The organism is Pseudofrankia coriaricola, assembly GCF_001854805.1.
Taxonomy (GTDB): Bacteria; Actinomycetota; Actinomycetes; order Frankiales; family Frankiaceae; genus Pseudofrankia.
In genome coordinates this window covers 1-57,671 of record NZ_MBLO01000220.1, presented here as the reverse complement: position 1 = coordinate 57,671, position 57,671 = coordinate 1, and the positions used below count along the sequence as shown (strand labels likewise).

Below are 57,671 nucleotides of genomic sequence, written 5' to 3'. Positions count from 1 at the left end.
CGAACAGCGGCCTCCCGGCACCGGCGGGCACGCGGACATGCGGCCGCAGCGTTCGCAGCGCGGCTACGGCTGCGGCCGCGGCCGATGAGTCGTGCCGCTCGACGCTCTCCGGGCATGCCAGCAGCAGCACGACGCCAAGGGCAAGGGCGCAGACCATGATGCTGTAGGTCAGCACTCGGGGCGCCGGCCCATATTCGACGATCGCGCCCGACAACAAGGCGCCGAGGGGGACGGCCAGCGGCGGGACGATGCTGGTGATCAGCGCCGCCAGCCAGCGCGGTGCCTCGGGCGCGGTGTCGATGACGTACGAGCCGAGCGCGCTCGACGCGACCCCGCAGGCGATCCCCTGCAGCACCCGGCCGACGACCAGCGCCGGCAGCGCCGCGACGTGCATGAGCGCCAGCCCGCCGGCGATCGAGCTCAGCAGGGCGGCGATGCCGACCGGGCGGCGGCCGAGGTGGTTGGACAGCCGGCCGAGCAGCAGCAGCGAGAGCGCCGTCATCGTGAAGTAGACGACGGTGGTGAGCGCCAGGCCCGAGTTCGAGATGCCGTCCTCGAGCCGATAGGTGCTGTACAGCGGGATCGGCGTACCCGACGCGAGGAACGTCAGGATCAACGTGGCCGAGCCCACGACGAACGCGGCCTTGGGCGGAAGGCGACGTTGTCCGTACAAGGAGTGGGCAGCCATGGAACCCATCCGAACAGCCCAAACACCCCGCAGGCCCCGCCCACCGCCTGACCTAACACGCGAGCCCCACCCCACACCTCGTTGAACTGCGTCACGCCGGCCGCGACGGTCGCCCGCTCGATGGGTCTCACCGCGGCGTCGCACCGCGGGCGCCGGAGACGTCCCCGATGTGGTCGCGTCGCTGGTCATGGGGTCCTGTGAACGGGTATGACTGGCGCGTGTTCGACTGGGATCGTGAGCAGCTGTGGCGGCTACGCGCGCCCGGCGTCGACGTGGCCGCGGCGCTGGCCGGGCGGCCGATCGCGGCCGTCGCCGAGCACGTCGGGCAGCTGCTGCTCGACGTGATCGCTGGCGCCGGGGCCGGGGCCGGGGCCGCCAGGATCGGCGGCAAGGAGGCCGACGCGCTGGCCGAGCAGGCACGGCGATGCGTGGCCGAGCTGTGGGGGCGGGGCTGGGAGGGCGACGACGTGCTGGCCCGTGAGCTGGCCGACGTGCTCGGGGAGCCTTGGCCGCCGGAGACGGCGGCCGACGCGCCGATGAGCAGCGTCCCGGACCTGCCACGGTGGCCGCTGACACCGATTCCGGTGCATCTGGCGGACCTGGCCGAGTTCCTGGACGGTGACCCACGCCAGGGGCGCGGCGTCATCGACCTGGAAACCGGGTTCATATGGCCGCCTGGAAGCCTGGAGTTCGACCCGCCGCCGGAGCTGAACGAGCTCCGCGACGACTTTGACCCGGAAAGGTGGTTGGCCTTTTCTCCGGAGAGCGGCGAAGGCTACCGGGACATGCTCGACTTCGCCGACACGGTGGACGCGCGCTGGCGGGAGCGGCTACTGCGGGCCCTCGACGGGCGCGGCCCGTTCCGGCGTTTCCGGGACGCGCTCGTGGACGCGCCGAACGGCTACCGGTCACGCTGGGAGGTCTTCGGCACGGAACGCGCACTCGGCCGCGCCCGCGTCTTCCTCGCCGACAACGGCTACCGCGCGACGGGCCACGGCTGGACACCGGCGGTCTGATGCGCGGAGTGTGACCACCCGGCGACCGGACTGGCTCGCCCGACCGATGACGATGTCGCTCAGCTCGCCGATGTCGACGCCGATCTCTGGCGGGTCGGCGCTGGCAGCCCACGCGGAACGCGCACCGCAATCTCTCCCGCGAGGTCAGGCGGGCAGGACTGCGAAGCGGACGGGTTCGGACAGGACGGTGGTGGCGGCCGGGAGATCGGACATGCGGCTGGCGAGGGTGGCTTCGGCCAGACGGGGTGGGAGGGCGGTGCTGAACTTCAGGCCGCTGAGCGCTTCGTCGGCGACGAGAGGGAGGCAGATATGGGCGTCGGCATCGGTGGTGGCCGCTCGCCACATGTCGGGGGTGAGGTCGGTGCGTAGCCGCAGGTAGGCGGCGGTGGGGGCCTGGCTGGGGTCGGAGAGGTCGCTGAGGGTGGCTGCGAGGGTGCGGTTCGCGCGTTCACCCGCCCAGGTCCACCAGCGGACGTCGGTGAGGTTCTCCGTTCGGACGATCATCGTTCCGGCGGGGTGGACAACGTCGAGATGGGCGTCACGGATCGCCGCGAGATGCTCGGTCGCGCGACGGGTCAGCGAGACTGGGGGGTCAGCGCCAAGCAGGACCGCGCGCATTGCCCTGGTCATCGGGAACGACAGGGCCCCGGCCGTTGAGGTGAGCCAGCGGGCACGGCCGCCGCCGTCGGCGGGTTCGACGAAGCAGCGGCGGCGTTTCCAGTCGATGTGGGTGACCCGCCAGCTCCGACCGGCGAGCAGCAGCAGGCGCGGGCCCTCGACCGGGTCGGTGAGCAGGACCGGGTCGGTCCGGCCGATCTCGTCGCGGCCGGAGAGGACCGTGAACTCGGGGGCGGCGGTGAACACGGCGGTCAGCTCGGAGAAGTGCCGATGGCCGAACTTCCGCTCGGCTTCGGGGCCGACGAACAGCATGCCGCCGTCGGAGTCGAGGTAGCCCATCCGGACGAGGTGGCGCACGATCGGCTCGGCGGACCGGTCGAACGGGGCGACGCCGTTCCATTCTTCGGCCCAGAGCTGGTCGCCGACGCGGTTCTCCTGCAGGCAGTAGGCCAGCACCTGCTGGGCGACTATGTGGCGCGGCTCCGGCGGGGGGACGACTGGCTCGACCCAGCCGCGGCCCCAGAGCAGCAGCAGGCCGGCCGCCTGCACCAACGCGGACTCGGACAGCGCGAGGAACAGGCAGTTGCGGATGGTGCCGGCGCGCCGGCCGGTGCGGCCGAGGCGCTGCAGGAACGAGGCGACGGTCGCCGGAGCGTTGATCTGGACGACGCGGTCCAGGTCGCCGACGTCGATGCCGAGCTCGAGCGTGCTCGTCGAGACGATGACGCAGTCGCGCGCCTGGGCGAAGGCCTCTTCGGACCGGCGCCGCTCGTCGACCGACAGGGACGCATGCGAAAGGAACGTCGTCACGCCGAGGGAGCACAGCGCCTGGCCGAGCTCCTCGACGGTCTTCTTCGAGTCGCAGAAGACCAGCCGCTTCTCGCCTTGGTGCAGCAAAGCGAGCACCTTCGCCGCGTTCGCGACCGACCCGACGTAGTCCAGCTCGATCTCGCCCGGCGGCGGGGCGGGCGGCAGAGCCGGCGAATAGATCATGGGACGGGCGCTACCGGCCACGGTTGCCCCCGCGTCAGGCGTGGGCAGGCTGGCGGTGACGGCCTTGACGGCGGGCCCAGCCAACTGCCCGGTCGACGACACAGCCGTCGGCGTGGCGGCCAGGTCCGGGGCGACGACCTCCGCGCGGCGGCGGCCGGCGCCGGAGCCCTGCAACCAGTGCAGCAGCTCGGCCGGGTTGCCGACTGTCGCTGACAGGCCGATGACCTGAAGCTCCGGCCCGGCCTGTCCGTGCCTGGCGGGCATCGTCGGTCCGACACCCTCGGGCCGCGCGTTGCCTGCGATGATCTCCGCGTTCCGCGGAACGCGCCGGTCGTCGGCGGACGGGGGAGGGCTGGACGGGAGAGAGCCGGTGGCGTTCGCGGCCTGCTCGCGGGCGATGATGCGGCGCAGGCGTTCCAGGACGGCGAGCAGGTGCCAGCCGCGGTCGTCGCCGGCGAAGGCGTGTACCTCGTCGACGATCACGGTCCGCACGCCCGCGAAGAAGTCCTGATGGTCGGTGCGGACGCTGATGAGCATCGCCTCGAGTGACTCAGGCGTGGTCAGCAGGACGTCGGGCCGTTCTCGGCGGATCCGGTCCCGGCGGCTGGTCGTCACGTCGCCGTGCCAGACGGCGGTGCGCCGACCGAGCCAGCCGGTGTAGGCCTCCAGCCGAGGTGCCAGATTGTTGAGCAGCGCCTTCAGCGGACACAGGTACAGGACCGAGGTTCCCTGCCAGTTCTCCGCCGCCATCCGCGACAGCACGGGGAAGACCGTGGCCTCGGTCTTTCCGCCAGCTGTCGGGGCGAGCAGCAGCGCGTCCGCCCCGGCGAGCAGCGGCCCGACAGCCGCCTCCTGCAACGGCCGCAGCCCCGGCCACTGCAGCGTGTTGACGATGTGGTGCAGCACTACCGGATGCAGCAGCTCCGCCGCATCCGCCGGGCCGCTCTGGCCGGATTCGGGCTCGGGCTCGACGGTCACCTGAGGCCCAGATCCAGGCCCGCGACGGGGAGGGTGCAATCTCTCAGGTCCTCGACGATGCCGAAGGCCGTTGGGCAGCCGTGCCGCGGGTCCCGCCGGCGCGTTGAGCTAGCTCCGTCGCTCATCCGGACCTCCCCGACGCCAGGTGGACTCGGCCTGTAGGGCACGGTACTGGTCGATCCACCCGAACCGCGATGGCCAGCAACGGCCTGGCTGACGGTCGCTTCGCGGTTCCGACGCAGGGCAACTCGCGACTGCACGCGGACGCGGTGTGGCATCGCGTCACCTACCTCGCGCGCGTTCTTGCCACCCAGAGCTCGGGCAGGAGCAGTCCGGTCCGTTCAATTGGAGGAAGACCGTCGTCATGGTCGCGGAGCCGAGTGTAGATGGTGCGCATCGTGGCTCTGTCGGGAATGTGTTTGCCGCCGGCCGCGCGTTCCAGAACGGTCAGGGTGCTGACGAGCCTTAGGCCGCCTACCGGTCTTCCTTGTAGCCGGAGCCGTTCCAGTCGTCTCCGCTCGGAGGTCGCCATCGCGGCGCCAGCTCCGTCGTCGATGAGGACGGTGACCGTCGCGCCGGCCTCGGCCGCGACCACGGCGTGAGCTATAACCATTGTCTCGCCCAGATCCTTGCTCTCCTTCATGCGTTGGCGCATGGGGAGCCGAGTGATCCGCGCGACGACGGCCGAAAGCTCAGGTGTCACGTCGTCGGGCAGGATCTCAATCCAGTTCGGCGTCAGCTTCTGCCAGACCGCCTCGGCCGCGCGGAACCGGCCGTCGGAGCGAGACTTGCGGAGGACCTCCGCGGCGACGGTCTCCGGGGCGCTGAGACGTCCGAGGACGCTGATGAGCAGGCGTTCCTTGTTGATGGCCAGGAAACCCAGAGCGGGCCCGGCGTCAATGACGGGCCGCGTGGTCATCGCTCGGTGGTCCCGGAAGGCTCGTCGTCCAGGTCGTCCAGGTCGTCCAGGTCGCTTGGATCGATGTCCACATCCGGGAGATCGGCGCTGTCGGTCCAGAGAACGGGTGGCTCTCGAGGCTCGATGCCTGCCTCACACAGCTCTGCCTCGACGGTCGCGACGCTGACGCCACGTAGCGTGGCCAGAGTTTGCGCGGAGACGACGCGCTCCTGGTAGCCGTTGATCGCACGGGCGAGGAGCCGTTGGGGAGCTCGACGTCGATCGGACTCGGTTTCGAGGGCGCGGTACTGGTCGATCCATCCGAACCGGGACGCGAGTAAAGGAGTGGTGAGGGTCATCCATGTCGCCTTCATGGTCTCAGCGAGGTACCCCGCCTGCTCAAGAGCGATCGCGGCGATCGCCGGGGATACCAGGAACCGCTGCACCACCTGAGAAAGCAGAACCAGGGTCGTGTCACCGCGGTCGCGGTTGCCGAGGAACTCGCGCAGCCCGTCCACCGGTATGAGCAGATGCCGGGCGAACGCGTCCGCGCGTACCTCCTCGGGCCGGCGTTCGCTCCACGAGCGTTCCGGCTCGTCGGCCCAGTCCTCGAACAGGACGTGCGCCAACTCGTGGGCGAGGGTGCTGCGCTGCCGCATCGGCCGGTTCGTGCGCGCCACCCCGATAACCACCGAGTCTCGGGCCGGGTCGCGCATTGTGAGCCCATGCTCGTCCGGGCCGACATCGAGCACCGCCACATCGATGCCACTGGCCTGCTCGACGATCGACACAAGATCGCCCAGCGGCTGCACTCCCAGCCGGTGGTCATGGCGGAACCGCGCGGCCGCCTCCCTACCCTCTGCTTCAGCCGTCATGGCACCACCGGAAGCGGCGGGATGCCCTGGTCATCCAGGTAGGCGTCCAGGTCAAGGAAGTGCAGCAGCTCCTGGCGCATCTCGGCCATCTCGGCTTCGCCCGTGGCGCGGGCCGCGCACTGAACGCGGTCGGCCACCGACCCGACGCCGGTCAGCTCCGCCACGGTGTGACCGGTTGCGTCGGCGATCGCGATGATCTCAGGCATCTTGGCCGCCCGCTCGCCGGTCATGATCCGAGACAGCGTCGGCTGCGAGATGCCCGTGGCCTGAGCCAGAGCGCGCTGGGTCAGCCGGGCAGTGCTCACGGCCTGCCTGATCCGCTCGGCCATGGCAACCAGCTCAAGGTCCATCGATTTCATCCCAGCAACCCCCTCTCTGAATCAGGATGTGACCATCTGATTCAAGTCTAGCTCGGGTCAGCCGAACCACAAGCCCCATGAGACCAGCGGAGTTGGGGCGACGTGTTGGGCCGTGCAGACTCGCGCGTGGTACGCGCCCCACCACAGGTGGCAGGGCTGGGTACGGCACCGCGCGGCCAACCATGCGCGTCTTCGCGCAGGTGGGAGCTCAGTCGAGGTCCAGGTCGATGTCGTCGGCGCGGGAGGCGGCGTTGCGCTCGAGGTCGGTCATCTCGGCGGGCGCGATCGTCAGGGGGTAGTCGCGGCGGGGGTCGAAGTCGTCGACGCGGTCGAGGATGTCGCCGACGAGCATCTTTAGGAACAGGCGGGGCGTGACCTACCTTCTCGCCCAGCTTGCCGGCGACCGCGCCAGCCAGCCAGCCGCCCGCCAAGGTAGGCATCGTTGACGAGTTTGTCGATCCGCGCAGCCGCGCCAGCCGTGGACAGCCCGCGTACCTGTCCGCCGAGTTCCACCAGCGACGCTTCGCTGAAGCCGGCCAACCGGATCTGCGCAGACTTCCCCGTGTCCCACTTCGGGCCGAGGGGTGAGGTCGGTCGCCAGCCGCTGGGCCGGCGGTGGGAGGCGCTGCACGCCCTGCGTTCCGTCGTAGAAGGCCGGCGTCTCGGTGATGACGAGGTACAGGCCGCGGAAACGGCCGCCTCGGCCCTTCGTGCCAGTAGTACCCCTGCTGGGTTAGGTATGTCGGGTCCGACAGCGCCTACCGTCACGCTGAACAGGTGACCTAACCAAAGCTGGTCGATCTTCGGATCCGTACGCTGCGCATCGCGTTGCCGGCCAGGCTGGCCTTCTGATCCGCCGGGGCAATCGCGGCGTACCGCGTGGACCGTGGAGCGGTGGCACTGGTCGCCCAGTCGAGCGGGCAAATAGTCGGCAGGGGTAACCGATGCGTATATTGATCCAACCGGCGAACCAGAAGAATGCTCCTGTGGCGGGGAGATACCGGCGTACGATCAAGAATCCTGTGCGGTTCCAGGACCATGAGGACCTTCTGACACCCGACGAGCGATCCTCGCTCGATAATCTGTTCCCGTCTGGCGCCGCCCCTATGTGGGGACTCACGCCCGGGAAAGGTGGTAGCAACAAGCACACAATCGAAGCCTTCGATGTCGACGATGCGGTTTTCTTCTACAGTGATCGGGCCCTGTTCGCCGGCGGCACCGTTGCGTACCGGTTCAGGAATCCGAGTCTCGCGGAGCGTCTCTGGGGGCGAGATAAGCACGATCTGACCTGGGAGCATATGTATGCGATCAGTGGTCTGCGCGGTGTCCGGATCCCGTTCTCCGAGATATCACCCCTCCTCGGGTGGAAGCCCAACGCCGTGGTCCAGCCGGCCCTCGTCATCAAGGAGGAGGTCGCGGATGTCCTCGCGGAGGCCTGGACACTTGACGTCCGCACCCAGCCTCGGGCGGCGGCGGGGCCGGATGCCGGCGGCGCTCCTGTGCTCGAACCGGTGGCTGTCACATTTACGGCTCTGGCGCACATTCGGTGGTAACGGTGCGTTAGCGCCGGTCGTGGAGGTCAAAGCGGTCGAAATCGGCCACCTCACAGACGTTCGCGAGGTCCGGCAGGCGCCGCCGCGCTGCGCTGGAAAGCCTCAACCAGGACAAAGTAGACGCAAGCGGCGTCTCACCACGCGATCACTGAACGTCACCACCGAATATGCGCCAGAGCCACATTTACTGGCGAGACCGAGAAACTGGTGGTCCGGACCGCACGCGCGGAGCAGGAGGCGCTGAAGCAACATCTACTCCGTGTCGGCGCGCGTCGATGCGCGTTGTGTGGCCGACCCTTTCCTGTGAACCTGCTTGTAGCTGCGCATATCAAGAAGCGCGCCGCGTGCAATGAGGAGGAGCGGAAGGACTTCGACAATGTCGCGATGCTTGCTTGTCTGCTGGGGTGCGATGGCCTATACGAACGTGGGTACGTCGCTGTGGGCCCCGGCGGTCAGCTGTTAGTGGCGGGCGAGGTCAACGATGCCCCCAGCGTCGCGGACTACGCCCGCGACCGACTGCGCGGCCGGTCAACCTCTTGGTGGACGAGCGGCAGGGAGAGGTACTTCAGATGGCACCGCGACCACACTTTTCGAAACCCCGTCGGCGGCTTCTAGATCGGGCGAAAATCCGGCATCAGCGGCGAAGATTCGCGCGTTGGTGCCGAGCTTCTGAACAACGTCCCTGAGCTATCGGCGGAGGAAATCATCCCGCGGCGCGGATCGTGCGGATGTGGCTGCGGACACGGCGGTCCACCTCGCCGCGGTCGAGGATTCGCCCTGCGCCAGAAGGTGTGGGCGGCGTGGAGTTTGGTGGTGAGCTTGTCGATGAGCGCTGCTTGGGCCGCTGGTGACTCGGTGCCAGCGGCGATAAGTTTGGAGTAGCGGACGGTGTCCCCGACCGCGGATTTCACGCACTCGTGGGCCAAGTAGGTGTCGAGGTCGGTGGTCCACTCGGCCGCAGTCTCGGGCGAGACCGCGTTGCGCCAAGCGGCTTTGGCGGGCTCCTCCTCGTCGGGCTGGTAGGCCATCTTGTGGAGGTGTACCGCCAAGTCGTAAACGGGGTCGCCCCAGAGAGCCAGCTCCCAGTTGAGGAAGTACGCCCACCCGCTATTAGCGATCATGTTCTTGTGGTGGATGTCGGTGTGGAGCAGGCGGAATGGCCTGCCAAGGTGATCCGCGACGGCGAAGTTGATCCGTCATGATCTTCAACCTCTTTAGATCTTGATGTAGTCGCGGATCGACCCGATCCAAACCGGTACCGACGACGTCACCCGATCAACGTAAGACCGCGACGACCAGCACGTGATCAGCGACAGAACAGTCCCCATTGGCACTGGCGCAGGTTCGCTGTCACGCGACAATCTTGGTATCGTCGGTCGGTCGGACGCTGTCTCACTAGGCAGTGTCGCAGCCATCATTATGGCGCTGTCCGGTAGCCGTCGCGGGTGATGAGCAGGCCGCGCCGACAATGAAGGTCAGCCCGACAACGACGCCGTCCTCGCTGGCGACGAGCCAGCCCGTCCGTCGCGGTGGCACAGGTCGGTGAGCGGGGGCTGTCAGAACGGCGCGAGGCCGGCCCAGGTGACGGCGTCGATGCTGCTCGACATAGGTGTAGCCGAAGCGGCGTGCAATGTCTGCCCCTGGCAGCGGCGACCTCGCTAGGCTGCCAGCGCCTCCGTGCTGAAGCGTAGAAGCCTGGTCTCGAACTCCGCTGGGTCGTCGGCACCGGGTTGGTAGGTGGCCATGCAGTCGTGGACGTGGTTGAACCAGGCGAGAACGGGGGCGGTGCCGTCCGGGCGCAGGCGGCCGGTGCTGATGGCGTGGGCGAGGATGACTTCGAGTTCGGCGCGAAGAAGATCGGGTTTGGGGCGCTGGGGGTTTGTCCAGTCGTCCGACAGGACGGGACGGACCCGGGCGGAGCTGTCATTCCAGGCGAGGTTGAGAGCCATCTCCACGGTGAAGTCGTCCGGCAGGTCGACGTTCCACAGGGGGCGGATCGCGGCGCGTTGGCCGGACCAGGGTGTGGTGCCGACCTTGGCAAGCATCTCTGGGTACAGCCGGCCGGCCAGCGGCGCGAAGAAGCCGTAGTAGGTCAGCTGCGGGTAGAGCGGTCGCCAGTACAGGTCGGCGATGGTCGCGTCGGCCGTTCCGGAGAGGATGGGCCGCAGCAGGGTCGCGGCGATGGGTTCGGGGCCGAAATAGCGGAAGTCGCCGTCGACGGTGGCGATGATGTCGCCTTTGGCGGTTGCCACCCCGGCCTTGAGCGCGACGCCCTTACCGCGGCCGCACTCGATCACTCGGGCGCCTGCCCGTTCGGCGAGGTCGGCGGAGTCGTCGGTGCAGGCGCTCGCGGCGACGATCACCTCGCCGTCCGCGCCGAGCAGCTTCAAGGCGCGCAGCGCGTCATGAACGACCTCGGTGATGGTCGCCGCCTCGTTGTGCGCGGGCACGCAGATGCTGACCGGCTGCTGGCGAGCCTGCAACTCACGGCTGGGTACCAGGTTGAGCCCGAGCGCGGGGTCGATGCGGGCGGCGCTGGCCGTGGTCGAGCCTCCGCCGCCAGAGCTCGCCGGGGCGGCGGCGTCGCTCGAGGCATGGCCGGGCTGGGCGCTGGTCTCAGTCAAGGAAGGCTCCCTGCCAGAGCGGGTTGCGGTCGCGGTGGGGGCCGATAATCGGATCTTCGTGGGGGTCAAGAGGAATGAGCCCGGGGGTTCGCCAGGCATTTTCCGCGGCCTCAGGCATATCGGTGAACCAGATGCCGTCAGGGATCGGTGGTGGGGGCGCGGCGCCGACCCGGTCGAGGATGAGCTGGCGTACTTCGTAGTCCTGGCTGGCTGGCATGGCCTTGCCAGCGCTTCCTGCGGCTCCGCAGGCGGCGAGCTGGCGGCGTACTCGCCTGATCCAGTTCCCGTGCTCGCCTGCGGCCCGGTGGTAGCGCTCGGGGTCGCCGCCCAGGTTGCTGGGTGGTCGTAGAGCATCATGCGGCGCAGGTTGAACGGGCCTGGCGTGGCCAGGGCGCGTCGGAACAGGCACAGGTCGAGCTGATCGCGGACAGGGAACCAGGCCTCGTCGGTGAACCAGTCCGCGCTGACCTGGATCACGAGCACCTCGGGCGCGCTGGTCGCCTGGCCCAGGGCTCGTTCCCACTCGGCTCGGCTCATGGACGCGGGTGCGGTGGTCATGCCATCACGGCTTCCAGGATGCCTATTAGTTCGTCGACCTGGGTCTGTCGCGGGCCCAGGCGAGCGTGTCCGTCTGCGGACCAGGTCAGCATCACGGGCTCGGCGGACGGCGTGGTCGCCAAAGCGAAGCGGGCGAGCTGCAGCGCGCCGCCGAGCAGCGGCAGCGGCAGCAGGTCGGCGAGTCGTCGGGCCTCGGCCGGGCGGTGGGTGAGCAGCCGGATCAGGGAGGTGAGGACGGCGGCGGCCGGGCGGTCGGCGGGGCCGTACAGGTCGAGACCTTCGGTCAGGCCCCAACGGTTCGAGTCCGCCTGGACGAGGCGCCACAGCGATGGTTCGGTCGGCAGATCGGACAGCGTGCGCGCCAGCCAGTCGAATGCGGCTTCAGCGTTCGGCAGGCAGTCATGCGTAGAGAACATCGACAGCTGCGACTTGAGGTAGCGGCGATCGGAGGAGAACGCCGGGTCCTGTTCGTAGCCCGGCGGGGCGGTGAACCGCCAGTTGCGCAGTCCGGCGATGACTGTGGCGGCCAGTTCCAGCGAGATCGCGTCCAGGCCGCCGCAGGCGCGTAGGACGAGCTCGGTCTTGCGGTCGCGGCGGCGGTGTGGGTGCTGCCCGTGCTGGCCGATCCGTCGCTCGATCTCGGTGATGACGCAGTCGCCGTGCCAGTAGTTGCCGTAGAACTTCTCGCCGGTGAGCACCTCGGCGAGGATGTACAGCCCGCTGCCCACCCACGATCCGCCGAACTCGCACAGCGCCCACAGCCAGACCAGCACCGCGCGCGGGTCGCTCAGCCCCGCTGGCCACGGGTCGCCGTGCTCACGGAAGAACCCGGGCGGGTCCGGGTCGACGAACTGCACGATCCGCTTCCGGCCCGTCTGGACGGATGCGATGATCTGCCGCGCGCCGACATGGCCGGGTTCCTGCTGCAGAAGCTCGTGCGCGGCCTGCTGCAGCCAGCCGATCACCCGGCAGACCTGGCCCAGGCTGACCGCGGACTCGACCTCGGTTACCCGGCTGTCCAGGTCCGAGGCCGCGCCGGCCGGCAGCGTCAGCTCCGCCAGTCGGTAGCTGGACTGCAGAGTGCCATCGATGAGCTGCGGTAACGCGACCCGGGCGGCATCGCCCGTGAGGTTGTCATACAGGACGGCGCGGCCGATGCGCTCGACGAGGTATGTCAGCAGGGCGAGCCGCCAACGGGCCACCCGCGGGTCGCTGTCCGCCCGGCAGTACAGGCCGATCTCCGCGGCCCGCTGAGACAGGCTCGCGACGTCGCCCCGGTCGATCGCCGTCTCGACCCCGGACAGGTAGTCCTCGATCAGGTGCTTGTCCTTCAGCCGGACAGGGTTGCCCCGCCGGGCCGCCCGGCGCAGATCCCGGGTAGCAAGATTCGCGAGGAACCGTCGCCGTCCCTCGCCCCCGAGGGCCTGCAGCGACTTCAGCAGCGTGTAGATCCCGAGAACGGACTGGATGGATACCAGCGCCAGCCCGGCGTTGATGACATCTGGATCCCCGCCGATGTCCCCGGCCGAGGCCACCAGGATCGAGGCCAGGCCGACGACCAGCCATTCTGGCAACGCGATCGCGATGACGACGTCGGTGAACGACGGCCACACCGACTCGGCGTCCGCGCTGACCGCGAAGACGATCGTGTGCGCGGTGAGAATGGTCGAGAAGATCCCGAAGCCGAGCTGCCACAGCACCTCGGCCTTGTCCTTCGGGACGTCGGTACCCCGCTCGGCGAGCACCACCGCGGTCGCGGTGAGCAGGGTGACCAGCGCGGCCTGAACAGCCGCCCGACGACCGGCGCGTAGCCCACGGGCACGAGTCCTGGGTCGGGGGGCCACGGGGAGCCATCTTGACATGGCTTTCGACACCGATGCGCCGCTTCGTGGCCAGTTGGCCACCCTCGTGAGCGTCGAGCCCACGGCCTATCCGCGGCATGGTCCGCGGTTTCTCGACCAGCAGCTTGCGCGACTGGTCTCCGTGTTCCAGGTAGGGCCAGCGGCCCATGTGGCGCAGGCCGACCTCGTCCCCACGCCTGGAGGTCAGGCTGGCGGACCGGGTGCTGGTCCGCTGGCGGGGTGGCTGGTCGACGGGCCGGTGCCGGTTGCCGGTGCGCTGTCGTCGTGCTCGCGGTCCTCGTCGTCCTCGCCGAGGAAGGTGTCGTCGAAGAGGGCGTTCGAGCGGTCGTCGGGCCGGCCTGCCTCGGGGCAAGTGGCCGTCTCGCTGGCGCAGCAGTCGTCGGCGGGCGGGCGGACCGGGTTGTCGCCGTGTCGAGTGTCGTCCGCGCGGGCTGGGGGTTCCCAGATTCCGGTGTAAAGATGGTCGAGGCCGCGGTGTAGGGGATTTCGGCGGGGCTTGCGTTGGGGATCGACGGAGTAGGGCGGGACGAAGTATGGGTGGCCGTCCAACCCGATAGAGACGGCCCATTCTCCGCGATGCACGACCCGGTGGTGGAAACCGCACAGCAGGGCGAGGTTGTCGAGGTTTGTCTCGCCGCCGGAAAGCCAGTGAACGATGTGGTGTGCGTCTGTCCAGGCAGCGTTCTTCTGACAACCAGGAAACGTGCACCCGCCGTCCCGGACGACCAGGGCGCGGCGTAGCGACGGTGGCACAAGACGGCGGGTGCGGCCGAGCTCGAGGGGTATTCCTTCCTGGGAGAGAAGGATATGTGTGAGATGGGCGTCGCAGCAGATTCGTTCCAGGGTGGCGTGGGATAGCGGCAGGCCGTGGCCGGTGGTCGCCGGGGTGGCGGCGCCCTTGCCGAGTAGCGCGTCGATCGTGGTCGTGACGGTGAGGTGGGGCCGGGTGCCRCGGGAGATCGGCAGGGTGCCGGTGCCCAGGACGCGTTCGGTGATCTCGATGAGGGCGTCGGCGCGTCGTTGAGGGAYGGTGCGGTGATCTTCCGGGTTCTCGCCGAGGGGTCTGGGCTTGGCGAGGGGTTCGAGRGCGGCGCGCAGGGCCGCGGCGCCGTCGGCGTCGAGGGTGCCGTGGATGCGGGTGGTGCCGTCAGGCTGGTCGGTCAGGTGTAGCTCGCGGCGTCGTGCCTGGTCGCCGTCGTCGCGTGGGTCCGAGCCGGGCGGGTGTAGCTGGTCCTGTAGGCGGGCGCGGATCGTCTTGCCGAGGGCGGCGAGGTCGCCGGCGTCGAGGGTTTCTGCCTGGGTGAGCAGGAACTGTTCGGCCCAGTCGYGCTGCTCGGAYGGGGTGTCCGCCGGGAGTGCTCGCAGCGCKGTGACGATGACGGTGGCCTGGTCGCGGCTGATYGCCGTACTGGCCAGGGCGTGGCCGGTGCGTGGGTAGGTGAGGTCGAGGTCGCGGGCCAGGTCGAYGGTGCGCCGGGCGTCGGCGGGGCGGATCTTCAGTTGCCAGCGCAGGAGTTCCGCCGTCGAGGGCAGGTCCTCCTCGCCGAACACGCCGCGCAGGTCCCGGCCGCCCAGGTCCCGGACCGCCGCGAACAGGACCGAGGCCAGCAGCCGGCCGGCCCGCTCCGCGGCACCCAGGAATTCCAGCGCCTCCGGGTGGGACAGCGCCCACAGGTTCGCTCCGGCCAGCGTCTTCAGCCCGCCGACGACCCCGTCCAGCTCGGCCAGTACATGATGCCGCCCGCCGAACCCGGCACCGTCGCCGCCGTTACCGGCGTCGAAAACACCGCCTTCGGATACCGCCGCGTAGTTCTCGTGCCCATTTTCTGCGACACCATCTTGGTTGGCGTCAGACGGAGCCCGAGGGATTCCGGTGTCCGGCCTGGACCACACCTGGGCGGGCCGGCCATCCGGTTCCTCGGGAACGGGCAGCGCGAGCATGCCTCAACGGAACCACGCATTCGAACATATGTCCAGTTCTTGTCATTCGGGGGTGTACACCCCCGAATTTTTGGAAACCGAAAAATGACTATAGTGGTGCGGCGCGGAAGTGCTGACGAATTGGCGGTTGGCGGCACCGTCGCAGCCAATGGCGCCGGAAAGTAGCCGCCTTCCGGCTACGTGGATGATGGACGGCCCAACCTCCGAGATCTGATCGGCTTCGCCGTTGATCAGGGCTGGAGCCGATGGGCGGGCGTCGCCGGATCCGGGGCCTTCGGCGGTGCGCACGGCGGGTCCTTCGGAACGGCCCGCCTTCGGAGAGGCGATGCCGGCATGGGCGGGAGGATCGCAGTCATGGCTTGGTTGGTGCTGGATTCCGCGGTCGTCCGGGATCTTGTCGGTGATCGGTACTACGCGCGGGGCCGACAATCACCGGCGAGGTGCCGTCACCAAGATCGTCGTCGACGGGAGGTCAGCTGAGGCGACCGTGCTCGGGACCCGTGCCTACCGGGCGGGCCGAGTCCGGGCGTGAGCCCCGTTTCTGAATCCTCAGGTCATCACGGGTCGGCGCGGGACGGGCGCCAGCCGCGGAGGTGGGGTTCAACCTTGGAGCGGTCGGTGACATGGCTGGTGCGCCATACGGCGTGGGCGGCGCGGAGCTTGGCGACGAGCTTGTCGACGAGCGCTGCCTCATCGGTGGGGTTTTCGGTGCCGGCCGCGAGGAGTTTGGTGTAGCGGACGGTGTCGACGACGGCGGACTTGACGCGCTCGTGGGCGCGGTAGGTGGCGAGATCTCGGGCCCAGTCGACGGCGGCCTCGGGCGGGGCCGCGTTTCGCCAGGCGGCTTGGGCGGCCTGCTCCTCGTCGGATTGGTAGGCCATCTTGTGGAGGTGGACGGCCAGGTCGTAGACGGGGTCGCCCCAAAGAGCAAGCTCCCAGTCCAGAAAGTACGTCACCCCGCCGTTCACGATCATGTTCTTGCGGTGGATGTCGGTGTGGAGCAGGCGGAACGGCCTGGGGGCGAGAGTCGACCAACGTTCGAGGACCGGCTCCAGCGGGTCGGCGGGAAAGCCGAGGGCCTTGAACAGATCGCCGAACTCGTCGAGAAACCTGGCGTGCACGTCGGTGGTGATGGCCGACAGCCTGCTCGCGAAGGCGGTGGTGTCGCCGTCGGTGGGCCAGTCGGCGGGGAGCGGTGGGAGCTGGTCGAGCGGGACCTGGCCGAGCTGGGCGAACAGGGCGCCGACGTCGGGGATGACATGTTCGGGTACGCGTTTGCCGCGGGGTGCGATCGCGTCGAGGACGTCGCCGTCGATCCATTCGACGATCTGGTAGGCCGGGTCGACGCTGGCGTGGAGGAGCCGTGGGGCCCGAGGGATAACGGGGTGGATGGCGCGCACGACCTTGGACTCTGGCCAGATCGTGAGGTCCATGGTGTCGGCCCCGGGGATGGGGATGCGCACCACGACGGGACCCGCCGGCGTCTCGACGCGGACGTTGTGGTTGTAGAAGCCGGCACTCCGGTCGGTGCGGGCCAGGGCCAGCCGGTACAGCTCATCCGGCTCGTTCGTGGCCGCGCGCGGCGCGACCGGCATGGTCTCGTCGACGGCCGCGGCAGCGGCTGGGACATTCCCGGCCGTGGAAGCAGTCGGATTCGGGGTCGCCGGGTCGAAACTCGTCATCAGGCCGCCCCGCCGAATCCGAGCAGGTCGCGGGCGAGCGCGTCGATGCGGCCCTTCAGGACGTCGAGAGAGTCGAGTGGCTGGATGGCGCTTTCGGCGCGCTGGCAGGCGTCCGTCACGTACTGGTCCTCGATTCCAAGCTCTCGCAGCGCGGCTCCGGCGCACAGCACCAGCGTCGGGTACACCTCCGCGGCCTCCAGCTCGCTCACCGCCCAGCACACCGACTCCCGGGCGAGGCCGACCTGGCCGCGTCGTGCCTCCAACACCCCTCGGTACAACCTTGCCCGAGCAAGCCCCGATCGGTAGCTTGCCCGGGTCAATGCCTCGACCGCCGCGTCGAACGCCGGCTCGGCCCGGTCGAGGTTGCCGAGCCGCAGCTCGGCGACGGCGATCGCCGTGTGGCACTTGCCTAGCTCATGCTGCGCGCCGATCTCGGTCTGGACCTCGATAGCCGCCTGCGCCTCGGGGATCGCGGCCGGCGCGTCGACGAACGCGAGCAGCTCGGCCCGGTTCGTCCTGATGTTCGCGTTCCCGAGGTAGGACCGAGCCTCCTGGTAGTACGCCGCCGCCTCGTCGAGAAGACGGCCCGATGTCGTGAGGTCGAAGGCGAACCGGTGCGCCAGGTGTCGCAGTCGGGCCACGTCGCCGCGGCACTCCGGATGCCGTCGCTCGGCGATCGCGTCCAGCTCGGTCGCGAACCGTTCCGCCTCGACGAACCGTCCTTGGCACATGTGCAGGTCGGCGGCCCACAAGCCGGCGCCCATACGCGCGGTGTCGTCCTGGCCGGCCCAAGCTCGGTTGTAGATCGTCAACGCGGCCGTCGTCTGGCCCGCGATGCGGCGTGCCTGGCCGGCGGCGACGGCGAGCCGTGCCCCGACAGGCTGGCTGACGTTCCAGTTCTCGTCCGGGGTCAGCTCCAGCGCCTGGCTGGCCTCGCCGCGGCGAAGCAGCGTCTCGACGTCCATCACCCGCGCGGCCTCGGTCAACTCCGACGTCACGTGGGCCGGGTTCTCCCGCAGGAACTCGCGCAGGTCAGTCAGCACACCCCCAGCGGCGCCATCAGCCCCGCCGCGTACCGCCACCTCGACCAGGTCGAGCAGCTCGACTCCGGTGATCTCCCCGACGTGCAGCGCATGGAAGACCATTTCCCGGAACGCGACCGGGTCCGCCAGCATTCGTCCGCCGAGGCTCCGGGACCTCTCCTGGTCGGTGACGCCACCTTCTGCGGGGTCCTCGAAAGCCCGCTGTTCCCAGGCATCGCGCAGCAGTTGGTGGAGTTCCAGACGAGCCGGCGCGGACAGTCGGTCGCGCAGGGCGCCCGCCATGAGCTGGTGGAACCGGAGCTGGTCACCGGCCGGGTAGACGAACGAGTAGGACGAGATCGACTCCCAGGCCGTCACATGTCCGGGAAGCCGCAGCGCCGCCGTCAAGGTCTGGAAAATCTCCTGATCGAAGATCCTCGCGACGCCGAGGACCTCCAGCGTCCGCACCTCGTCAGCCGCGACATGTTGCAGGAAGCGTTGCAGGATCTCCCGCTGCGTCGCCGCCCGCGTCCGCATCGAATCGGTGCCCTCTTCGTTTCCGCCGACGTCGCCTGTGTCGACGGCGAGGTGCAGGTAGAAAGGCAGCCCCGCACTCGCCCTCGCGAGCCGCCTTCGTTCACCCTCCTCGGTGACTCCAGAGGCGCCGAGCAACGCCAGCCGCGCCTCCATCGGCAACTCGTCGACCGGGCAGGTTCGGACCAGCCCATGCCAGTCGGCGTCGTAGGCATCCCAGCGCAGCGGCTCCCGGCCGGCGATGACGACCAGGCCGCGGTCGAGCTGGGCGACCAGGTCGCGTAGCCAGACATCCGCGAGCTGCGTCCGTCCCGAGCGGGTCGGAGCGGGCACCAGCGCCTCGTAGGTGTCGATCGTCAGCACATAGGGGCGGCTGATAGACGCGTCGCGCAGGTCCTCGGCGAACAGATAGGTGACGGCGTCGGCAACCTCGGCGTTCGGTAGCTCGTCGAGCGACGACAAGGTCTCGTCGCGACTGATCCGATGGCGGCGGCGCGCATCCGAGGTCACCCGCTCCGCGGCCTTCAGTAGCCCGAGCGCGGTGCCGAACACGGGCACCCCGGCGACCGAATCGATGATCTCGGTGAGCACGCCGCTCTCCTCGACGAACGGCAGCGTCTCCCGGCTGATCCGCAGGTGAGGGTGAATGCGCTGCCACAGCACCGCGTAGGCGATGTCGAACCGGTCGAACCGCACTCCCTGCTTGCCGAACTCGGCGCGCAGGACAGCGAGGGCATCCTCCTGCTGTCGCATCGCCGGCACCTGGAGATCGAGCACCGCGGTCCGCCAGCCCTCCGGGGCCTGGACCCGCAGCTCGCGAAGCAGCCGCGACTTCCCGATCCCGCCGACGCCGGTCATGTTCAGCACCCGGGGCACGGACTCGCCAGCGGCCATCGCCGCCCGGACTCGCTCGATCTCGTTCGTGAACGCGTCAAGCAACGGTTCCCGGTCCACAAACTCCCGCTGTAACGCCGCCACCCGGCGAAACCGCGGCGCGATCGCCATCCACGACCTCCGGGGAAGCAGCCATCGATGTGTAGTTACCGATCGTCACCGTAGCCCGACGATCGCCCTACGCATCCAACCACGCCCAACCCCGTCTCGGCTGGCCAAACCGCTCAATCCGACATCTTCCCGCCGATAAGCTGATGGACCCGTCAGTGACGGAGCCGTCAGGAAACTGGCGCGTCGCGGAGTGGCTCGCGCCGATGGTGTGATTCAGTCAGGAACTGGGCAAGCGGATCGCGGAACTTCGCGGTGACCTGGCCGACGCGCTGGCCCGCTGTAATCCTCCCTTCGGAGGCGTCCGGCGCCTCGACGGCTTCTTTCCTGAGGGTCTACGCACGCGTGCGACCCCGTGGTCGACGAGGCGACCGTCGTGACCTGGCCCATGACGGCGCGCCGTCTGCATCGTCGTCGCCACCGCCCTCGGTCGCGGCTATCTCGACGCCTGACGGCTCCGAACCCGCCGATCCTGGGGCGCCCATATCCTGGTCACCCGTTGTAAAGATCGACCGTTGTCGTCCGTCCGGGTGCGTTGTGGTAGATCACGACGGCATTTGCGGAGTCCGGGGTGTGGCTGACCACGACCTGGCACGACTCGCCGGGGGCGATCTGCCGGGTGCATGGACTGGGATCGCGCACCGAGACGGTTCCGCGCCCCTCGATGCCGGTGACAACCAGAGGCGCGGAGCCTGTGCTTTCTATCTGAATGTAGTTGCAGTGAGCACTGGGGCAGCTCAGGACGGCCACCGAGACGTTCGGTTGGGCCGCTGGCGTCGTCTGCTGAATGGTCGCCTGCGCGGGAGGCGTCGTTGCGGCGGGAGGGTTCGTCGAGCTGGACTGGCGCGCCGCCAGCGGCGTGGCCGGCGTCGCGACGGCGGGTGACGTCGGCGGGAGTGCGTGCGCAGCGGCAGTGGTAGGCCCGACAGGTACGGTGGCCGGCGGCGCGGTGCTGGCGGACGGGGCGATTGGGGACGTGGCCGGGTCCACGCCCCGGTCCTGGGAGCCGTCCGAGGCGCGAGGGCGCGCGATGACGTCGTTCGTCGCCGGGTCGACGAGAATGAAAGTGTCGATCATCGTATCGGACTTCTCGATCGTGGAGACCGCTCCCGGGGAGAATCCCGTCCACCCTGTGCCGATGTAGTGCTGTGACGAGGAGAATTCCCGCTGGGCCGGGGTGAGTGGGTTGCCGCAGAAGCAGCGGCTCACCGGCACGCCGTACTTGTCGACGAGCACGGCGGTGCCGGCTTGGAGAACGGACTGGAAAGCGGTCGCATGCCCGTTGCGGTAGCCGTGGTTGGTTACCGCGGTATCAGATCGCAGAATAACGGGAGTGAGCCCGGCAACGTAGTCCGCAATGCTCATGACGGAGATTCCAAGTGTCGCCGCCCAGGCGGCGGCCTGCCCCGGATGGGCCTGGAGGAACGCGACCATCGCGCCCTGATCGCAGGCCGCCTTGTTCCGCGTGCCTCCGTACAGCCCGGGTGTGCTCCCGGAGAACGTCCCGCCGGCGCCCTTCGGCGGCGTCACCCGCCGCTGGTCCGAGCCGATGGGTGGCATGAACGGATTGGTCCCGGTCGACCCCACGGGCTCGGTCGTGACCCCGGCCGCGGCGGCTGGGGTGCCTCTACCCGTCAGGAGGACCACGGCGCCGCCCGCCGCCGCGGCCGCGAGCAGGACGAGCGTCAGGAGCAGCGCGAGCGCCAGCGCCAGGCGAGACCGTCGAGGCCGATGGCGCCTGAACCACGTGCCCGTGCCCTGGCCCTTGCCTGTGAGTTCGGAGGCCGTGTCGCTGGCCGCGCCGGTGGTGGTCTCTCCGATCTGGTGCGCCACCAGCGTCAGGAGTGCGTCCTCGCTTGACGGGAGGACCGGCGGGACGGTCGGAGCAGGCGGAGACGTCGCGATGGCGGAGGTGAGGAGGACCTGCTCGCCATCCGTCGTGCTCCGAACGTTCGATGCATCCGCGATGTCGCGGGTCCCGTCGGTGAGCTTCTGGGTGCTGGCGTCGACGGCGTTCCCGCCAGGTTCCGGGGGTGGGGGCGCGGATGCGGATCCGAGTGGCGAAGCGACGGCATCGGCCGACCGCGGGCGGCCAACCAGGCGCAGGAGAAGGTCCTGGGCGGAGGGCCGGCTGGCGGGGTCCTTGGCCATGGTCTGCTCGACGAGCGGACGCAGCCCCTCGTCGAGCCCGGTGAAGTCAGGTTCCTCGTGGACGGCGCGGTAGAGGATCGCTGGGGTCGCGCCCCCGCCGTGCGGCAGCCGTCCCGTGCCGGAATAGAGAATGACGCCACCCCAGGCGTAGATGTCGGTACCCGCCGTGACCGGCTGCCCCAACGCCTGTTCGGGAGCCATGAACGCTGGTGTGCCGAGGCTGGTGTGCGTCAACGCCGCTGTCGCGTCGAGCGCGTGCGCGATGCCGAAGTCGATCACGCGGGCGCCGGAGGGCGACAGGACGATGTTGCCTGGCTTCAGGTCGCGATGGACGACGCCGGCCGCATGGATCGCGCTGAGCGCGGAGGCGACCGCGACCGCGAGACGTTCGAGTTCCGCGACGGGGAGGGGCCCGCGCTCGCGGATCGCTTCGGCCAGCGTCTGGCCCTCGATGTACTCGGTGACGAGGTACGGCCAGTGCCCGTCCGCGTTGACGTCTAGCACCTCGGCGGTGCAGAACCGCGCGACCCGCTGTGCCATCCGCGCCTCGCGGACGAACCGCGCGCGAAACTCGGGTTGACGGGCGAGGTCGCCGCGGATGACCTTCAGCGCGACGAGGCGTTCCTCGCCGTCGCGACGGGCCAGGTAGACGGTGCCCATTCCCCCGTCGCCGAGCCGGCCGAGCAGCGTGTACGGCCCGAGACGTGTCGGGTCGGTCCCATCCAGCGGCGCGCTGATAGACGTGACCGAACCAGCCACGGCGTTCCCCCCGTCGTGGACTCCGGTGACCGCCCCCGCGCCCGTCCAACCGGAATCCCGCGGCGCAAGACTACGGCATGCTCCCATCGGCTCAGGACCCACCAGGAAAAGGCGCCTTAGGCGGATCGTCCGCAGCCCGCCAGGAACGCCGACCAGGAAACCGCTTAACAAGTCGAAATATTGTCGCAGAGCAACCCCCTAACCTGCGGCTTCACAGGTTGGGACTGCCAACGGGTGCTTGTTCGGCTGCGGACCAGCGACACCCTGTCCATCGGCGAGCGCGGACGCGTGTCGATGGCGGCATGCGCTTCGACGGGTTCGGCAGGTCTTTCGGGAGCACTGCGGGGAGCAGCGTCGCCGTCGCCGCGGGGAGTAGAGCAAGACCTGGAAGGACCTGGGCGTCTAGCCGTACACCGAGGAGCCAAGGACCGAGGCTGAATGGGCCGAGCGGGCTCATCTGCTGGCTGATCGCGTTTCGGGCGGGTGGCGGCAATTGCTGGGACGCTGGGTGCCAACCCTGTCACTCTCGACCGGTCACTCTCGGCCGGTCGCGCGCAGCGGCGCGGCTGTGGGGGCGCAATCGCGACGGGAATGGCCGCCCCGGCCGACCGGCCGCGACCCGCTGAAGGAGGCGCGATGACCGACGCGAACGTGCATGTCCCGGCGCCGTCGACCCTGCCGTCGACCCTGCCGCCGACGGAGCCCGATGCGACCCGGACGAGCCATGCCCGGCGCGGTTGGGAGCCGTCGACGGGTGCCGCCGAGCTGGCGCGCCGTTACCCGGCCCATGTGGGCGCCACCCGGTTATACGGGGAGGAGTTCCACCGCGACCCACATGCTGTTTACCAGCGGCTGCGGGCACGGCATGGCTCGGTCGCCCCGGTGCTGCTGGATGACGACGTCCCGGCCTGGCTGGTGATCGGTTACCGGGAGCTGCACTACGTCGCCGGCCAGCCCGATCTGTTCGGCAAGGACTCGCGGACGTGGAATGCCTGGGACCTGGCGCCGCCGCACTGGCCGCTGCGCCCGCCCGTCGCCTGGACCGACACGATTCTTTCGACGGACGGCGCCGAGCACGGGCGGCATTCCGCCGCGGTCGACGACGCGCTGGGCGCCGTCGACCTGTTCGAGCTGGCGGGGCGTTGCGAGCGGATCGCCGACGGGCTGATCGACGCCTTCGCGGGCGACGGGAAGGCCGACCTGATTGGTCAGTACGCCGCGCGGATCCCGATGGCGGCGGGGGCGACGCTGCTTGCGCTTCCGCCGGCGGATACAGCGGCATTCCTGGCCGATGTGACCGCCATGCTCATGCAGGCCGGCGAGGCGCACGCGGCGGAGGCGCGGCTGCGGGCCATCGTGCGCCCGTACACGACCGCGCGCCGGGCGAACCCGGGAGCGGACACGCTGTCCAGACTCGCCGCCCATCCGGTGGCGCTCACCGACGACGAGGTGTTCGAGGATCTGATCATGCTGCTCCTGATGAGCCAGGCCAAGACGACCGCCTGGATCGGGAACGCGTTGCGGCTGATCCTCACCGATCCCCGGTTCGCGGTGACGATCGCGGGCGGGCGGCGCTCCGTCGCGCACGCCCTGGCCGAGGTGCTTTGGGAGGACCCGCCGTTCTCCAACGCGTTCGGCCGCTGGGCAACCCGTCCGGTCCATCTGGGGACGCAGCACATTCGGCGCGGCGACCTGCTGGTGCTGTCCGTCGCGGCGGCGAACGCCGACCCGCAGGTGCGCCCGGACCAGTTGGCCGGACCCGGCGGCAGCCAGGCGCACCTGGCGTTCGGCAGCGGGCCGCATCGCTGCCCGTACGCCTCCCAGGACGTAGCCGAGACGGTCGCGCGCACCGCCGTCACCGTGCTGCTCGACCGGATCCCCGACATCACCCCGGCCGTGCCGGCCGGCGCGCTCGCCTGGCAGCCCACCGTGGTCGTACGCAGCCTGATGGCCATGCCCGTCGTTTTCACCTCGTCCTGACAGCAGCCCATTCTTGACGTCACCCCGTCACCCCGTCACCCCGTCACGTCACCTCGTCACGTCACGTCACGTCACCCTTGACGTCACCTCGTCCTGAGGAGGACCACGTCCTGACGGCTCCCCGGCGTTGCCGGAGTGCACCGGCCGCAGCCGGCTCGGGGTATCGAAGTCGGCTGTTCCGCGTCGTCGGTGGTCAAGGCTTCTGGAAGTCGGGCGCCCGAGGGCTGGGGCGTCGTATCGTCGCAATCTGTTCTAGCGCCGGCTGGCGGGAGTGAATGGGCAGTGAAGATCGAAGCCGGGCAGGTCGCGGTGGTGACCGGGGGCGCGAGCGGGATCGGGTACGCGCTGGCGGGGGCGTTCGCCACCCGCGGGCTGTCAGTCGTGCTCGCCGATGTGCGTCCCGAGCCGCTGGACCGCGCCGTGGAGGCCCTGGCCGACGCCCACGCGAAGGCGCTCGCCGCGGCCGGCGCCGGCGTCGCCGCGGTCACCACCGATGTCAGCGACCCCGACGCCGTCCAGGCCCTCGCCGACACCACCCTCGAACGGTTCGGCCGGGTCGACGTCGTCTGCAACAACGCCGGCGTGGTCGGCAGGCAGGCGCCGATGTGGGAGCAGACGCCGCAGACCTGGCGGTGGCTCATCGACGTCCTGCTGCTCGGCGTCGCCAACGGAGTGCGGTCGTTCGCCCCGTCGATGATCGCCCAGGGCCGCGGCCATTTCCTCAACACCGCGTCCGCCGCCGGGCTGATGCGGCTACCCGGCCTGGGCCCGTACAGCACGGTCAAGCACGCCGTTGTCGGCCTCACCGAGACCCTCGACGCGGAGCTGCGCGCGGCGGCGCCCGAGGTTGGCGCGAGCGCGCTCTGCCCAGGGCTGGTGGATACCTCGCTCGTCGCGACGTCGGCGGCGATCCGCCCCGACGGCGCCGAGACGTCCGAGCCGCCGGCCCCGGACGACGCGGGCTCCCAGCTGCCGATCCCCGGCGAGGTGCTCACCGCCGCCGAGGTCGCCGAGATCTCGATCGCCGGCATCGAGGCCGGCCGGGTACGCATCCTCACCCACACCGACAGCTTCCGGCCCGCGCGCGCCCGCCTCGCGGCCGTGCTCGCCGACGTGGACCAGGCGGCCGCCTCTCGCGGCGGGTCAGCAGGCTGAGCCGGCAGGTCGGGCCGACCACACACGGAGTGACGCGGCCGGGCCCGCCGCCTCCCCGCCGGGTAGCGTGCCGATCGTGTCCTCCGCGAATGACGGCGCGCCGACTGATCGGGCCGACCTGGAGCCGGCCGGTCCAGCGCCATTGGCCGGGACGCCGGCAGGCGCGGCGAAGCCGAGGCTGGAGATCGAGTACTGCACGCGGTGCCGGTGGCTGCCGCGCGCCGCCTGGCTCGCGCAGGAGCTGCTCTCGACGTTCGAGACCGACCTCGGCGCCGTGGCGCTCGTCCCCGGCACCGGCGGGGTGTTCGTCGTCCGGGTCGAGGGCGCCGTGGTCTGGGACGGGCGCGCGCAGGGTTTCCCCGAGCCGACCGCGGTGAAGCGCGCCGTCCGCGACCTCGTCGCCCCCGGACGCTCCCTGGGCCACTCGGATGCCTGAGCCCGACCCCGCCTGAACACTCATCCACAGCCTGGTGACAGCTGTTTGATCTTACTGGCCGTAGCGAGTACTGTCTTACTCGACAGTGACGTAGTCATCAGTCCATAGCGGACAGGGGGAGGCGGACGTGACCCACGCCTTGTCAATGGCAGAGCCGGTCGTGGACGATTCCGACGTGGGCGGGGATTTGTACCCGCGCAGAGTCGGTGTCGCACCGAGGAGGCAGCACATGGCTGACGCCATCATCAGCGTCCCGGTCGAGGTGCGTGACGTGCTCGCTCGGGCCGCGGAGGCCGAGGGCATGTCGTTGCGCACCTATCTCGCCAGGTTCGCCAACTCCCTCCTTACGCCGGAGGAGCATGCCGCCCGGGCGACCGAGGCCCGCGCCATCCTCAAGGCGTGGAACGGCTATGACCCGACCGACGAGGAACTGGCCGAGCATCAGGCAGACCTCGAGCGGCGCATTGCCCGGGCGAAGACGACCCGATGATGGCGCAGCACCATGTTGTCTTTGACGATTCGGCGATGCTTGCTGCTGGGCGCGGCAACATCGTCGCGTCCACGTTGATTCACAACGCGCACAACCTCCCCGGCTGGCACCTATACGCTCCAACCTGCGCGCTGGTGGAGGCGGACAGGGTCCGACGCGGCATCGCCGAGCACATCGCGTCTCTTCGCGACATCGTTATCCTCGACCTGACCTTCTCGGCCGCGCTTGCCGTCGCGCGCGACACCAGCTGGGCAACGGCACACACCCGCCACGCCGCCGGGCCGAGCCCCGAGCGGCCGGTGGGGGCAAAGATCGCCACAGCTGATCCGGCCCGATGGAAGGGCCAGCCGTTCGAGGTCATCGACCTGACAGCAGCCTGACGCCGTTCTGGCGAGCAAAGTGCGCAACCCAGCCACCACTGGTGACGGCGCCTCAGCGCTGGTGCCAACGCGACCACCTCGCCGATCGGGACCCAGCCCGGCCACCGCCATATGCCAGGGTCCGGAACCACGTGGGGAGGGCGCTCAGCGCCCGACAGGCGGCGCCCGGTGTCGGGCGCGGAGCGTCCGGCACGGGACCGCCTCAGGCGTCGTCGTCGGCGACCCAGTTGACGAAGCGGTGCAAGGGGTACATGCCGTCGTGCGGGTTGCCCATCGTGCCGGTCATCGCGCTGCCTAGCCTGACGACCCGTTGCACGCCGGCGGTGGCGAGCAGGTCGCGGATCTCGGCCTTGCGGGCCGGCGGGTAGACGCCGACGGTCTGGGTCGCGACGTTCGCGAAGTGGGTCGCCTCCGTCAGTGAGGCGACGGGGATGACGTTGACGGTCTTGTTCGTCGGGTGGAAGTCGACCGGCTCGGGGGAGCGGACGACGAGGCCGGAGCCGTCGTACTCGCCCCAGATCCGGTAGTCAGGTTCGAGGAAGCGCATGCCCTCGGCGGCCTCCCGGATGTCGCTCGGTGTGGCCGGTCCGACGGCGCTGGCGAACTCGCGGTCGACGTTCAGCCGCTCGCGCAGCAGCGCGCAGAACCGGTCGAGGCGTTCCAGCTCCTCGTCGTCGTCGATGTCGCACTCGACGGCGATGTGCCGCGCGGCGAGGCAGGCGTCCTGGTTGAACACCGTCGCGTCGGCCGCCGCGAGCTCGGCGACCTCACGCATGGACTCCTGCGAGGCGAGCGCCTCGCGCCCGACGATCGCCATCGAGACCTTCGGGTCGAAGGCGACCAGGTGGAAACCCGGACCGGTGTACTTGATGATGTTGTTGATCGCGGCCCCGCCGCCCCAGCCGACGATTTTGTCGAAGTACTGGGCCCGGTAGAGGATATTTTCGATCTTTGCGTCGCCGCCGCGCCAGTACACCGCCGACATCGAGCGCAGCACCGGGTGCTCGGGGTCGATGTCGGCCATCGTGCGCAGCACGGCGACGGCGGTGAACGGGTCGGCCGACGGCAGCTTGAACACGTTGATGGCCTTGACCAGTGCCGCGTCGGCGATCGACGTCATCGCGCCGGACGGGGAGTTGCCGGCGAGCATGTGCACGAGCCGCGGCGGGAACGCGCGGATCCGGGTCGTCCGGCCATGCGGGTCGGTGTGCTCCGCCCAGCCGTCGAGGACCCGCGGGTCGCGGAACGTCTTCTCGAGACGAAACTCGATGGCCTGCCGGGTGAGGAACTGGCCGGGCCGGCGGAAGGTGTTCTCGATCATCCGCCGGGGCATCTGGCTGACCTGCGCCGTGAGCTCCAGCGACTCCTGCAGATAGGGGTTCTTCTCCAGTTCCAGATGCTGGGCGACCTCGACGAGGTAGTCGATGATGTCGGTCAGCGGCACGTCGAAGGCCGGGCCCTGTTCCGTGCGCGGCGTGATCAGCTCGTTGAAGTTGATCCGCGGCGTCACGAACGGCACGCCGAAGTCGCGTGACAGGTACTCGACGTCCTCGCCCCAGACGACCCGGCCGCGGATGACGTGCGGGACCTTCAGCTTCTTCGGCTTCGCCGGCTCGGACGGCGCGAGGCCGGGAGAGGGAGAGGGAGACGAGGAGGCGGCGGCGGTGTTGACGGCTGTGGCGGTCGCGGCGGTGGATTCGGTGATGGTCATGTGCCGCTCCCTCAGTTGTCGATGAAGCCGCGGACGTAGGCGTCCATGGTGCCGGCGCAGGTGATCTTGTCCCCGTCTGGGAGGTCCTTGTAGCGGGTGATGTCCTCGGCGACGGTCGGCCCTTCCCGGCCGCAGGAGCAGGTGCCGAAATCGGCGATGATCCTGTCCCCGCTGATGGTGGCGCCCCAGCGGCCGTCGACGGAGAAGTCGAAGAAGGCGGCCCGGCCCTCGGCCTGGCCGTCGGAGAGCGGCGCGAGCGCCTCGCCGTTCTTGTCGAGAACGAACAGGGTGAGCCCCGTCGGCACGTGGTAACGGCCGGACAGGCACTTCACGCTGCGCAGGTTGACCTCCTGCATCGCGTAGTAGTGCAGGAAGCGGCTCGGCTGGATGTTGAGCAGCTCGAAGATGCGCTCGCGGTAGTCGGGCGGAAGGGTCATGCCCTTCAACCCGCCTGCCACCTGAAGGCCATTGGCACCGGTGACATCGCCGGGCTTGACGCCCTTTTCCCGCAGGATCTCGTTGAGGCGGTAGAGCATCGGGAACATCGAGTTGAAGAAGATGTTCTCGTCCTTGTGGGCGATGACCTGCTCGGCCAGGAACTGGAGACGGTCTTCGACGCCAGCCTGCCTGGCCGCGCCCTCGGCCTCGAACGCGGCGACCTCGCCCGGTGAGGCGGTGCCGTCCGCGATCGCCCGGCGCATCGCGCCGAGACGGGCCATGTACCTGTGGTGGTCGGTGACCGGCTTCGACTCCGGCAGCGGGAGCGCGTCGTCCCGGCGGTAGTTGCTCAGGAAGATGTCGCGGATGTACATCGCCGAGCTGATGCCCGTGTCCGGCCCCACCGGGACGACGTGCCACTCCCTGGCCGGCGGCATGCCGAGCCAGGTCAGGCTGTCGAGCAGGTTCTGGCCGGAGGCCTCGCGGTCGGCCATGGTCTTGTTGAGGAACGACGCCTTGCCCGACGTGCCGGACGAGCTGGACACCAGGTGGCCGTGGTCCTCGAGCCGCGCGATCCAGCCGTCGAGATCCTCGACGCCCGTGACGTCCACGTCCGCGACGCGGTAGGTCGACACCGAGTCGAGCCAGCGGTTCAGCTGCTTCCACCGCCCCTTGGTGACGATCGTCTCCGGGTAGCTCTTGTAGGTCGTGTGCGGGAACAGCAGCGGGACCATGTCCTGCGTGGAGCGGATCTCCTCGACGCCCTCGGCCTTCGCGCGCTGCGCGAGCACCGGCACCTGCTGGCGGCGCTCCTGGAATCGGGCGTCGAGCGCCGCCACGGTGGCCTCGCCGAGCGCGGCCGGCTGGCTGGCCGTCCTGGTTGTCACGGACATGACGCCCCACTTCTGCGGTCGGTGCCGAGGCCGCGGTCGGTGTTCGTGATCGGTGCGGCGGCCGGTGTCGAGGTCGGTGCCGTTCCCGGCCGGGTTACTACACCGGGCAGTCTAGTTTTAACCAGACTCGTGAGTCTAGTTATTGGTGGGATCCGCGGCGGGGTCTGCCAGACTGGCGGTCATGACGTCCCCACCGGACGCGCGGCCGACGCCCGCGTCGCGCCGTGGCGGCCGGCCGACCCGCGAGGAGGCCGCCCAGCTCGACCGGGACGTCCGCGAGCACGCCCTGCGGCTGTTCCTGGAGAACGGCTACGAGGGCACCTCGATGGAGGCCATCGCGCAGGCCGCCGGGACGACGAAGGCCTCGCTCTACGCCCGATTCCCGAGCAAGGACGCCGTGTTCACCTCGGTGTTCGGCTGGGCCATGGGCCGGCCCGACTGGCCGCTGCCGGAGCCCGAGCCACCCGACCTCGACGACCTGGCGGGCGCGCTCACCGCGATCGGCCAGGCGGCGTTGCGTCGTGCGCTCGACCCGTCGATGGTCAAGGTCAGCCGGATCGCGATCGCCCAGGCCGACCGGTTCCCCGAGCTTGCCCGCCGGATCCAGCTCGGCGCGGCCGGCGGCTCACCGCGCCAGCGGCTGGTGGCCGACCTGCTGCGCCGGCACGCCGCCACCGGCGCGATCACCCTCACCGACGACGCCGACACGCTGGCCGACCTCTATGTCGGCATGGTCTCCAGCGCGCCCGCCCGGCTCGCCTCGTTCGGCGTCGTGCCCGACCCGGCCGAGGTGGACCGCCGCGTCGAGACCGCCGTCCGCCTCTTCCTGCGCGCCCTGCGTAGCTGAACGGCCGCGCCTACTGTGCGCTGGGCGACCCGATGAATGACTCGATCAGCCCGCGCGCCTCGTCGAAGTAATTCTGCTCGCAGTCGAGCCAGTGAATCGCCGTGTCCCGCCGGAACCAGACCATCTGCTGTCTGCTGAACCTGTAGATCGCCCTGCGTAGGTTCTCGTACAGCTCGTCCTCTGACTGGTATTCTCCCCTGATCAGGCGGACGATGTGACGGTACTCCAGGCCGAGGGAATCCAGTTCGTCGGCGGAATGTCCCTTGTCGAGAATCGCTTTTACCTCGTCGACCATGCCGGCGGCCAGCCGGTCCTTCAGGCGTTGGTCGACTCTTCTCCTGAGAACCTCGGTGGGCCAGGTGAGGCCGAGCTGCAGGACGTTGTATCGAGGCTCGTTCGGGCGGTCGGGCGGATAGGCGAAACCACTGTCAAGGATCTCGATGGCCCGGATCATTCTTCGGCGGTTGTCCCCGCTCACGCGCTCCAGCGCGGTGTCGTCGAGACCGCTGAGACGTTCGCGCAGCTGTTCGTCGGTGAGGGCTTCCAGCGCGTTCCGCCGATCCCAGTCGGGAGGAACCGAGATCAGCTGGTAGCCCTCGACGACGGACCGCACGTAGAGTCCGGTACCGCCGACGATGAAAGGCAGCCTGCCCCGCTCCGAGATCTCGTCCGTCAGGGCATATGCCATCGCCTGGAAATCCGCGACCGAAAACCTGTCACCGATGTCGGCCACGTCGATCAGATGGTGTGGAACACCTCTCATCTCGTCGGATGTTAGTTTTCCCGTACCGATGTCAAGGTGCCTGTACACCTGCCGGGAGTCCGCGGATATCACTTCGCCGCCGAAGTGCCTCGCCAGCTCCACCCCCAGCATGCTCTTCCCGGACGCGTTGGTCCCCGTGATGACCACCAGTTTTCTTTTCGGTTCGGATGTCACCGGGTTTCCTATCTCTTCCGCGCGCCCAGGTCACGACGACGAGCTGCCCGCCACGATACTCCACAGATTGCCCAGGACAAGGCTGAACCGCGCCACCATCGCCGCGTCCACCGGTCTTCCACGCCAGGGCGCAATCACCAGTACCCAAGCGGCGCCTCCGCCAATGCCCGCTAGCTGTCATCCGTGTGGCTGATACCGCGCAGGATGACGGCCACCCGGTCGCGGAGCGTCTGGCCCAACCAGGACGCGGAGCGGTCTCCCGCCCCCCAACGTATGATCGCCTCCATTGTCACGGCGGTCATCATCGCGGCGACCTCTTCCACATCGATCCGCGCGCTCAGCTCGTCGCGTTCCTTGCCGTAGCGGAGGAGGGATTCAAAGGCGACACTCAGGCGAGGGCTCGCCGGGGTCCCCCCGTCCGCCCGCGCCGTGAAGCCGAGAGAGCCCGCCCGCAACGCGGCCGCCTTGGGCGTGCGAACAACGCGCCGAGCCATCGAGGCCATCACCTGCTCGCTCAACGAGCGCAGGGGGACGCCTTGCGCGGCGCCGGCCTCGACCTGGTCGATCATCGCCTGGATCGTCGCCGAGCTCATCTCGAGGAGAATCGCCTCTTTGTTGGCGAAATGGAAATAGAAGGTTCCCCTGGTGACCCCGGCGGCCTGGGCGATATCAGCCACGGTGCTCGCTTCGTACGCCACGTCGAAGTCACCCTCGCTCCAAAGGCGAAGGGCGGCGCGGATGAGCGCCAGCCGAGTCTCCCGTGACCTCGTGTTGACAAGCGTCGCCCGCTGGCGGGGCGGGGTACGCGTTCGGTCGGGTTCCATCACGGAAACCATACGCAGAGCGGACCGCCACCGTTTCGATCTTGTGCTGACCGCCGTCCGCCAGTGGTCCAGTGGTCCAGCGGTCCGACGGCCCGGTTCGCCGATGGGCGTCCGCGAGATCTTGCGCCACCTGGCCCGAGCCGCGTGGCCGGCTCTGACCAGGCACGACGCGGCCGGGATCACGCCGGCCCGGAGGCTCGGGCCAGACGGAGCTGGGTCGCCGAGCCCCGCCCGGCCGCTTCGGTCGCGATGCCCGGGGATGGGACTGGTGCTACCCTCCATTTGAACACTGGTCAAATGGAGGGCGGAGGTCGTATCACCATGCAGCGACAGGAGGAGCTGGACCTGACCGGCAAGGTCGTGATCATCACGGGGGCCAGCCGGGGGGTCGGCCGGCAGGCGGCCCAGGCGTTCGCCCGCCGCGGCGCGAACCTGGTCCTGGCCGCGCGAACGGTCGAGCCGGACAGGAAGCTGCCCGGCACCCTGAACGAGACGCTGACGGAAGTCGAGAACATGGGAGCCGGCGCGATCGCCGTGCAGACCGATCTGGCCAGCGAGACGGATCTGGCGCGCCTGGTCGACGCCGCCGTCGAGCGGTTCGGCGGCGTCGACGTGCTCATCAACAACGCCGCGGCCACCACCGGTGACCTCTGGTCCAAGCGATTCCTGGAGCTGACCCGCGAGGACTGGCTGTACCAGTTCGACGTCAACCTCCACGCGCCCTTCACGCTCATGCAGCTGGTGACGCCGATCATGGAGAGCCGTGGCGGCGGGCGCATCGTCAACCTCAGCACCGGCAGCGGCGAGGTCTTCCGCCAGCCGGAGGAGCTCCCCAAGCTCGAAAGCATCGGTAAGTTCAGCCTCGCCGTGCCCGGCTACTACTCCAGCAAGCGAGCGCTCGACCGGCTCGGCAACGTCCTCGCTCCCGAGCTCGCGCGGAAGGGCATCGCTGTGATCGGCATGCATCCGGGCCTGGTGGCCACCGAGCTCGTCGCCATCCGGGTCAAGGAGGCCGGCCTCGACGACAGCGTGGCTGTGCCGATGGACGTCCCCGCCCGCATGCTGACCTATTTCGCCTCGTGCGCCGATCCCATGGAATACACCGGCCGCCTGTTCTGGGCCGAGCGTGAGCTCAAGGAGCTCAAGCTCGACGTGGACGATCAGCCCGCGATCACCACCTGAACCGGAACGGGCCGCCGGCGCTGTCGTCGCCGGTTGGCCGCCGCCAGCCGGCGGGCGAGCGTTGGCGGGGCGGCACTAATGCAGCGACAGGATGGTCCGGTTCGATGCCTCGGCGGGGACGGTCAGGCCGAGGACGACGGCGAGCTCGGGGGCGGCGGCGTCGCGCAGCGGCGCCAGCGGCGCGAACTGGGCGCGCACCGTCGGGCCGCGGGTGGCGCCGCCGGCGAGTACCAGGGCGTTGACCTTCTCCCAGCTCAGGTCGTTGCGGGCCAGCATGGCCGAGCAGCTCTCGACAGCCGGGGCCAGGGCGGGCTCGACGAGGTCCCGTAGCTGCGCGGGCGTGAGGGTGAGCTCCAGCAGGAGGTCGGGCAGGAAGACGTCGGCCGTCCGCGCCTCGGACAGCTCCTCCCGGAGCATGCGGGCGGCGTCGCGCAGGTAGAGGGCGCGGCGCCGCCTGGCCTCGCCGTCGGCGTCCTCGATCTGGTAGCGCTCGCGCAGCCGCGCGACGATCGCCGCGTCGAGGGCTCGGCCGCCCGCCGTGTCGTCGCCCACCTGGTCGAGCACATGGGCCACGCCACGGTCGGCAGAGACGAGAGCGGCGTCGAACGTCCCGCCGCCGATGTCGACCACCACCCAGGTGCCGTCCTCAGGCCGAGGCCCGAGTGCCGCCCGGGCGGCGGCGGCGGCCTCGTCGACGATCGTGACGGCGTCCGGGGCGAAGCCGGCGTTCTCCCCGGCCTCGCGCAGCGCGGCGCGCTGGTCGGCCGAGAAGCAGACAGGCGCCGACAGGACGAGCCGGTCGAACCCGCGCCCGGCCTGGCGGCGGGCCAGTCGGGCGGCATGCAGCACCGGCTGGGTGGCGGCCTCGACGGCGGCGAACGGGTGCCCCCCGAGCAGCCTCGGCTCGTCCCGGCCGAGGTCGCGCTTGACGTCGCTCCAGTACCAGTCGGGGCGGCCGATGCGGCGCGACACGGCCGCGTCCCCGACGAGCCAGCGCCCGTCGGAGGAGCGGGCGACCGCCGTCGGGAACCAGGCCAGCTGCGTGACCGGTACCCGGACGACGACGGGGGCGGTGCCGTCAGGAGTCGTGTAGGCAGCCCGGGTCCAGGTCGTGCCCAGATCCACGGCCAACAGCCATTCACGCGCCATTCCGGCCCGTCCTCTCGCCAGTTCGTCCCCATTGAGGAACGGCATCGAGTCCCGGACAACCCTGTCGGTAGCCCCGCGCATACCTTGCTTGTCCTGGCCGCCGTATGCCCTCGCGATGCCCTCGCGCAGGGCAACTGGGCGGCGTCGTCATGACTACCACAGCGTCCAGGGAAGGTTCGCGTCCGCCATGACCGAACCACCCGGAAGGGACGGCCAGCCCCACCCGGACACCCACGGCGGCCCTCGCGGCTCCCCGGTCCAGAGGGCTCCAGTCCGGGGGTTCTGCGGATATCCCCGTTTCTGCGCCCAGCTGCCCCCAGCTGCCCCCGGGGTCCCTGCCGGATCCGGGGTTCCTGCCGGATCGGCGGAGCTTGCGGAGCCGATCTGGGAGGTCCGGAAGCAGATCTGGGAGGTCCGGGATTGGCTCAGGTCGAGTTGGGCCGGACGTGCTGATGGGCGTGGAGCCCCTACTTAGCCAATCGGTGGGGAAGGAGCCGGGCCCGCAGCTCGTACTTGACGACCTTGCCGGTGGCGTTCAGGGGGAGGGCGTCGACGACCTCGACGCGGCGGGGGACCTTGTAGTTCGCCATGCGGGCGCGGCTCCAGGCGATGACCTCCGCCGGGTCGACGGCCGCGCCGACGCGCGGGACGACGAAGGCCATGCCCACCTCGCCCAGGCGGTCGTCGGGGATGCCGATGACGGCCGCCTGGACGAGGTCGCCGCGTTCCAGCAGGGCCGCCTCGATCTCGGCGGGGTAGGCGTTGAAGCCGCCCACGATGAACATGTCCTTCTTACGGTCGGTGATCGTGACGTTGCCGGCCGCGTCCTGGATCCCGATGTCGCCGGAGTGCAGCCAGCCGTCGGCGTCGATGACCTCGGCGGTCGCCTCCGGGTTGTCGAAGTAGCCCTTCATGATGTTGTAGCCGCGGATGACGATCTCGCCGGGTGTTCCGGGCGGCAGCGGGGTGCCGCCGTCGTCGACGACGCGGACCTCCACGCCGGGGATCGCCCGGCCGGAGGTGCGCGCGACGACCTCCGGGTCGTCGTCGTGGCGGCACATCGTCGACGTGCCGGTGGTCTCGGTCAGGCCGTAGCCGGTGACGACCGTCCGCAGGCCGAGCTCCGAGCGCAGCCGGCGGACCAGTTCGACCGGTACCGCCGCGGCGCCGGTGACGGCGAGCCGCCAGCTCGACAGGTCGTAGCCGGTCAGGTCGCTGCCCAGGATCGTCTGGTAGATCGCCGGCGGGCCGGGCAGCATCGTCACCCGCTCCTCGGTGACCTTCTGCATCACGGACGGCACGTCGAAGACCGGGTGGGGGAGCAGCGTCGCGCCCTTGAGGATGCAGGCGAGCATCCCGGACTTCAGCCCGGCGGTGTGGAAGAACGGGTAGACGAGCAGGTAGCGGTCGCCGTGGCGCAGGCCGACGACGTCCGACCAGGCCGTGTAGACCCGGGTCGAGGCGCCATGGGTCAGCATCGCGCCCTTGGGCGCGCCGGTGGTGCCGGAGGTGAACACGATGTCGGAGACGTCGTCGCCGCCGAGCGCGGCCGTGCTGGCGGCGACGGCGGCGGCGAGTGTGCCGTCCGGGTCGCGCTCGCCACGGGCGAGGAACTCGTCCCACCTGGTGGCGCCCGGCCGGTCAGGTCCGGCCGCGGGCTGTGAGCCGTGCGGAGCCTCGTCATCGGCGCGCGGCTCACCGCCCGGGGCCGCGAGCAGCACGATCTCGTCGAGCGCGTCCAGACCCTCGCGATGCTCGGCGAGCATCGCGAGATAGTCGGTGCCGAGGAAGCCGTCGACGAGGAACGCCAACCGCGCGCCCGAGGTGCGCAGCACCCGCGCCGCCTCCTGGCCCTTGAATCGGGAGTTGACCGGCACCAGGACCGCGCCCGCGCGGTAGATGCCGAGAGCGACCTGCACCCACGCCGCGCTGTTCGGCGCCCAGACCGACACCCGGTCGCCGGCCCGCACCCCGCTGGCGACGAGCGCCCGCGCCACGGCGGCCGAGCGGGCGTCGAGGCCGGCGAACGTCAGGCGCTCCTCGCCGTCGACGACGGCCTCGGCCGCGGGCCAGCTGGCCGCCGCCCTGGCGAGTGCGGCCGGGATCGTCGCGGGTATCTGCTCCGCGGCCCGCGCCGCGTCCGTGGGGACGGCCGTGCCGCCCGCGCCGGGGCTCGCCGCCGTGCCGCCGACCGCCTCGTCCATCTGCCGCCCCTTCGCCGTCGAGAGGGCACCCGTCGCGTCGAGAGGGCACCCGTCGTGAGCGCACCGTCGTGAGCGCATCGGCTGCGCCAAGCTCGTAGATTATATAAGGTATGCAATATTGATAGGCAGGTGGATTGATTGGTGGGTGGGACGTGTGTCCCGATGCTTGACCAATCGCTTGCTTGGGACGCGGACCGATGGCGTACTGATCGGTGGTGCGCCGCCGCGACGGCGGCTCAGCCGACGATCCGTCGATGTGATGACCTGCGAGGTGCTTGATGCCGGATGCGACCGCTCCGCTGGCAGGAGTGCGCGTGGTCGACGTGTCGATGCTCGGCCCGGGCGCGCTGACGACCCATCTGGCCGACCTCGGCGCGGACGTCATCAAGGTGGAGCCGCCGGGGGGCGAGTACGTCCGCAAGATGGTCTGGCCGTTCGTCCACGGTGTGTCGCTGCTGCACTGGCACATCTCCCGGGGCAAGCGCTCGATCGAGCTCGACCTGCGTACCGATGCCGGTGTCGAGGTCTTCAGGGAGCTCGTGCGCGACGCCGACGCCGTCGTCGAGGCGATGCGGCCGGGAGCGCTCGACCGGCGCGGGCTCGGTTTCGCCGCGCTGCGAGAGATCAACCCGAAGATCGTCATGTGCTCCATCTCCGGCTACGGCGCCTCCGGCCCGTACCGCGACCTGCCGAGCCACGGCATCGCCTACGACACCTGGGCCGGCGTCGTGAAGCCCGCCATCGACGAGGACGGCTTCACCTACCTGCCGGAGCACGCCTCGATCGGCATCCACGCCGGCCCGCTGTTCGGCGCGTTCGCGCTCGTCGCGGCGGTGCTCGCGGCGCGCGAGACCGGGCAGGGCTCGCACGTCGAGGTCGGTCAGGCCGACGCCGCCGCCGCGATGGACTGGCTGCGCAGCGAGAGCTGGCGCGCCTACGAGCGGCCCGAGGACGAGGTGACCGGCAACCCGGTCGACAACTACGAGCGGCGCACCCCGGGAACCGCCGGAATGGAGGACGGGGTCCGCTACCAGATCTATCCCTCGGCGGACGGCCACATCCTGTTCATGGCCTCCGAGCGCAAGTTCTGGCGGAACTTCTGCGAGGGCGTCGGCCGGCTCGACCTCTACGAGCGCCGCCCCGGCGCCGAGTTCGCCGACCACGCCCGCGGTGACACCGAAACGCGCGTCGAGCTCACCAAGATCTTCGCCACCCGGACGACCGCGGAGTGGATCCTGTTCGCGGGCGAGCACAACACGACGATCGCGCCGGTGAACACGCCAAAGTCGATCATGGAAGACCCGCAGTTCCAGGATCGGCTGCCCTGGCTGCCGGCGTCGAAGTTCGTCATCGACCAGTTGCCCTTCCCGGTCCGCTTCGACGGCCGCAACCCCGAGCCGGAGCGGCCGGCGCCGCCGCCCGGCGAGCACTCCGCCGAGGTGCTCACGGGCGTTCTCGGCTACGACGAGGCGAAGGTGGCGAGCCTGCGCGCGGCGGGCGCCTTCGGCAAGGTGGCCGGCGCCGACAGCGCCGAGGGTGCGGCGGCTGGCGCGGGCGGTGCCGCATGACCGCGTGACCGCGGGCGGGCGAGGTCCGCGGGGCTGTCAACCGCGGGCTGTCACCCGCGGGGCCGCCGGCGTGGCGGCCGTTACGTGACGGCCGTCGTCCACTAATGATATTTTATACAAAATCTTGATCAGCTGACTGGGCTGACCGGACGTAAGGGGCGGGCAATGGGGTTGCTCGACGGCAAGGTCGCGATCGTCACCGGTGCCGGGCACGGTATCGGCCGTGGCCACGCCCTGGAACTGGCCAAGCAGGGCGCGAAGGTCGTCGTCAACGACCTCGGCGGCTCGGTGCGCGGCGAGGGGGCCGGCCGGGCTGCCGACGAGACTGTCGCACTGATCGAGAAGCGCGGCGGCACGGCCGTCGCGGACTACTCCGACGTCGGCGACTTCGAGCAGTGCGGCGAGCTCATCCAGCGGGCCGTCACCGCGTTCGGCGAGCTCGACATCCTGGTGAACAACGCCGGCATCGTGCGTGACGCGGCGATCTGGAACATGCCGCCGGAGGACTTCGACGCGGTCATCCGGGTCCACCTGCGTGGCACCTGGGCCACCTCTCACCACGCCGCGAAGTACTGGCGGGCCGCCGCCAAGACCGCTGGCGGCAAGGTGGGCGGCCGGATCATCAACACCACCTCTGGCGCGGGCCTGGGTGGCAACTTCGGCCAGTCGAGCTACGCCCCGGCCAAGGCGGCCATCGTCGGCCTCACCCAGACGCTCGCGCTGGAGCTGCTGCGCACCGGGATCACCGTGAACGCGGTCGGCCCGGCGGGTCTCACTCGGATCACCGCCACCATGCCGGGCATGGGGGAGGCGTTCGAGCCGGACGAGGTTCCCGATGGCGATTTCCACCCGATGGACCCGTCGAACAGCTCCCCGCTGGTCGCCTGGCTCGCCAGCGACGAGGCCGACCACGTGACCGGCCAGGTCATCCGGGTCATCGACGACCGGATCATCTGGATGCGCGGCTGGACCGAGCGGGCGACCGTCGCCTCGGGCGGCAAGCGCTGGGATGCGGCGAAGCTCGGCGAGGTCCTCGCGCAGGACCTGTTCGAGACCCGCGGCGCCGGCCTGCGCTTCGCCCAGTCCTAGCGCGATGGCCGTCGACCTCGCCGACCTGCTGCGTCCGGCGCACACCGTTCTGCTCACCCAGGAGTGCCAGAAAGGCGTGATCGGCACGCCCAGCTCCCTGCCGGCGCTCGCCGAGGTGGCGCGCACGTCGGGGATGATCGCCAACGTCGCGCGGCTGGCGGCCGGCGCCCGGGCCGCGGGCGCCGGCGTGCTGCACTGCATCGCCGCGCGCCGGCCCGACGGGCAGGGCGCCAGCACCAACGCCCGGCTGTTCCTCGGCACCGACCGGTCGCCGGTCAAGCAGCTGCTCGGCACGCCGGCGGTCCAGGTGCTCGACGAGATCGGGCAGGAGCCGTCGGACCTGGTCTCGGTCCGGCTGCACGGAGTCTCGCCCTTGGGGGGCACCGACGCCGACGCGCTGCTGACGAACCTCGGCGCGCGGACCGTTGTTATCGTTGGGGTGTCGACCAACGTCGCCATCCCGGCGGGTGTCTTCGACCTGGTGAACCAGGGCTACCAGGTCGTCGTCCCGCGTGACGCGATCGCGGGCTTCCCGGCGGAGTACGGCGACATCCTTATTCGCAACTCACTGTCGCTGTGCGCCACCATAGTGACGACCGACGACGTCCTCGCCGTCTGGGAGAAGCACGCCGCCGGCTGAGCGCTGTCACCGTTGATGGGTCTGGCGGCCACCGAATGTAAAGTTGACGTCAGAATCGAAACCCTCTAGCGTGAGATGGCCCACGGGCCGTCAGGCGACCTGCCTGTGGCAACTCTGCCTGTGGTAACTGAGCAACGACTGGAGGGCGAGATGACAGCGCTGAAGGCCGGTGCCCGGCTGCGAGACGACGCGACCGGGACGGAGGCGGTCGTCGTTCGGATCTCGGCGGAATCGAGCCTCGAGCTGCGCCCGGGCGGGCCGGCCGCGCTGGGGAAGCGCTACACGTGCGCCGTGTGCGACGCACAGGTGCTCGTCGCCAAGGCGGGCGCGGCGGAGCCGGTGTGCCACGGCGAGGCGATGTCCCTCGCGCAGGCCAAGCCGCTGCCGTCCTCCGACTGACCCTCCCGCACACTGAAACCCCCCGCGCGGAGCGGGCCGCCGCCGACTATCCGGCGGCGGCCCGGCCGGCTAAGGATCGGTGATCCGCAGCGCGTTCAGGAAAAGCTTTACCAGCTGCTCGAGACCCTCTTCGAACTCATAGTCGAACAGTTTCTGCACGAACCACATCTCGGCGAACCGGTTCATCATCGCGCCGAGCGCCGGCAGCGCCAGCTCCGGGTCCAGCGCCGGGTCGATTTGGCCGCGCTGCTGCAGCTGGCGAATCATGCGCATGACCCGCGGGTTGCTCTCCTGCAGGTGCTCGAAGCGGGAGATGTTCAGCTCCCGGTCGTAGCGGCAGACCAGCTCGATGACGCCGATGATGCGGGCCTCCGCCTGGTAGTTGCGCAGGAACTGGCGGCTGCCCTGGCGGATCCGGTCGGCGGGGGTGGCCGTCGAGGCCGCGTCGAAGATGACGGTGGACAGCGGCGACTGGAGCAGGTCCGCGAGATCCATGGCGACCTCGCGGAAGATCTGCTCCTTGGAGTCGAAGTAATGGTAGAAGGAGCCGTGTGACAGGCTGGCGCGCTCGGCGATGTCGGAGATTCGCGCGTCGAGGAATCCGTCCTCCTCGAACACGGCCTTCGCCGCCTTGACCAGCCGCGCCCTGGTCGCGGCGCCCTTACGGGAGCGCGGCCCCCCGGTCTTCTCCCGGTCGGCCGGCGCTGCCGTGGACACATCATCCGTGGACGTCACGGCTGTCCTCCACGAAATTCCTCCCGCCGACGGTGTGACGTAAGTCTACCGGTGGATTGTCATTGACGTCGACGTTAAAATTAATCTGGGCGTGTCGATCCCGTCAGTACCGGCCGGACCGCCCGGCCGGTACTGGCGCGCGCGCCCACCGGTGTAGCGAGACCGCTGGCCGCCCGGGACCGGACCGGCCGCCGGCCGCGCCGCCTCGCGTGAGCAATGCCAGGTACTTCTAAGTCTCGTCTTAACCACGTGGGCCCCCGCTGTTCGGGCCTCGCGCAAACTGCGTCAGGGAGAGTCGACATGTCACTGTTCGACGCGTTCCGCTACGACGGCAAGCACGTGTTAGTGGTCGGAGGCGCGACCGGCATGGGTGCGGCCGCCGCCGAGCTCGCGCTCGCCGCCGGCGCCGAGGTCACCGTCCTGGACATCGCCGAGATCACTGTGCCCGGCGTCAAGGCCGTCCCCGTCGACCTGCGCGACACGACGTCGATCGACGCGGCGCTGGCCACGCTCGGCGGGCCGGTCCACGCGGTGCTGTGCTGCGCCGGCGTCGCCGACGGCACGCCAGGCATCGAGAAGACCAACTTCCTCGGCCACCGCTACCTGCTCGAGAAGCTGCTCGCCGCGGACAGGCTGCCGCGCGGCTCGGCCATCGGCTTCATCTCGTCGGCCGCCGGGCTCGGCTGGGAGCGGAGCCTCGCCGAGCTGAACGAGTACCTGGCCATCGCCGACATCGAGGCGGCGTCGGCGTGGGCGATCGAGCACAAGCACGCGGACTACATGTGGAGCAAGCAGGCCGTCTGCGCCTACGTCGCCACTCAGGCGCTGCCGCTGCTGCGGCGGGGCATCCGGATCAACGCGATCTGCCCCGGGCCGACCGACACGCCGCTGGCGCGGGCGAACGCCGAGACCTGGCTCGGGTTCGGCGCCGGTTATCGGGCCGAGGCCGGCATCGAGGCGGCCACCCCGCTGGAGCAGGGCTACCCGCTGGTCTTCCTGTGCTCCGACGCGGCCTCCGGGATCAGCGGCATCACGCTGATCACCGATGCCGGCCACTTCGCCGCCGGCAACACCGAGACGTGGCCCGCCGACACCGGGGCGGTCCGGTTCCTGCTGGGCAAGTTTTGAGCCCCGCGCACGACACCGGCACGGCCGAGGAGCTCGCCGGCCCGCCGGCGCCGGGCGGCCCGCCCGCGCTGGGGGGCCGGGTCGAGGCCGCCGACGTGCCGGGCATTCCCGGTGCCCGCCACGTGCGGCACGTGGCCCCCCAGGAGCACGTCTTCGCGCCGATCCGGGTGTCGGTGCGCCGCGTCGGCGACGAGCTGCGCGGCTCGGTGCCGGTCATGCCCGAGCTGTATGTGCCGGGGACGACGTGCGTGCGGATGGCGGCGCTGGTGGTCTGGTCGGACTTCCTCGGCGGGCGGATGTCCGTCGGTGTGCTGGCGCCGCGGGTGCCCGTCACGCTCGACCTCAACGTGGAGCTCTACACCCGCTTCTGGGAGACCTCCGAGGTCCGGGTGACCGGCCGGCTGGTCAAGACGGGCCGCTCGGTCGTCGTCAGCGCGGCCGACTTCCGGCACCCCGACGGAACGCCGCTGGCGCTGGCCACGGCGGCGTTCATGACCGCCGGGGACCCGTCCCTGGTCATGCCGCCACTGCGCTGGGCGGACGAGGACGAGGACGACGCGGCGTGGGTCCCGCGCCCGCCGCTGCGCGCCGCGCTCGCCGAGCACGCGGGCTGCGAGGTGCGTGCGCCAGGGGTCGCCGCCGTGGCGCGCACGGCGAACGGGCTCAACGCGTCGGACACCATCAACGGCGGGCTGATCGCGCTCGCGGCGGAGGAGGCGGCGCTGTCGCTCACGCCGGGGGTGCCGCTGGCCTCGATGCTGCTGCGGTACCTCAGCCCGGCGCGGCGTGGGCCCGCCGTGGCGACGGCGCGGGTGTCAGGCGGGCTCGGGGTCGTGGAGGTGCGCGACGCCGGGGCCGAGGACCGGCTCGCGGTCCACGCGGTGACGCGGAGCTTCCCGGACACTGTTGGTATGTGAACGCCCACCCTGGTGCCGGGGCGCACGTCCGCCCCGGCACCAGGGCCAATGCCAACTCCCAGCCAGGCTGATCGACAAGCTGCCGCGGTCCTCGCCGTCCTCGTGGTCCTTGCCGGGATGGCTGGCGAGAAACATTCCCGGTGCCTTCCTGAAACATTATGCAGCGGACAAACGAAGAACGATCGGCGTCAGGTACCGTCGCTTGCGGTGATCCGCGATTTCGGTCTTCGGATCCGTGGCGGAACGCCGCCGCAAAGTGGCGGATCGGCAATCATGACGAGCTGAAGGCCCTGATCAGCAGCCGGTTTCGAGTGTACCGCGCAAGCGTAACGATCGCTTTACTGTCCCATGCACCAAGTGGAAATCGTGGTCGCGGAACCTCCCACTATGTCGAGCGGACGAGTTCACCTGGGCCCAGGGCGCAGGTCCACCGCGTCGCGGCGACTGCGCGATCTGCTCCGTGCCGCGATCTGGCGTCGGCAGTTCCCCAACGGTGTCCTGCCAAGCGAAGCGTCGATCATGCTGACCTACTCCGCCAGTCGGGGCGCGGTGCGCGACGCGCTGTCCTACCTGCGCGAAGAGGGGGTGATCGACCGGGTGCAGGGCACCGGTACGTTCGTGATCTCCAACACCATCCAACACCGGTACGACAGCAGCCGGGGGGTCAGGCCGGACCCCCGCGCGGGACCCGCGGGAGATCTCACCTACCATTTCCTGAGCTGCTCGCTGGTGCAGGCACCAGAGCCTGTCGCCACCCAGCTCGGCCTGCCGCCGGGTTCGGCGTGCACGGTCACGGAGTACCTGACAAAAATCGACGGGGCGCCATACGGCGTCAACACCAGCTATCTCGGTCCGGAGTATTCCGAGAAGCTGGAGAGCGCGGATTTCTCGGTGGACTGGTACGGCTTGCTCGAATCGCTTGGAATCCCGGTCGGCGGAAGCCGGCAAACGGTCGAGGCGACGCTCGCCGACGACCTCTACGCGGCCCTTCTTGATATTCAGGTCGGCAGCCCGATCATGTTCTTCGAGAGAATCATCACCGACACCGCGGGCCGAACCGTCGACTACGGGTTCGCCCGTTTCCGCGGCGACCAGCTGACCCTGCGTGTCGAGCTGCCGCGCCGGCACGACCAGCGCGACTAGGGAGTATCGACGTGTTCGGATTCCTGGCCCGACGCGGCCTGCTCATGATTCCGATCCTGCTGGGTGTCTCGATCGTCATCTTCATCACGATCAAGATCATCCCGGGTGACCCGGTGGCGTCATTGCTGGGCCCGACGGGGACACCGGAGGCAAGGGCCGCCCTCGAGGATCGGCTGGGGCTCAACGATCCCTTGCCCGTGCAGTATTTCACCTGGCTCGCCCATACGATCACCGGCGACTTCGGCACCAGCATCGCCCGACAGACGACGGTCTCCCCGATGGTCTTCGACGCGCTCTGGAACACGCTGATCCTGACCGCGGCGGCGGCGGCGCTCGCGCTGGTCCTGGGCGTCGTCATCGGTGCCCTCACCGCACTGCGTCGGGACGGCTTGCTGGCGCGCATCGGGAACGCGTTCGCCCTGGTTTCCATCTCGGTGCCGCAGTACTCGGTCGGCCTCCTGCTCATCATCTATCTCGCCGACGACGCCGGGCTCTTCCCGGTCAGCGGGATGTACTCGCCGAACGGCGGAGGCGGGTTCGGCGACCTGATGAACCACCTGATTCTGCCGGCCGTCACCGCGGCGCTGGTCCCGGCCGGGATCATCGCCCGGATGTTCCGCTCGTCGGTGCTCGACGTGATGGGCATGGACTTCATCGAGGCGCTACGGGCCCGGGGGCTGTCCGAGCGCCGCATCCTCTGGCACGCCTTCCACAACACGACACCCTCGCTGCTGACCGTCGCCGGTCTCCAGATCGGATATCTGCTCGGGGGTGTCGTGTTCGTCGAGGCCGTCTTCTCCTGGCCCGGCATCGGCCAGCTCGTCTACCTCTCCATCTCCCAGCGCGACCTGCCGGTCATCCAGGCCGGTGTGCTCGTCTCGGCGTTCGCGTTCGTCCTGCTCAACCTGATCGTCGACGCGCTGCACGGGCTGATCGACCCGCGCGTGCGCACCCACTGAGACCGCCTCGTCCGCGCCGGCGGCAGATCGGCCTGGTACCGGCCGCGCGAACCACGCACCGCGCGAACCGCCTGGATCCAGCGGCCCCACCCGTCCCCGATCTTCCGCTCCCGCGGGCCGCCACCGGGCCCCACGCGCCTCAGGAGGAACGACAGCCATGACAGCCGTCTCCGACATCGCGCTGGGCGCGACGTCCTCGACAGATCCGCCCACGGGCGTGCGCCCGGCCACCGACGCCACAGTGGCCCGCCGCCGGCGGCGGGTGACCTGGGGCTTCAGGATCTCGGCCGCCACCATCGCCGCGATCGTCCTGGTCACCCTGATTGGTCCTTTCCTGGTCAGTGACCCGAACGTCGGGAGCCTCAGCGAGCGGCTGCTCCCGCTCGGCTCGGCCGGCCACCTGCTCGGAACGGACGGCCAGGGCCGCGATGTGCTCAGCCGGCTGGTGAACGGCGGACGTCCGTCGCTGCTGGCGGGTCTGATTCCGGTGGCGGTGTCGTCGTTGGTCGGCACCGCGCTCGGTGTGGCCGCCGGCCTGTCCGGCCGGCTCACGCACGGAGCGATCATGCGGACGCTGGACGTCTTCTACGCCTTTCCGGCCGTCCTGCTGGCCATCGCGATCTCGGCCGCGCTGGGCTCGGGGATCTCGAACTCGATCATCGCGCTCGCGGTGATCCTGATCCCGCCGGTCGCCCGGGTGGCCGAGACCGAGACGAGGAGGCTGATCGACCTTGACTACATGGAGGCAGCCCGGGCCAGCGGCGCGGGCGGGCTGAGCATCGCGGTCCGGCAGGTCCTGCCGAACGTGGCACCGCCGATCATCGTCTACTGCACCGCGCTGATCGGCCTGTCGATCGTGTACGCGGCCGGCCTGAGTTTCCTCGGTCTCGGCGTCTCCCCGCCGACGGCCGAATGGGGACTCATGATCAGCGACTACAAACAGTTCCTCTACTCGTTCCCGGAGCTGACGGCGATCCCGGCGCTCGCGATCCTCGTCGCCTCCGTGGCCTTCAACGTCCTCGGCGACGGGCTGCGTGACCTGCTCGACGTCCGTGGCGAGACGCTGACCTGAGGGGCCCGTGATGAGCACGCCGCACACCTCCACGTCCCGCGCCCCAGGCCCCGCCGCCGCGACCACGGCCGCCCGGCCCGCGCAGCCGAACGTCGTCCTGTCCGTCCACGACCTGAACACCACATTCGCCGCCGGGTCGAGGACGTCGAACGTGGTCCGGGGCGTGAGCTTCGACCTGCGCCGCGGCCAGACGCTGATGCTGCTGGGCGAGAGCGGCAGCGGGAAGTCCGTCACGGCACGGTCGATCATGCGGCTGTACGGCCGCAACGCCACGATCACAGGTAGCGTGCGGCTGTCCGGACAGGAGCTGCTGGACCTCTCCGCCGACCGGATGCGCGGCGTCCGTGGGGCGCGGATCGCGCTGGTGCCCCAGGACCCGACCGGTTCCCTGGACCCGCTGCGCCGGATCGGCGCCCAGATCACCGAGGTGCTGGCCCTCCACAACGTGGAACGGCTGCGCCGGGCCGGCCGCCGCCAGGCCGAGGAGCTGCTGCGGCTGGTCGGCATCAACGACCCGAAGCGGGTGGCCGACAGCTACCCGCACGAGCTGTCGGGCGGGATGCGGCAGCGCGCGGTGATCGCCATCGCGGTCAGCTGCGACCCCGAGGTGCTGATCGCCGATGAGCCCACCACCGCGCTCGACGTGACCGTGCAGAAGCAGATCCTGGAACTGTTCGCCGACCTGCAGGACCGGCTCGGCATGGCGACGCTGATGGTCACCCACGACGTGGGCGTCGCGGCGGAGGCCGGCGACCGGGTCGGGGTGATGTACGCCGGCCGCCTCGTCGAGGAGGGCCCGGCCGCGCAGGTCTTCGCCAGCCCTCGGCATCCCTACACGGCCGGCCTGCTGGCGGCGCTGCCCTCGCCCGGCGTTCCCCGCGGGACGCTGCGCTCGATCCCCGGCTCGCCGCCACCGGCCGGCGCGTTCCCGGCCGGCTGCGCGTTCGCGCCGCGGTGCCCGGTGGCGCGGGACTCCTGCCGCACCGACGACCCGCCGCTGGTCGCCGTGGCGCCGGACCGGTCGGTCGCCTGCCCGGTCGTCAATCCCGCGTCGCCGTCCGCCCCGCCGTCCACACCGACAGCCGGCGCCGTGGACATCCCCAGCCCCGCCGCGCCGCCCGCCGACCAGCCGTCGGCACTGTCCAAGGGAGGCCCCCGATGAGCGCCGCCACCACCAGGACGTCCGACCAGACGACGGCCGGGACGACGGCCACGCGGCGGACCGCCCGGTTCCACCGGCCGGGCTGGGCTCGCCGGCCGGGAGCCGCCGCCGGCCCGGCCGGGACACCGGTCTCGCCCTCCGGGGGTGAGAAGCTGCTGGAGGCCATCGGCCTGGGCAAGACGTTCGGCAACGGCGTCCGCGCCGTCGACGACGTCTCGCTCACCGTGGGCCGCGGCGAGACGGTCGGCATCGTCGGCGAGTCCGGCTCTGGGAAGTCGACGACCGCGAAGATGATCCTTGGCCTGCTGGCACCCGACGAGGGCGACGTCTTCTTCGACGGGGTGCCGTTGCGGGGCCTGCCCCGGGCCCGCATGCGGGCCCTGCGGGCGCGCCTTCAGGTCGTGCCGCAGAACCCGCAGACCTCACTGAACCCGCGGCTGACCGTCCGGTCGTCCATCGAGTTCAACCTGCGCGCCCACGGCGCCGAGCGGGTGGCGCGACGGACGATCGTGCCGGAGATGCTCGAGCGGGTCGGCCTGACCCCGACCCACGCCGAGCGCTTCCCGCACGAGCTCTCCGGCGGCCAGCTCCAGCGGGTGGCCATCGCCCGTGCCCTGGCGACCCGGCCCGACCTGGTCGTCTGCGACGAGGCGGTGTCCGCGCTCGACAAGAGCGTGCAGGCGCAGGTGCTCAACCTGCTCGCCGAGCTCCAGGCCGACCTGGGCGTCTCGTTCCTCTTCATCTCCCATGACCTCGCGGTCGTCGAGCACATCGCCGACCAGGTGACGGTGATGTACCTCGGCCGGGTCGTCGAGCAGGGTCCGGCCGCCCAGCTCTGGACGAGCCCCCGGCACGAGTACACCCGCGCCCTGCTCGCCGCGACGCCGGGCCGGGCGTTGGAGGAGGCCGCGGGCAGGGACCGGCCCATGATCCCGGTCCAGCCCAGCGGCGCCGACGGCGGCGCCGCGGGTAGTGGCACCGCCGCCACCACCGGTCAGGCCGCGGCGAGCCGCCCGCCGGGCTGACCCCCCTGACCCGGGTGGCCCACGGCTGGCCGTGACCGGCGGCCACCGACGCCAGGCCACCGCACGCCCCCGCGCGCCACATCGCCGCCGCCCGCGCGGCGGTTCCACACCGAGCACGCGATCGGCCATGCCGACCCGCGCCGATCCCGCCATGCCCGCGACCGCCCGGTCGCCCGTCCCCGGCGTGCCCCTGGCGGGTGGCGCCCACCGGGGAACCGCCGGGAGGCGGCCGGCCGTCGGCGCCATCCGCTCACCACGCACGGAAGGAACGCACGATGAGCGCACCACGAGGACGAATCCGCGGCTTCGTCCGCCGGCCCACCCCGGACGAGGTCGTCGCGATCGGCGCGAAGGAACACCTGCACCTCACCCCGGCGGAGGCGGAGCTCTACGCCGCCGCGCTCGATCCGATCCTCGCGTCGATCGACCGGATCGACGAGCTGACCCCGCTGGTCACACCGTTGCGGCACACCGATCGTTACCCGGGCTCGGTGCCGAGCGTCGAGGCGGACCCGTACCACGCCTTCGTGCGGCGCTGCCTGGTCCGCGGCGCCGCGGACGGCCCGCTGGTCCGGCTGCGGGTCGGGGTGAAGGACAACCTGGCCGTCGCCGGGATCCCGATCACCAACTCGTCCCGGACGCTGAGCCACACGCCGACCTCGGACGCGGTGGTGGTCGAGCGGCTGCTCGACGCCGGCGCCGACATCGTCGGCAAGACCAATCTGGACGACTTCTCCACCTCCGGTACCGGTGAGTCCAGCTGGTACGGACCCGCGCGCAACGCGGTCGACCCGGCCCGCTCCGCCGGTGGCTCCTCCGGCGGCAGCGGCTCGGCGGTGCGCTCCGGCGCGGTGGACATCGCCATCGGGGTGGACGAGGGCGGTTCCGCGCGCATCCCGGCGTCCTTCAACGGGGTCGTCAGCATCAAGGCGACCCACGGCCTGGTGCCCTCGCACGGCCTCACCTACATGGACCACACGATCGACTCGGTCTGCCCGATCGCCGCGACGGTGGAGCTGACGGCCCGGGCGCTCGACGTGATGTCCGGCCACGACGACCGCGACCCGCAGTGGGTGCGCGCGCGCCCGGAACCCACCACCTCGGCCGCGACGCTCGGCGACGGGGTGGCCGGCCTGACGATCGGCGTGGTCCGCCAGAGCATCGCCGAGGGGCTGTGCGAGCCCGGTGTGCTGGCCGCCTTCCACGCCTCCTGCGACGCCCTCGCCGCGGCGGGCGCGACCATCACCGAGGTCGACATCCCGTTGTGGAGCGACGCCTGGGCGATCGAGGTCGCGGCGCTGGTCAGCCTGGCCTGGGCGACTGTCCAGACCGACGGGGTCGGCTACGGGCACCTCGGAGAGGTCGATGTCGACCGGGTGCACGGCTTCGGCCTCGTCCGCCGGCTGGAGGCGGACTCGTTCCCGCCGTTCTTCAAGATCTGGCTGCTGGCCGGGCGCTACCTGAACGAGCGCTACTTCTCGACGTACTTCGCCAAGGGGCTGAACCTGCGCCGGACGCTGCGCGCCCAGATCGACGAGGCGCTCGCTGGCCGTGACCTGCTGGTGACCCCGACCACGCCGCACGTGGCCCCGGTGCTGCTCGACCGGCCGGCGGGCGACGCGGAGCTGCTCGTGCGGGGCACGACCATGGCCGGGAACACCGCTCCGCTCAACCTCAGCGGCCATCCCGCGCTGGCCGTCCCCAGCGGCGCCGACGCGGACGGCATGCCCACCTCGATCCAGATCATCGGCGCCCACTTCGCCGACGCGCTGACGCTGCGGGCAGGTGCCGTGGTGGAGGCCGCGGTCGGTGTCACCCCGGGTGGCGTACCGGCGCACCCCGTTGCGGCGCTCGCGCTGTGACGGCGCACGTCCGGCCGCCCGCCGTGCCTGCCGGCGTGGGTAGCGCCGCGCAGCCGCCGGCAGGCGGACCGGGCGGCACCGGCCCGGGGCCGGCGCGTGCCGACCAGACGGCACCAGAGCAGGCGGCACCGGACGGGACGGGCAGCGACCGGATCCGACTGGCCGGTGCGCGGCGGCGCTTCTACGGGGTCATCCTGGTCTCCGGCGTGGGCTTCGGACTGACCTCGCCCTTCACCTCCCTGTTCGCTCTCCAGCTCGGGGCGAACGACGTCATCGCCGGCTTCATCGTGTCGTCCATCGCGATCTCCCTGCTGCTGGTGGACTTCTTCGGGACCCAGTACGTCCCGAGGCTCGACCCGCGCCGGTCGATCGCGCTGTCGATCGCCGTGTTCGGCGCCGGGTCCTTCGTCTCGGCGGCCGCGCCGTCGTGGGTGATCGTGCTGACCGCCCGGGTCGGCCAGGGCTTTGGCACCGCGCTGTTCCTCGGCAGCGCGCTCCAGCTCGCCGTGCGGCTGGCCGATCCCGGGCGCGCGGGCGAGACGATCGGCGCCTTCAACGCCGTCTGGTTCGTCGGGGTGAGCAGCGGACCGCTCGTCGGCGGCGCCATCGCGAGCTCGCTGGGCGGCGGCACGCCCGGCCTGCGCCTGCTGTTCGCGGTCTGCGGCGCGGCGAACCTGGTCGGCGCCACGGTGGCCTGGATCTACCTGCCGCGGCTGGGGCGGATCGGGGTGCCGCAGTTCGGCCTGCCCCGGGCGGTGGGCGTGCGGGGCGCCCGTGGCGCGGGCGTGCTGTGGCTCGCCGGGCTTGGCCAGGCGATCCGGGCCGGTTTGGCGCTCACGCTGATTCCGCTGCTGGGCGGGCGCGAACTCGGCATGGACACGTTCATGCTGGGCGCGGCCCTGTTCGCGCTGGCGGTCACCGACATCCTGGCGATGACCGGCAGCGGACGCTGGGCCGACCGGGTCGGTCGGCGCCGGCCGCTGGCGCTGGCGCTGGCCTGGGGCGTGGTGGCGACGCTCTTCCTCGCCTCCGCCCAGAGCCACGCGGTGTTCGTCGTCGGCTGCCTCGCCGTCGGCATCACGATCGGCACCATCTGGGTACTGCCGGCGACGATGACCGTCGACATCGCGCAGGACCCGGAGGCCGCGCTCGCCAGCTACCGATTCTGCTCGGACCTCGGCATGCTCGCCGGCGGCCTGCTCGCCGGCGCCGGGATCGGGCTGGCCGGCGAGCGGGGCGCGATGGTCGGCGCCGCCGGCCTGCTCGTCCTGGGACTTCTGATCACCATCGCGGTGGGAGAGACGGCGCACCGGCGCACCCGCGCCGACGCCGCCGATCCCATCGGCTCCGACGATCTACCGGCGCCCGCGGGTCCGGTGGCCACCCCGCCGCTCGCCTCGGCGCTGCTGCCGGTCTGCGCTCCCGTGCCCTTGATGCGACCGGCGCCGGACCAGCTGTGGCCGGCGACCTCAGCCCATCTCACCACGGTGCCGGCCGCCGCGGCGGCGCACCCTCCGACCACGGCACATCGCCCGGCCACCCGTACCCAGGAGATCATCGTGCTGCTTCCCAGCCTCGACGACTTCGCCGTGATCGCGGCGAGCCAGGGCATCAGCCTGCGGCCGGAACGCCTGACGCAGGCCCACGCGGCCCAGGCCGCGATGTGGCCGGGGCTGGAGCGGCTGCGCGCGCTGCCGGTGCCGTTCCTCGGCACGGTGCCGGAACCGGCGACCGCGCTGCGTTGGATCGAGAGCGGCGGACGGTCGGCATGACCGAGCTGTGCGAGCTGACCGCGAGTGAACTGCTGGCCGCCTACGCGGCCGGCGAGGCCACCCCGTCGGAGGCTGTGCGGTCGTGCCTTGCCCGTATTGAGGAGGTCGAGCCGCGGATCAACGCCGTCCTGCTCACGCTGGCCGAGTCAGCGCTGGCCGCGGCCGCGGAGTCGGACGCGCGCTGGGCACAGGGACGCGCGCGGCCGCTGGAAGGCGTGCCGTACGGGCTCAAGGACATCGTCGCGACCGCCGGTATCACGACCACCGGGGGCTCCGCCCTCTACCGCGACCACGTACCCGACGAGGACGCGGCCCTGGCGGCCCGGCTGCGGGAGGCCGGCGGCATCCTGCTCGCCAAGCTGGCGACGTTCGAGTTCGCCTGCGGCGGCGCGGTGAACCGCACCTTCGGCGCCACCCGCAACCCCTGGGACACCGACCGCACCGCGGGCGGCTCGTCGTCCGGCTCAGGCGCGGCCGTCGCGGCCCGGGAGATGCCGCTGGCCATTGGCACCGACACCGCGGGCTCTATCCGCATCCCGAGCGCGTTCTGCGGCCTCACCGGGCTGAAGGCCACCTACGGCCGGGTGCCCCGGCACGGCGTGATGGGCCTGTCGTGGACGCTCGATCACGCCGGCCCGATGGCCCGCAGCGCGGTGGACTGCGCGCTGATGCTGGCGGCCATCGCCGGCCCCGACCCACGCGACCCGACGTCGTTCGACGCCGAGCTCGGCGACCTCGTCGGCGCGACCACGGCGCCGGTCGACGGGCTGCGGCTCGGGCGGGTGCGCGGCTATCTGGAGGACCTCTTCCACCCGCCGCTGGCCGCCGCGTACGAGCAGGCGCTCGCCGAGTTCACCGAGCTGGGCGTGACCGTGGTCGACGTCGAGCTGCCGAGCGCCGACCTGATCGAGCCGGCGACCTGGGCGATCGTCTACGCCGAGATGCTCTCCCTGCACGAGGGGCATCTGGCCGGTATCGAGGACCGGGACGAGATGGGCGCGTCACTGCTCGGTGCCGCGCCGTTCGTCTCGGCCGCCGACTACCTGCGCGCGCTGCGGCTGCGGCCGCTGTTCCAGCGCGAGCTGGAGGCGGCCCTCGCCGGCTGCGACGCGCTCGTGCTGCCCGGCCACACGGCGCTGCCGCCGCGGATCGCCGAGGCGATGACCGCGCAGGTCGGCGACGCGACGTTGCCCTGGCTCGACGTCTTCTGCCGCACCCAGGCGCCGTTCAACCTGACCGGCTGCCCCGCGCTCGTCCTGCCCACGGCACTGGTCGAGGGCATGCCGACGAGCGTCCAGCTCGCCGGCCGCCCGTTCGACGAGGCCACCCTCCTGCGTCTCGGTGCCGCCTACCAGCGGGCCACCGAGCACCACACGCCGCGGCCACCGGTGCTGCGCGGCTGACCCTGCCCCCTTCCGCACCACCTGGCATCACCCGGCCCGACACCTCCGTGGGCCGGACAGCCCGCACGTCAGCAGCAGCACGCCAGCGAAGGAAAGGTGCATGTCCATAACTGTCAGGGGGCGCCATGGGCGCCCTACGCGGCGGGGCGTCGCCGTCGCGATAGCACTCGTCACGTCACTCGTGGTCGCGGCGTGTGGCGGTGGCGGCGGCGGTGGCGGATCCACCAGCGCCACCGGCGGGAACGTGCTCGTCATCGGCATGACCGCGTCGAACATTCCGCTGCTGGACACCGGCATGGCGCAGAGCGAGGGCGGCGAGGGCCAGCGGTTCGTCGGCTTCCAGCTCTACGACGCACTCACCAAGTACGACCTGCGCCAGGGCACCTCGGCGCCGAAGCTGGTGCCCGGTCTCGCGGAGTCGTGGGAGCCGAACGCCGACCTCTCCAGCTGGACGTTCAAGCTGCGCCCCGGCGTCACCTTCCACGACGGCACAGCATGGAACGCCGACGCGGCGGTCTTCAACATCGAGCGGTACGCGATCAAGGAAAGCCCGAACTTCTACCAGCCGCTCAACGCGCAGGCCGGCCTCTCCGTCTCCGGCATCAAGGCGGTGAGCAAGGTCGACGACATGACGATCCGGATCGACACCAAGGGTCCGTGGTCGTACTTCCCGTACGACGCCGCGCTGATCGTGATGGGCAGCCCGACCGCCATCAAGAAGCTCGGCCCCGAGGGCTTCGCCCAGCACCCGGTTGGCACCGGGCCCTTCAAGTTCGTCTCGGTGACCCGCGGCCAGCGGCTGGAACTGGCGGCCAACGAGAACTACTGGGGCGGCCGGCCGAAGCTCGACAAGCTCATCCTGCGGCCGATCCCGGACACCACGGCACGCGTCGCGGCGCTGCGCTCGGGCGAGGTCAACTGGATCGAGGTGCCGCCGCCGGACGACGTGTCCAGCCTGAAGTCCGAGGGCTTCCAGATCCTGACCAACTCGTACGACCACATCTGGCCATGGGTCTTCAACGTCACCAAGAAGCCCTGGAACGACGTGCGGGTGCGGCAGGCGGCGAACTACGCCATCAACCGCGAGTCGCTGTCAAAGGACATTCTCGCGGACACCGGCGAGCCGGCCAACCAGGTCGTGCCGCGGGCGAACCCCGCGTACAAGGCGGCCGACGACTACTACTCCTATGACCCGGCCAAGGCGAAGCAGCTGCTGGCCGAGGCCGGCTACCCGAACGGGTTCACCACGACCCTGTCCTTCCCGACCAGCGGCTCGGGGAACATGGTGCCGATCCCGATGAACACCGCGCTGCAGGCCGATCTCGCCAAGGTCGGTATCAAGGTCGAGCTGAAGCCCGTCGAGTGGGGTTCGATGCTCACCGACTTCTTCGCCGGCAACATCCCGGGCGGCGCCGACGCGTTGAACATCTCGCTGGCCTTCTTCCAGGAGGGCTTCTGGTACAGCTGGTTCGGCACCGGTTCGACGCTGAACGTCGGCGGGTACTCGAACCCCCGGCTCGACGAGCTGCTCAACCAGGCGAAGACGACGGGTGACATCGACCAGCGTGCCGGGCTCTACGGGGAGATCGGCAAGATCCTCACCACGGACGCGCCCTGGCTCTACGTGGTCAACGACCGGAACCCCCGCGCCCTGGCCGCCGACGTGAAGGGCTTCGTGATGCCGAAGTCCTGGTACATCGACCTGACCACAGTCAGCGTCGGCACCTCCTGATCCGCGCCATCCAGCACCAGTCCCGTCCGCGCCGCTTCTGACGGCCGGACGCCCCGGCGGGCGGCCCGACGCCGCGCCGCCCGCCGACCCCCAGACCCCCGGAGCCGCGGATCCCGGCCCGCTCGATCCCGGCCCGCGACCGGATCCCCCAAGCCCGCCGCGGTCCCCGGCGAGGCCCATCCTCAGGTCCCCGACACCCGCCCGTTCCCGGCTCTGACCGGCGCCGTCCCTGCCCTGTCATGTCTCGACGCCGGCCGCGGCCGGCAGCGAAGGAGAGACCGATGTCCGACCTCAGCACCGACGACGCGACCGTCCGGACCCTGCTCGCGATCGCGGGGCTCAAGCCGTCCGAAGAGGAGATCGCCTCGCTGGTCGCCTCTTACCCCGCCGTCCGTGCCTCGATCGACGCCCTCTACGAGGTGGCGGACGTCCGGTACGAGGAGCCGGGGCTGATCTTCCCCGCCGTTCCGACGATGTGACGCCTCGTCCGCCCGCCGGTGGCGCCCGTCCCCCGGGGCGTCGCCGGCGGGCCGCCGGCTCAGCGCGGGCAACCGACCCGGGGCGGGCCGCGGTGCGGGTGGCCAGGGGCCCTCGCTCCCCAGCCCTGAAAGGACGTGTGATGGACGAGTACCTGACGATCACCGAAGCGGCGGCGGCGCTGCGGTCCGGTGCTACCACCAGTGTGGCGCTGACCAGCGCCTGCTTCGCGGCAGCCGACGCCCATGACGGTGCCCTCGGCGTCTACCTGGCCCGGTTTGACGAGCTGGCGCTGGCGGCGGCGGCGAAGGCGGACGAGGAGCTGGCCGCCGGTGTGGACCGCGGCCCGTTGCATGGCATCCCTCTCGGCGTCAAGGACATCATCGCCGCSGAGGGCGGCCCGACCACCGCGCAGAGCCTCATCCTGGACCCCGCCTGGGGCGAGGGGATCGGCGACGCCGTCGTCGTCGCCCGGCTGCGCGCCGCCGGCGCCGTCATCACCGGCAAGAGCAGCACCATGGAGTTCGCCACCGGGATGCCCGACCCCGAGAAGCCGTTCCCGATCCCGCGCAACCCGTGGAACCCTGAGCACTGGGCCGGCGGATCCAGCTCCGGCACCGGCAGCGGGGTAGCCGCCGGGATGTTCCTCGGCGGGCTCGGCACCGACACCGGCGGCTCGATCCGCTGCCCGTCAGCCTTCAACGGGATCACCGGGCTGAAGCAGACGTTCGGCCGGGTCCCGAAGTCCGGCTGCGTGCCGCTGGGCTACAGCTACGACCACATCGGACCGATGGCTCGCAGCGCCCGGGACTGCGCCATCATGCTCGGGGTCATGGCGGGGCACGACCCGTCCGACGCGACCAGCGTCGACATGCCGGTACCCGACTACACCGCCGGCCTGACCGGTTCGCTCGAGGGCGTGCGCATCGGCGTCGACCTGCTCGAGGACCACGCGCGCAACCCGGCCGACCCGGTGCTCGACGGACGCATCGCCGCCGCGCTGGAGGTGCTGCGGGAGGCCGGCGCCACCCTGATCCCGCTACGCCTGCCGTTCTACCGCGAGGCGCGCGACGCAACGATCATCGGCGCGATGGCGGAGGCGCTGGCCTACCACCGCACGGACCTCGCCGGCCGGTGGGCCGACTACGGCGCCGCCACCCGGGCGATCGTCGCCACCGGAACGTTCGTCACCGGCGCGGACTATGTGCAGGTGCAGCGGTTCCGCCGGCACCTGTGCCGGGAGGTCGCGACGCTGTTCGGCGACGTCGACCTCATCGCGACGCCCACCGCGGCCGCGGGCGCGCCCCGCATCGACGAGCTGGGCGCCGACGCCGTCCTGGGCAACCTGCACACGCAGTACTGGAACAGCACCGGCCATCCCGCGCTCTCCATCCCGATCGGGCTCGGCGCGACCGGGCTTCCGCTGGCGCTCCAGCTCGTCGGCCGGCCCTTCGGCGAGCTCGCCGTGCTGGACGCCGGGCACGCCGTCCAGCGACGCACCGACTGGCACCTGGCCCGTCCACCGCTGGCCGCCCCCGTGGCGGTGGCGTCCTGACACCCGACCGACCCCACCCAGCCTGTTCCGCTCTCATCTCCGGGCACCCGCCCTCCCAGTCCGTCCGTCCTCCGACGCATCCGCATCTCCGACGAAGGAGCCCGCAGCCATGACCAGGTACCTGACCATCGCTGACGCGGCGGCCGCGCTGCGGTCCGGCGCGACCACCAGCGTCGCGTTGACCCAGGCGTGTATCGASGCCGCCGACCGGCTGGACGGAAAGATCGGAACCTACATCGTCCGGTTTGACGAGCTGGCGCTGGCGGCGGCGGCGAAGGCGGACGAGGAGCTGGC

At 70.7% G+C, this 57,671-nt stretch carries 50 protein-coding genes and 1 pseudogene (1 of these 51 running past the window's edge); 28 read left to right on the top strand and 23 right to left on the bottom strand.

The window, feature by feature from the left end; genetic code table 11:
• Positions 1 to 688, bottom strand: the 5' portion of a protein-coding gene (locus BCD48_RS25780; RefSeq protein ID WP_241841985.1) for an MFS transporter. The gene continues 200 nt to the left of window position 1, outside the view; only the first 688 of its 888 coding nucleotides appear in the window; it begins with the start codon at positions 686 to 688; its stop codon lies beyond the left edge, outside the window.
• A gap of 218 nt (positions 689 to 906) precedes the next feature.
• On the opposite strand from BCD48_RS25780, the gene BCD48_RS25775 reads away from it, so the two are divergent.
• Positions 907 to 1,704: a hypothetical protein gene (locus BCD48_RS25775; RefSeq protein ID WP_131804104.1), complete on the top strand. Its 798-nt coding sequence runs from the start codon at positions 907 to 909 to the stop codon at positions 1,702 to 1,704.
• Positions 1,705 to 1,848: 144 nt separating this feature from the next.
• On the opposite strand, the gene BCD48_RS25770 is transcribed toward BCD48_RS25775, so the two are convergent.
• From BCD48_RS25770 to BCD48_RS56845, 6 genes and pseudogenes are all read right to left on the bottom strand, one after another.
• Entirely contained in the window at positions 1,849 to 4,293 is a 2,445-nt protein-coding gene (locus BCD48_RS25770) for a DEAD/DEAH box helicase (RefSeq protein ID WP_071050949.1), read from the bottom strand.
• Positions 4,294 to 4,579: 286 nt separating this feature from the next.
• The gene (locus BCD48_RS25765) at positions 4,580 to 5,212 is read right to left on the bottom strand and encodes a PIN domain-containing protein (RefSeq protein WP_071050948.1); all 633 of its coding nucleotides are present in this window, start codon (positions 5,210 to 5,212) and stop codon (positions 4,580 to 4,582) included.
• A complete protein-coding gene (locus tag BCD48_RS25760) occupies positions 5,209 to 6,066 on the bottom strand; it encodes an ImmA/IrrE family metallo-endopeptidase (RefSeq protein WP_071050947.1) in 858 nt (285 codons plus the stop codon). The genes BCD48_RS25765 and BCD48_RS25760 overlap by 4 nt, the downstream gene beginning before the upstream one ends.
• Positions 6,063 to 6,416 (bottom strand): helix-turn-helix domain-containing protein, encoded by a 354-nt coding sequence (locus tag BCD48_RS25755; protein WP_071051044.1) that lies wholly within the window; start codon positions 6,414 to 6,416, stop codon positions 6,063 to 6,065. Before BCD48_RS25755 ends, BCD48_RS25760 begins: the two co-directional genes overlap by 4 nt.
• Positions 6,417 to 6,633: 217 nt before the next feature.
• The gene (locus tag BCD48_RS56850; protein ID WP_241841984.1) at positions 6,634 to 6,777 is read right to left on the bottom strand and encodes a hypothetical protein; all 144 of its coding nucleotides are present in this window, start codon (positions 6,775 to 6,777) and stop codon (positions 6,634 to 6,636) included.
• Between the two features lie 24 nt (positions 6,778 to 6,801).
• Positions 6,802 to 7,113, bottom strand: a pseudogene (locus BCD48_RS56845) (BREX system ATP-binding domain-containing protein); the annotation flags it as partial.
• A gap of 298 nt (positions 7,114 to 7,411) precedes the next feature.
• On the opposite strand from BCD48_RS56845, the gene BCD48_RS25750 reads away from it, so the two are divergent.
• Both BCD48_RS25750 and BCD48_RS25745 read left to right on the top strand, forming a co-directional pair.
• Positions 7,412 to 7,978 (top strand): hypothetical protein, encoded by a 567-nt coding sequence (locus BCD48_RS25750; protein ID WP_131804103.1) that lies wholly within the window; start codon positions 7,412 to 7,414, stop codon positions 7,976 to 7,978.
• A gap of 303 nt (positions 7,979 to 8,281) precedes the next feature.
• The gene (locus BCD48_RS25745; RefSeq protein ID WP_071050945.1) at positions 8,282 to 8,593 is read left to right on the top strand and encodes a hypothetical protein; all 312 of its coding nucleotides are present in this window, start codon (positions 8,282 to 8,284) and stop codon (positions 8,591 to 8,593) included.
• Here BCD48_RS25745 and BCD48_RS25740 read toward each other — a convergent pair.
• From BCD48_RS25740 to BCD48_RS52520, 9 genes are all read right to left on the bottom strand, one after another.
• On the bottom strand, positions 8,590 to 9,171 hold the full coding sequence (locus tag BCD48_RS25740) for a phosphotransferase family protein (protein WP_083419192.1): 582 nt from the start codon (positions 9,169 to 9,171) through the stop codon (positions 8,590 to 8,592). The two genes, BCD48_RS25745 and BCD48_RS25740, sit on opposite strands and share 4 nt — an antisense overlap.
• A 465-nt stretch (positions 9,172 to 9,636) precedes the next feature.
• Positions 9,637 to 10,602 (bottom strand): glycosyltransferase family 2 protein, encoded by a 966-nt coding sequence (locus tag BCD48_RS25735; protein ID WP_241841983.1) that lies wholly within the window; start codon positions 10,600 to 10,602, stop codon positions 9,637 to 9,639.
• Positions 10,595 to 10,819, bottom strand: a complete 225-nt coding sequence (locus tag BCD48_RS54065; protein ID WP_241841982.1) for a hypothetical protein — start codon at positions 10,817 to 10,819, stop codon at positions 10,595 to 10,597. The genes BCD48_RS25735 and BCD48_RS54065 overlap by 8 nt, the downstream gene beginning before the upstream one ends.
• Before the next feature lie 337 nt (positions 10,820 to 11,156).
• Positions 11,157 to 13,004 carry a hypothetical protein gene (locus tag BCD48_RS25725; protein WP_241841981.1) on the bottom strand — a complete coding sequence of 616 codons (1,848 nt, stop codon included), beginning with the start codon at positions 13,002 to 13,004 and terminating at the stop codon, positions 11,157 to 11,159.
• A gap of 201 nt (positions 13,005 to 13,205) precedes the next feature.
• Positions 13,206 to 14,963, bottom strand: coding sequence for an HNH endonuclease signature motif containing protein (locus BCD48_RS25720; RefSeq protein ID WP_241841980.1), 1,758 nt, complete (start codon positions 14,961 to 14,963; stop codon positions 13,206 to 13,208).
• A gap of 42 nt (positions 14,964 to 15,005) precedes the next feature.
• Entirely contained in the window at positions 15,006 to 15,251 is a 246-nt protein-coding gene (locus BCD48_RS50805; RefSeq protein WP_131804102.1) for a hypothetical protein, read from the bottom strand.
• Between the two features lie 269 nt (positions 15,252 to 15,520).
• On the bottom strand, positions 15,521 to 16,645 hold the full coding sequence (locus BCD48_RS25715) for a phosphotransferase family protein (RefSeq protein WP_071050943.1): 1,125 nt from the start codon (positions 16,643 to 16,645) through the stop codon (positions 15,521 to 15,523).
• Positions 16,645 to 19,206: a tetratricopeptide repeat protein gene (locus BCD48_RS25710; protein WP_071050942.1), complete on the bottom strand. Its 2,562-nt coding sequence runs from the start codon at positions 19,204 to 19,206 to the stop codon at positions 16,645 to 16,647. The genes BCD48_RS25715 and BCD48_RS25710 overlap by 1 nt, the downstream gene beginning before the upstream one ends.
• A 489-nt stretch (positions 19,207 to 19,695) precedes the next feature.
• A complete protein-coding gene (locus tag BCD48_RS52520) occupies positions 19,696 to 22,113 on the bottom strand; it encodes a serine/threonine-protein kinase (RefSeq protein ID WP_071050941.1) in 2,418 nt (805 codons plus the stop codon).
• A gap of 636 nt (positions 22,114 to 22,749) precedes the next feature.
• Here BCD48_RS52520 and BCD48_RS25700 point away from each other — a divergent pair.
• From BCD48_RS25700 to BCD48_RS25680, 5 genes are all read left to right on the top strand, one after another.
• Complete coding sequence (locus tag BCD48_RS25700; protein WP_241841979.1) at positions 22,750 to 24,093, top strand: cytochrome P450; 1,344 nt, start codon at positions 22,750 to 22,752, stop codon at positions 24,091 to 24,093.
• Between the two features lie 282 nt (positions 24,094 to 24,375).
• A complete protein-coding gene (locus tag BCD48_RS25695) occupies positions 24,376 to 25,248 on the top strand; it encodes an SDR family NAD(P)-dependent oxidoreductase (RefSeq protein ID WP_071050940.1) in 873 nt (290 codons plus the stop codon).
• A 178-nt stretch (positions 25,249 to 25,426) separates the two neighbouring features.
• Complete coding sequence (locus tag BCD48_RS25690) at positions 25,427 to 25,684, top strand: Rdx family protein (protein ID WP_198543391.1); 258 nt, start codon at positions 25,427 to 25,429, stop codon at positions 25,682 to 25,684.
• A 229-nt stretch (positions 25,685 to 25,913) separates the two neighbouring features.
• The gene (locus tag BCD48_RS25685) at positions 25,914 to 26,174 is read left to right on the top strand and encodes a hypothetical protein (protein ID WP_071050939.1); all 261 of its coding nucleotides are present in this window, start codon (positions 25,914 to 25,916) and stop codon (positions 26,172 to 26,174) included.
• Positions 26,171 to 26,554: a PIN domain-containing protein gene (locus BCD48_RS25680; RefSeq protein ID WP_071050938.1), complete on the top strand. Its 384-nt coding sequence runs from the start codon at positions 26,171 to 26,173 to the stop codon at positions 26,552 to 26,554. The genes BCD48_RS25685 and BCD48_RS25680 overlap by 4 nt, the downstream gene beginning before the upstream one ends.
• A gap of 202 nt (positions 26,555 to 26,756) precedes the next feature.
• Here BCD48_RS25680 and BCD48_RS25675 read toward each other — a convergent pair whose 3' ends face one another.
• Positions 26,757 to 28,265, bottom strand: coding sequence for an acyl-CoA reductase (locus BCD48_RS25675; RefSeq protein WP_198543386.1), 1,509 nt, complete (start codon positions 28,263 to 28,265; stop codon positions 26,757 to 26,759).
• A gap of 11 nt (positions 28,266 to 28,276) precedes the next feature.
• Positions 28,277 to 29,596: a hypothetical protein gene (locus tag BCD48_RS25670; protein WP_071050937.1), complete on the bottom strand. Its 1,320-nt coding sequence runs from the start codon at positions 29,594 to 29,596 to the stop codon at positions 28,277 to 28,279.
• Between the two features lie 181 nt (positions 29,597 to 29,777).
• Here BCD48_RS25670 and BCD48_RS25665 point away from each other — a divergent pair, with 181 nt between their 5' ends.
• Positions 29,778 to 30,443 (top strand): TetR/AcrR family transcriptional regulator, encoded by a 666-nt coding sequence (locus BCD48_RS25665; protein WP_071050936.1) that lies wholly within the window; start codon positions 29,778 to 29,780, stop codon positions 30,441 to 30,443.
• 10 nt (positions 30,444 to 30,453) lie between these two features.
• Here the strand turns inward: BCD48_RS25665 and miaA are convergent, their stop codons facing one another.
• Positions 30,454 to 31,380 (bottom strand): tRNA (adenosine(37)-N6)-dimethylallyltransferase MiaA, encoded by a 927-nt coding sequence (miaA, locus tag BCD48_RS25660; protein ID WP_131804101.1) that lies wholly within the window; start codon positions 31,378 to 31,380, stop codon positions 30,454 to 30,456.
• A 170-nt stretch (positions 31,381 to 31,550) separates the two neighbouring features.
• Positions 31,551 to 32,204, bottom strand: a complete 654-nt coding sequence (locus tag BCD48_RS25655) for a TetR family transcriptional regulator (protein ID WP_274536575.1) — start codon at positions 32,202 to 32,204, stop codon at positions 31,551 to 31,553.
• 321 nt (positions 32,205 to 32,525) lie between these two features.
• Here BCD48_RS25655 and BCD48_RS25650 point away from each other — a divergent pair, with 321 nt between their 5' ends.
• A complete protein-coding gene (locus BCD48_RS25650) occupies positions 32,526 to 33,386 on the top strand; it encodes an SDR family NAD(P)-dependent oxidoreductase (protein WP_071050934.1) in 861 nt (286 codons plus the stop codon).
• 75 nt (positions 33,387 to 33,461) lie between these two features.
• On the opposite strand, the gene BCD48_RS25645 is transcribed toward BCD48_RS25650, so the two are convergent.
• Together BCD48_RS25645 and BCD48_RS25640 are read right to left on the bottom strand one after the other, a co-directional pair.
• Entirely contained in the window at positions 33,462 to 34,535 is a 1,074-nt protein-coding gene (locus BCD48_RS25645; protein ID WP_071050933.1) for an Hsp70 family protein, read from the bottom strand.
• Positions 34,536 to 35,002: 467 nt separating this feature from the next.
• Positions 35,003 to 36,739, bottom strand: a complete 1,737-nt coding sequence (locus BCD48_RS25640; protein WP_241841977.1) for a FadD3 family acyl-CoA ligase — start codon at positions 36,737 to 36,739, stop codon at positions 35,003 to 35,005.
• A 278-nt stretch (positions 36,740 to 37,017) separates the two neighbouring features.
• On the opposite strand from BCD48_RS25640, the gene BCD48_RS25635 reads away from it, so the two are divergent.
• From BCD48_RS25635 to BCD48_RS25620, 4 genes are all read left to right on the top strand, one after another.
• The gene (locus BCD48_RS25635; protein ID WP_071050932.1) at positions 37,018 to 38,307 is read left to right on the top strand and encodes a CaiB/BaiF CoA transferase family protein; all 1,290 of its coding nucleotides are present in this window, start codon (positions 37,018 to 37,020) and stop codon (positions 38,305 to 38,307) included.
• 165 nt (positions 38,308 to 38,472) lie between these two features.
• A complete protein-coding gene (locus tag BCD48_RS25630; protein WP_071050931.1) occupies positions 38,473 to 39,396 on the top strand; it encodes an SDR family NAD(P)-dependent oxidoreductase in 924 nt (307 codons plus the stop codon).
• A 4-nt stretch (positions 39,397 to 39,400) separates the two neighbouring features.
• A complete protein-coding gene (locus BCD48_RS25625; RefSeq protein WP_071050930.1) occupies positions 39,401 to 40,036 on the top strand; it encodes a cysteine hydrolase family protein in 636 nt (211 codons plus the stop codon).
• Positions 40,037 to 40,186: 150 nt separating this feature from the next.
• Positions 40,187 to 40,435, top strand: a complete 249-nt coding sequence (locus tag BCD48_RS25620; RefSeq protein ID WP_071050929.1) for a desulfoferrodoxin — start codon at positions 40,187 to 40,189, stop codon at positions 40,433 to 40,435.
• 69 nt (positions 40,436 to 40,504) lie between these two features.
• Here the strand turns inward: BCD48_RS25620 and BCD48_RS25615 are convergent, their stop codons facing one another.
• The gene (locus tag BCD48_RS25615; protein ID WP_083419188.1) at positions 40,505 to 41,170 is read right to left on the bottom strand and encodes a TetR/AcrR family transcriptional regulator; all 666 of its coding nucleotides are present in this window, start codon (positions 41,168 to 41,170) and stop codon (positions 40,505 to 40,507) included.
• Between the two features lie 300 nt (positions 41,171 to 41,470).
• On the opposite strand from BCD48_RS25615, the gene BCD48_RS25610 reads away from it, so the two are divergent.
• The 14 genes from BCD48_RS25610 to BCD48_RS25545 form a co-directional block, all read left to right on the top strand.
• Complete coding sequence (locus BCD48_RS25610; protein ID WP_071050928.1) at positions 41,471 to 42,298, top strand: SDR family oxidoreductase; 828 nt, start codon at positions 41,471 to 41,473, stop codon at positions 42,296 to 42,298.
• Positions 42,295 to 43,215: a PaaI family thioesterase gene (locus BCD48_RS25605; RefSeq protein WP_083419187.1), complete on the top strand. Its 921-nt coding sequence runs from the start codon at positions 42,295 to 42,297 to the stop codon at positions 43,213 to 43,215. The genes BCD48_RS25610 and BCD48_RS25605 overlap by 4 nt, the downstream gene beginning before the upstream one ends.
• Before the next feature lie 348 nt (positions 43,216 to 43,563).
• Positions 43,564 to 44,358 carry a GntR family transcriptional regulator gene (locus tag BCD48_RS25600; RefSeq protein WP_083419186.1) on the top strand — a complete coding sequence of 265 codons (795 nt, stop codon included), beginning with the start codon at positions 43,564 to 43,566 and terminating at the stop codon, positions 44,356 to 44,358.
• 11 nt (positions 44,359 to 44,369) lie between these two features.
• Positions 44,370 to 45,317 (top strand): ABC transporter permease, encoded by a 948-nt coding sequence (locus BCD48_RS25595; protein WP_071050926.1) that lies wholly within the window; start codon positions 44,370 to 44,372, stop codon positions 45,315 to 45,317.
• 157 nt (positions 45,318 to 45,474) lie between these two features.
• Entirely contained in the window at positions 45,475 to 46,389 is a 915-nt protein-coding gene (locus BCD48_RS25590; protein ID WP_071050925.1) for an ABC transporter permease, read from the top strand.
• A 10-nt stretch (positions 46,390 to 46,399) separates the two neighbouring features.
• On the top strand, positions 46,400 to 47,551 hold the full coding sequence (locus tag BCD48_RS25585; RefSeq protein WP_083419185.1) for an ABC transporter ATP-binding protein: 1,152 nt from the start codon (positions 46,400 to 46,402) through the stop codon (positions 47,549 to 47,551).
• A complete protein-coding gene (locus tag BCD48_RS25580) occupies positions 47,548 to 48,576 on the top strand; it encodes an ATP-binding cassette domain-containing protein (RefSeq protein ID WP_083419184.1) in 1,029 nt (342 codons plus the stop codon). The genes BCD48_RS25585 and BCD48_RS25580 overlap by 4 nt, the downstream gene beginning before the upstream one ends.
• 275 nt (positions 48,577 to 48,851) lie before the next feature.
• Positions 48,852 to 50,438: an amidase family protein gene (locus tag BCD48_RS25575; RefSeq protein WP_071050924.1), complete on the top strand. Its 1,587-nt coding sequence runs from the start codon at positions 48,852 to 48,854 to the stop codon at positions 50,436 to 50,438.
• Positions 50,435 to 52,210, top strand: a complete 1,776-nt coding sequence (locus BCD48_RS25570) for an MFS transporter (RefSeq protein WP_071050923.1) — start codon at positions 50,435 to 50,437, stop codon at positions 52,208 to 52,210. The genes BCD48_RS25575 and BCD48_RS25570 overlap by 4 nt, the downstream gene beginning before the upstream one ends.
• Positions 52,207 to 53,613, top strand: a complete 1,407-nt coding sequence (locus BCD48_RS25565; RefSeq protein WP_071050922.1) for an amidase — start codon at positions 52,207 to 52,209, stop codon at positions 53,611 to 53,613. Before BCD48_RS25570 ends, BCD48_RS25565 begins: the two co-directional genes overlap by 4 nt.
• A gap of 100 nt (positions 53,614 to 53,713) precedes the next feature.
• Positions 53,714 to 55,345 carry an ABC transporter substrate-binding protein gene (locus BCD48_RS25560; protein ID WP_083419183.1) on the top strand — a complete coding sequence of 544 codons (1,632 nt, stop codon included), beginning with the start codon at positions 53,714 to 53,716 and terminating at the stop codon, positions 55,343 to 55,345.
• Between the two features lie 281 nt (positions 55,346 to 55,626).
• On the top strand, positions 55,627 to 55,824 hold the full coding sequence (locus BCD48_RS25555) for a hypothetical protein (RefSeq protein WP_071050921.1): 198 nt from the start codon (positions 55,627 to 55,629) through the stop codon (positions 55,822 to 55,824).
• 140 nt (positions 55,825 to 55,964) lie between these two features.
• A complete protein-coding gene (locus BCD48_RS25550) occupies positions 55,965 to 57,377 on the top strand; it encodes an amidase (RefSeq protein ID WP_071050920.1) in 1,413 nt (470 codons plus the stop codon).
• A 109-nt stretch (positions 57,378 to 57,486) separates the two neighbouring features.
• Positions 57,487 to 57,671, top strand: a 185-nt coding sequence (locus BCD48_RS25545; RefSeq protein ID WP_491677171.1) for a hypothetical protein, incomplete at its 3' end; no start/stop codon positions are given.

Coding starts and splice junctions, on each gene's coding strand:
- BCD48_RS25765 (WP_071050948.1), bottom strand. CDS start 5,212: ATGACCACGCGGCCCGTCATTGACGCCGGGCCCGCTCTGGGTTTCCTG.
- BCD48_RS25760 (WP_071050947.1), bottom strand. CDS start 6,066: ATGACGGCTGAAGCAGAGGGTAGGGAGGCGGCCGCGCGGTTCCGCCAT.
- BCD48_RS25755 (WP_071051044.1), bottom strand. CDS start 6,416: ATGGACCTTGAGCTGGTTGCCATGGCCGAGCGGATCAGGCAGGCCGTG.
- BCD48_RS56850 (WP_241841984.1), bottom strand. CDS start 6,777: ATGCTCGTCGGCGACATCCTCGACCGCGTCGACGACTTCGACCCCCGC.
- BCD48_RS54065 (WP_241841982.1), bottom strand. CDS start 10,819: ATGCCAGCCAGCCAGGACTACGAAGTACGCCAGCTCATCCTCGACCGG.
- BCD48_RS25715 (WP_071050943.1), bottom strand. CDS start 16,645: ATGACGAGTTTCGACCCGGCGACCCCGAATCCGACTGCTTCCACGGCC.
- BCD48_RS25710 (WP_071050942.1), bottom strand. CDS start 19,206: ATGGCGATCGCGCCGCGGTTTCGCCGGGTGGCGGCGTTACAGCGGGAG.
- BCD48_RS25700 (WP_241841979.1), top strand. CDS start 22,750: ATGACCGACGCGAACGTGCATGTCCCGGCGCCGTCGACCCTGCCGTCG.
- BCD48_RS25685 (WP_071050939.1), top strand. CDS start 25,914: ATGGCTGACGCCATCATCAGCGTCCCGGTCGAGGTGCGTGACGTGCTC.
- BCD48_RS25680 (WP_071050938.1), top strand. CDS start 26,171: ATGATGGCGCAGCACCATGTTGTCTTTGACGATTCGGCGATGCTTGCT.
- BCD48_RS25675 (WP_198543386.1), bottom strand. CDS start 28,265: ATGACCATCACCGAATCCACCGCCGCGACCGCCACAGCCGTCAACACC.
- BCD48_RS25670 (WP_071050937.1), bottom strand. CDS start 29,596: ATGTCCGTGACAACCAGGACGGCCAGCCAGCCGGCCGCGCTCGGCGAG.
- BCD48_RS25665 (WP_071050936.1), top strand. CDS start 29,778: ATGACGTCCCCACCGGACGCGCGGCCGACGCCCGCGTCGCGCCGTGGC.
- BCD48_RS25655 (WP_274536575.1), bottom strand. CDS start 32,204: ATGGAACCCGACCGAACGCGTACCCCGCCCCGCCAGCGGGCGACGCTT.
- BCD48_RS25650 (WP_071050934.1), top strand. CDS start 32,526: ATGCAGCGACAGGAGGAGCTGGACCTGACCGGCAAGGTCGTGATCATC.
- BCD48_RS25645 (WP_071050933.1), bottom strand. CDS start 34,535: ATGGCGCGTGAATGGCTGTTGGCCGTGGATCTGGGCACGACCTGGACC.
- BCD48_RS25640 (WP_241841977.1), bottom strand. CDS start 36,739: ATGGACGAGGCGGTCGGCGGCACGGCGGCGAGCCCCGGCGCGGGCGGC.
- BCD48_RS25635 (WP_071050932.1), top strand. CDS start 37,018: ATGCCGGATGCGACCGCTCCGCTGGCAGGAGTGCGCGTGGTCGACGTG.
- BCD48_RS25630 (WP_071050931.1), top strand. CDS start 38,473: ATGGGGTTGCTCGACGGCAAGGTCGCGATCGTCACCGGTGCCGGGCAC.
- BCD48_RS25625 (WP_071050930.1), top strand. CDS start 39,401: ATGGCCGTCGACCTCGCCGACCTGCTGCGTCCGGCGCACACCGTTCTG.
- BCD48_RS25620 (WP_071050929.1), top strand. CDS start 40,187: ATGACAGCGCTGAAGGCCGGTGCCCGGCTGCGAGACGACGCGACCGGG.
- BCD48_RS25610 (WP_071050928.1), top strand. CDS start 41,471: ATGTCACTGTTCGACGCGTTCCGCTACGACGGCAAGCACGTGTTAGTG.
- BCD48_RS25600 (WP_083419186.1), top strand. CDS start 43,564: ATGCACCAAGTGGAAATCGTGGTCGCGGAACCTCCCACTATGTCGAGC.
- BCD48_RS25590 (WP_071050925.1), top strand. CDS start 45,475: ATGACAGCCGTCTCCGACATCGCGCTGGGCGCGACGTCCTCGACAGAT.
- BCD48_RS25585 (WP_083419185.1), top strand. CDS start 46,400: ATGAGCACGCCGCACACCTCCACGTCCCGCGCCCCAGGCCCCGCCGCC.
- BCD48_RS25580 (WP_083419184.1), top strand. CDS start 47,548: ATGAGCGCCGCCACCACCAGGACGTCCGACCAGACGACGGCCGGGACG.
- BCD48_RS25575 (WP_071050924.1), top strand. CDS start 48,852: ATGAGCGCACCACGAGGACGAATCCGCGGCTTCGTCCGCCGGCCCACC.
- BCD48_RS25565 (WP_071050922.1), top strand. CDS start 52,207: ATGACCGAGCTGTGCGAGCTGACCGCGAGTGAACTGCTGGCCGCCTAC.
- BCD48_RS25560 (WP_083419183.1), top strand. CDS start 53,714: ATGTCCATAACTGTCAGGGGGCGCCATGGGCGCCCTACGCGGCGGGGC.
- BCD48_RS25555 (WP_071050921.1), top strand. CDS start 55,627: ATGTCCGACCTCAGCACCGACGACGCGACCGTCCGGACCCTGCTCGCG.